This is a genomic window from Sphingosinicella soli, from assembly GCF_014199685.1.
GTDB classification, from domain to species: domain Bacteria; phylum Pseudomonadota; class Alphaproteobacteria; order Sphingomonadales; family Sphingomonadaceae; genus Sphingosinicella; species Sphingosinicella soli.
This window is the reverse complement of record NZ_JACHNZ010000007.1, coordinates 54806-101267: the sequence shown is the minus strand read 5'-3', so window position 1 is coordinate 101267 and position 46462 is coordinate 54806. Positions and strand designations below refer to the sequence as shown.

At 66.7% G+C, this 46462-nt stretch carries 44 protein-coding genes (1 of these 44 only partly in view); 19 read left to right on the top strand and 25 right to left on the bottom strand.

The features are described 5' to 3' along the window. Positions 1–407: 407 nt before the first annotated feature. The 3 genes from GGQ98_RS04565 to GGQ98_RS04555 form a co-directional block, all read right to left on the bottom strand. Entirely contained in the window at positions 408–1709 is a 1302-nt protein-coding gene (locus GGQ98_RS04565) for a DNA-packaging protein (protein WP_184065799.1), read from the bottom strand. Between the two features lie 32 nt (positions 1710–1741). Then, complete coding sequence (locus tag GGQ98_RS04560; RefSeq protein ID WP_184065777.1) at positions 1742–2209, bottom strand: hypothetical protein; 468 nt, start codon at positions 2207–2209, stop codon at positions 1742–1744. 394 nt (positions 2210–2603) lie between these two features. Continuing rightward, entirely contained in the window at positions 2604–3080 is a 477-nt protein-coding gene (locus GGQ98_RS04555; protein ID WP_207791249.1) for a DUF6456 domain-containing protein, read from the bottom strand. 89 nt (positions 3081–3169) lie between these two features. Here GGQ98_RS04555 and GGQ98_RS04550 point away from each other — a divergent pair, with 89 nt between their 5' ends. Together GGQ98_RS04550 and GGQ98_RS04545 are read left to right on the top strand one after the other, a co-directional pair. Continuing rightward, positions 3170–3733 carry a helix-turn-helix domain-containing protein gene (locus GGQ98_RS04550; RefSeq protein WP_184065775.1) on the top strand — a complete coding sequence of 188 codons (564 nt, stop codon included), beginning with the start codon at positions 3170–3172 and terminating at the stop codon, positions 3731–3733. Between the two features lie 54 nt (positions 3734–3787). After that, positions 3788–4930, top strand: a complete 1143-nt coding sequence (locus GGQ98_RS04545; protein ID WP_184065772.1) for an acyl-CoA dehydrogenase family protein — start codon at positions 3788–3790, stop codon at positions 4928–4930. A gap of 6 nt (positions 4931–4936) precedes the next feature. On the opposite strand, the gene GGQ98_RS04540 is transcribed toward GGQ98_RS04545, so the two are convergent. Together GGQ98_RS04540 and GGQ98_RS04535 are read right to left on the bottom strand one after the other, a co-directional pair. After that, the gene (locus GGQ98_RS04540) at positions 4937–6310 is read right to left on the bottom strand and encodes a glutamate--cysteine ligase (protein ID WP_184065769.1); all 1374 of its coding nucleotides are present in this window, start codon (positions 6308–6310) and stop codon (positions 4937–4939) included. 54 nt (positions 6311–6364) lie between these two features. After that, complete coding sequence (locus GGQ98_RS04535; protein WP_243451692.1) at positions 6365–7099, bottom strand: 16S rRNA (uracil(1498)-N(3))-methyltransferase; 735 nt, start codon at positions 7097–7099, stop codon at positions 6365–6367. A 30-nt stretch (positions 7100–7129) separates the two neighbouring features. Between GGQ98_RS04535 and ubiA the strand changes: the two genes are divergently transcribed. Further along, the gene (gene ubiA / locus GGQ98_RS04530; RefSeq protein WP_184065764.1) at positions 7130–8065 is read left to right on the top strand and encodes a 4-hydroxybenzoate octaprenyltransferase; all 936 of its coding nucleotides are present in this window, start codon (positions 7130–7132) and stop codon (positions 8063–8065) included. 33 nt (positions 8066–8098) lie between these two features. Next, positions 8099–9445, top strand: a complete 1347-nt coding sequence (locus GGQ98_RS04525; protein ID WP_184065761.1) for a TldD/PmbA family protein — start codon at positions 8099–8101, stop codon at positions 9443–9445. 121 nt (positions 9446–9566) lie between these two features. Here the strand turns inward: GGQ98_RS04525 and GGQ98_RS04520 are convergent, their stop codons facing one another. Both GGQ98_RS04520 and GGQ98_RS04515 read right to left on the bottom strand, forming a co-directional pair. Next, positions 9567–9995, bottom strand: a complete 429-nt coding sequence (locus GGQ98_RS04520) for a CoA-binding protein (RefSeq protein WP_184065759.1) — start codon at positions 9993–9995, stop codon at positions 9567–9569. Next, complete coding sequence (locus tag GGQ98_RS04515; RefSeq protein ID WP_184065756.1) at positions 9976–11034, bottom strand: Mrp/NBP35 family ATP-binding protein; 1059 nt, start codon at positions 11032–11034, stop codon at positions 9976–9978. Before GGQ98_RS04515 ends, GGQ98_RS04520 begins: the two co-directional genes overlap by 20 nt. An 88-nt stretch (positions 11035–11122) precedes the next feature. Between GGQ98_RS04515 and hflK the strand changes: the two genes are divergently transcribed. The 4 genes from hflK (at position 11123) to GGQ98_RS04495 (ending at position 16435) form a co-directional block, all read left to right on the top strand. Continuing rightward, positions 11123–12190, top strand: a complete 1068-nt coding sequence (hflK, locus tag GGQ98_RS04510) for an FtsH protease activity modulator HflK (RefSeq protein ID WP_184065753.1) — start codon at positions 11123–11125, stop codon at positions 12188–12190. After that, positions 12187–13029: a protease modulator HflC gene (gene hflC / locus GGQ98_RS04505; protein WP_184065750.1), complete on the top strand. Its 843-nt coding sequence runs from the start codon at positions 12187–12189 to the stop codon at positions 13027–13029. Before hflK ends, hflC begins: the two co-directional genes overlap by 4 nt. A gap of 121 nt (positions 13030–13150) precedes the next feature. Further along, on the top strand, positions 13151–14701 hold the full coding sequence (locus GGQ98_RS04500) for a Do family serine endopeptidase (protein ID WP_184065747.1): 1551 nt from the start codon (positions 13151–13153) through the stop codon (positions 14699–14701). A gap of 126 nt (positions 14702–14827) precedes the next feature. Then, positions 14828–16435 (top strand): helicase HerA-like domain-containing protein, encoded by a 1608-nt coding sequence (locus GGQ98_RS04495; RefSeq protein ID WP_184065744.1) that lies wholly within the window; start codon positions 14828–14830, stop codon positions 16433–16435. Here the strand turns inward: GGQ98_RS04495 and GGQ98_RS04490 are convergent, their stop codons facing one another. The 7 genes from GGQ98_RS04490 to GGQ98_RS04460 are packed head-to-tail and all read right to left on the bottom strand — an operon-like array spanning position 16436 to position 23756. Further along, a complete protein-coding gene (locus tag GGQ98_RS04490) occupies positions 16436–16867 on the bottom strand; it encodes a DUF3035 domain-containing protein (RefSeq protein ID WP_184065741.1) in 432 nt (143 codons plus the stop codon). Between the two features lie 16 nt (positions 16868–16883). Next, positions 16884–17363 (bottom strand): signal peptidase II, encoded by a 480-nt coding sequence (lspA, locus tag GGQ98_RS04485; RefSeq protein WP_184065738.1) that lies wholly within the window; start codon positions 17361–17363, stop codon positions 16884–16886. Continuing rightward, positions 17360–20308, bottom strand: a complete 2949-nt coding sequence (ileS, locus tag GGQ98_RS04480) for an isoleucine--tRNA ligase (protein ID WP_184065735.1) — start codon at positions 20306–20308, stop codon at positions 17360–17362. Before ileS ends, lspA begins: the two co-directional genes overlap by 4 nt. A 13-nt stretch (positions 20309–20321) precedes the next feature. After that, positions 20322–21251: a bifunctional riboflavin kinase/FAD synthetase gene (locus GGQ98_RS04475; RefSeq protein WP_184065732.1), complete on the bottom strand. Its 930-nt coding sequence runs from the start codon at positions 21249–21251 to the stop codon at positions 20322–20324. Positions 21252–21292: 41 nt separating this feature from the next. Next, positions 21293–22450 (bottom strand): dipeptidase, encoded by a 1158-nt coding sequence (locus GGQ98_RS04470; RefSeq protein ID WP_184065729.1) that lies wholly within the window; start codon positions 22448–22450, stop codon positions 21293–21295. Next, the gene (locus GGQ98_RS04465; protein WP_341534131.1) at positions 22450–22965 is read right to left on the bottom strand and encodes a dihydrofolate reductase; all 516 of its coding nucleotides are present in this window, start codon (positions 22963–22965) and stop codon (positions 22450–22452) included. Before GGQ98_RS04465 ends, GGQ98_RS04470 begins: the two co-directional genes overlap by 1 nt. Then, positions 22962–23756 carry a thymidylate synthase gene (locus GGQ98_RS04460; protein ID WP_184065726.1) on the bottom strand — a complete coding sequence of 265 codons (795 nt, stop codon included), beginning with the start codon at positions 23754–23756 and terminating at the stop codon, positions 22962–22964. The genes GGQ98_RS04465 and GGQ98_RS04460 overlap by 4 nt, the downstream gene beginning before the upstream one ends. A gap of 127 nt (positions 23757–23883) precedes the next feature. Between GGQ98_RS04460 and GGQ98_RS04455 the strand changes: the two genes are divergently transcribed. Both GGQ98_RS04455 and GGQ98_RS04450 read left to right on the top strand, forming a co-directional pair. Continuing rightward, positions 23884–25296 (top strand): glycosyl transferase family protein, encoded by a 1413-nt coding sequence (locus GGQ98_RS04455; RefSeq protein ID WP_184065724.1) that lies wholly within the window; start codon positions 23884–23886, stop codon positions 25294–25296. Next, entirely contained in the window at positions 25296–26444 is a 1149-nt protein-coding gene (locus tag GGQ98_RS04450) for a hypothetical protein (protein ID WP_184065721.1), read from the top strand. The genes GGQ98_RS04455 and GGQ98_RS04450 overlap by 1 nt, the downstream gene beginning before the upstream one ends. An 18-nt stretch (positions 26445–26462) precedes the next feature. Here GGQ98_RS04450 and GGQ98_RS04445 read toward each other — a convergent pair whose 3' ends face one another. Continuing rightward, positions 26463–27152: a MerR family transcriptional regulator gene (locus GGQ98_RS04445; RefSeq protein WP_243451697.1), complete on the bottom strand. Its 690-nt coding sequence runs from the start codon at positions 27150–27152 to the stop codon at positions 26463–26465. 213 nt (positions 27153–27365) lie between these two features. Here GGQ98_RS04445 and GGQ98_RS04440 point away from each other — a divergent pair, with 213 nt between their 5' ends. The 3 genes from GGQ98_RS04440 (at position 27366) to GGQ98_RS04430 (ending at position 30775) form a co-directional block, all read left to right on the top strand. Then, entirely contained in the window at positions 27366–28280 is a 915-nt protein-coding gene (locus tag GGQ98_RS04440) for a sulfite exporter TauE/SafE family protein (protein ID WP_184065715.1), read from the top strand. Then, the gene (locus GGQ98_RS04435; RefSeq protein ID WP_184065713.1) at positions 28277–29023 is read left to right on the top strand and encodes a TIGR02186 family protein; all 747 of its coding nucleotides are present in this window, start codon (positions 28277–28279) and stop codon (positions 29021–29023) included. Before GGQ98_RS04440 ends, GGQ98_RS04435 begins: the two co-directional genes overlap by 4 nt. Before the next feature lie 123 nt (positions 29024–29146). Further along, positions 29147–30775 (top strand): ATP-binding protein, encoded by a 1629-nt coding sequence (locus GGQ98_RS04430; RefSeq protein WP_243451696.1) that lies wholly within the window; start codon positions 29147–29149, stop codon positions 30773–30775. 162 nt (positions 30776–30937) lie between these two features. On the opposite strand, the gene GGQ98_RS04425 is transcribed toward GGQ98_RS04430, so the two are convergent. After that, positions 30938–31894, bottom strand: coding sequence for a LysR family transcriptional regulator (locus GGQ98_RS04425; protein ID WP_184065710.1), 957 nt, complete (start codon positions 31892–31894; stop codon positions 30938–30940). Between the two features lie 93 nt (positions 31895–31987). Between GGQ98_RS04425 and GGQ98_RS04420 the strand changes: the two genes are divergently transcribed. Beyond that, the gene (locus GGQ98_RS04420; protein WP_184065707.1) at positions 31988–32602 is read left to right on the top strand and encodes an FMN-dependent NADH-azoreductase; all 615 of its coding nucleotides are present in this window, start codon (positions 31988–31990) and stop codon (positions 32600–32602) included. A 59-nt stretch (positions 32603–32661) separates the two neighbouring features. On the opposite strand, the gene GGQ98_RS04415 is transcribed toward GGQ98_RS04420, so the two are convergent. The 9 genes from GGQ98_RS04415 to GGQ98_RS04375 all read right to left on the bottom strand — a co-directional run bounded on the left by GGQ98_RS04415 (position 32662) and on the right by GGQ98_RS04375 (position 39663). Then, on the bottom strand, positions 32662–33015 hold the full coding sequence (locus GGQ98_RS04415; RefSeq protein ID WP_184065704.1) for a HesB/IscA family protein: 354 nt from the start codon (positions 33013–33015) through the stop codon (positions 32662–32664). Further along, positions 33012–33467, bottom strand: a complete 456-nt coding sequence (locus tag GGQ98_RS04410) for an SUF system Fe-S cluster assembly protein (RefSeq protein WP_184065701.1) — start codon at positions 33465–33467, stop codon at positions 33012–33014. Before GGQ98_RS04410 ends, GGQ98_RS04415 begins: the two co-directional genes overlap by 4 nt. Beyond that, a complete protein-coding gene (locus GGQ98_RS04405) occupies positions 33464–34669 on the bottom strand; it encodes a cysteine desulfurase (RefSeq protein ID WP_184065696.1) in 1206 nt (401 codons plus the stop codon). The genes GGQ98_RS04410 and GGQ98_RS04405 overlap by 4 nt, the downstream gene beginning before the upstream one ends. Beyond that, the gene (locus GGQ98_RS04400; RefSeq protein ID WP_184065694.1) at positions 34666–35415 is read right to left on the bottom strand and encodes a SufD family Fe-S cluster assembly protein; all 750 of its coding nucleotides are present in this window, start codon (positions 35413–35415) and stop codon (positions 34666–34668) included. The genes GGQ98_RS04405 and GGQ98_RS04400 overlap by 4 nt, the downstream gene beginning before the upstream one ends. A gap of 115 nt (positions 35416–35530) precedes the next feature. Next, positions 35531–36271: a Fe-S cluster assembly ATPase SufC gene (gene sufC, locus GGQ98_RS04395; RefSeq protein ID WP_184065691.1), complete on the bottom strand. Its 741-nt coding sequence runs from the start codon at positions 36269–36271 to the stop codon at positions 35531–35533. Between the two features lie 4 nt (positions 36272–36275). After that, on the bottom strand, positions 36276–36827 hold the full coding sequence (locus tag GGQ98_RS04390; RefSeq protein ID WP_243451691.1) for an endonuclease domain-containing protein: 552 nt from the start codon (positions 36825–36827) through the stop codon (positions 36276–36278). 26 nt (positions 36828–36853) lie between these two features. After that, positions 36854–38320, bottom strand: coding sequence for a Fe-S cluster assembly protein SufB (gene sufB / locus GGQ98_RS04385; RefSeq protein WP_184065685.1), 1467 nt, complete (start codon positions 38318–38320; stop codon positions 36854–36856). Further along, a complete protein-coding gene (locus GGQ98_RS04380; protein ID WP_341534130.1) occupies positions 38320–38745 on the bottom strand; it encodes an SUF system Fe-S cluster assembly regulator in 426 nt (141 codons plus the stop codon). Before GGQ98_RS04380 ends, sufB begins: the two co-directional genes overlap by 1 nt. A gap of 81 nt (positions 38746–38826) precedes the next feature. Continuing rightward, complete coding sequence (locus tag GGQ98_RS04375) at positions 38827–39663, bottom strand: helix-turn-helix domain-containing protein (RefSeq protein WP_184065682.1); 837 nt, start codon at positions 39661–39663, stop codon at positions 38827–38829. A 583-nt stretch (positions 39664–40246) separates the two neighbouring features. On the opposite strand from GGQ98_RS04375, the gene GGQ98_RS04370 reads away from it, so the two are divergent. The 5 genes from GGQ98_RS04370 to GGQ98_RS04350 form a co-directional block, all read left to right on the top strand. After that, a complete protein-coding gene (locus GGQ98_RS04370; protein WP_184065679.1) occupies positions 40247–41299 on the top strand; it encodes a quinone-dependent dihydroorotate dehydrogenase in 1053 nt (350 codons plus the stop codon). Between the two features lie 198 nt (positions 41300–41497). After that, entirely contained in the window at positions 41498–43225 is a 1728-nt protein-coding gene (gene ggt / locus GGQ98_RS04365; RefSeq protein ID WP_184065677.1) for a gamma-glutamyltransferase, read from the top strand. Between the two features lie 23 nt (positions 43226–43248). Then, positions 43249–45051, top strand: a complete 1803-nt coding sequence (locus GGQ98_RS04360) for an AMP-dependent synthetase/ligase (protein ID WP_184065674.1) — start codon at positions 43249–43251, stop codon at positions 45049–45051. Further along, positions 45032–45937, top strand: a complete 906-nt coding sequence (locus tag GGQ98_RS04355; protein ID WP_184065671.1) for a DMT family transporter — start codon at positions 45032–45034, stop codon at positions 45935–45937. The genes GGQ98_RS04360 and GGQ98_RS04355 overlap by 20 nt, the downstream gene beginning before the upstream one ends. An 81-nt stretch (positions 45938–46018) precedes the next feature. Beyond that, positions 46019–46462 carry the 5' portion of an SDR family NAD(P)-dependent oxidoreductase gene (locus GGQ98_RS04350; RefSeq protein WP_184065668.1) on the top strand. 336 nt of this gene lie beyond the right edge of the window, so only the first 444 of its 780 coding nucleotides appear in the window; its start codon is at positions 46019–46021; the stop codon falls past the right edge of the window.

The following is a 46462-nucleotide window of genomic DNA, read 5'->3' as shown; positions in this document are numbered from 1 at the left end:
TCTGCTCTTCCGTAAACCTCAGTCGCTTCATCGTCCGTCCTTCCATCAGGGCCGGACTCTAATCACGCGTGGAGGAAAATCAGGGGGTCACGTCACCCCGGTTCGATCGTTTGCTTACCCACTTTCGCCCCCTAAAACAAATCGCCCCGGACATTGCCGGGGCGATTGTATAGTCGTCAAGAGAAAGCGAATCAGTGTCCGCCGAAGCCCTCGGCCCGGCCAACCGTTTGAATCTTCAACATTTCGATTCCTTCTCTACAAAATTCTTGTCAAACTTAGCTTCTCAGATTCGACGATTCAATAGCCCGCATCCAAAAGATGCGGCAAACAATCTTAACAAGCGATGACCCCGAATGTGGTTCCGAAAGTTTGTAAAGGACATTGCGTAGAAAGGCCTCCTACCAGTTTCAAACCACCCGAACCCCAGGCCGTACACTCTTCCCCATAAGCTCCCACACCGCCCACACCAGCGCATCGGCCCGGTCCGGCGATCGCCCCGGCCCTTCATAGCCGCCCCCGGCGATCAGCCCGCACAGTTCATCCTCCAGCGCCGGAAATGCCCCGGCATGATGCACGCGCCCGGCCTCGTACTGTGCCGCCACCGGCTCGGCGCGGATCGCCTTGCCGCGTGTGGCGCGCACAGATTTCACCGGCAGCGCGTCGTCCACGGCGGCGAGCACGCGTGCGACCATGTCGCCGCCGTTGTTCACCTCCGCGATCACCCGGTCGGCGCCGTGCCGCGCGGCGGCGCCGGAAACCGCGCGCGCCCAGCCTTCGGGCGACAGGCCCGCGACGCTCGCGTCCTCGATCACCACGATCGTGCCGTCACCAAGCAGCCCCGCCGCGACGATCCCGCACACCGATCCCGTGCCGTGCCCGGCGGGCGGATCGACGCCGATCACCACGCGCGCGAAGGCGTCCTGCGCCGCCTCCTCGCCGTTCACCGCCCGCACCCGGCATTGCTCGATCAGCGCGCGCGACCAGAGCGCGCCTTCCACCTCCTCGATCAGTTCGCCGTCCAGTTCCTGCCGCCCCAGCCGCGTGCCGCCGTAGGCCTCCGTCACCGCCGCCAGAAACGCCGCAGGCAGGTTCGCCGTATTCTCCGCCGTGCGCCCGCGCGTCACGATGATGCCCTGTTCTGCGGCGGCTTCGTCCATCAGCATCCGCACCAGCGGCACCGGGCGCGGCGTCGTCGTCAGCACCGCGCGCGGCGTCTTGCCCAGCCGCAGCCCCATGCGCAGGTTCATCCATACGTCGAGCCCGTGCGACCATTTCGCGATCTCGTCGCCCCAGGCGTGGCTGTGCTGCGCGCCGCGCAGCGAGTCCGGCTCGTCGGCCGAATAAAGAAAGCCGAGCGCGCCCGAGGGCCACGTCAGCCGGCGCAGAGAAGGCTCGAACGCCGGCCGCAGGATCGCGGGGCGCATGGTCATCAGCCCGGATTCGCCTTCCACCATCACGCTGCGCGCTTCATGCAGCGTGGCGCCCACGATGGCGATGCGCGCGCTGCCGTTTCGGGCGGCGTGCTGCACCCACTGGGCGCCCGTGCGCGTCTTGCCGAAGCCGCGCCCGGCCATCACCAGCCACGCGTACCATTCGCCCGGCGGCAAAATCTGCGTGCGCCGCGCCCTGACATACCAGCCCCCGGCCAGACGGTTGCGCTGCGCCTGATTATACCCTTCCAGCGCTTCGGCGCGCTCTTCGGGCGTCATCGCCTTCAGACGCGCCGTCAGCGTCGCCGCGCTCAAGCGTCCCGCCCCGCGCGGCGCGTCTCGATCTGCGTGACGCGCGCTTCCACGGTGCGGTAGATTTCCAGTTCCTCGTCGTCATCGTCGTCGGCGGCCACGAGCGCCGCATAGGCTTCCGGTCGGCGGCGGCTCAGCATGAACATCAGCAGCCGGTCGGAATATTCCGTGATGGTGACCGTCACGCCGCCGGCGCGCACCACGGTTTTCTGCACCCCGTTGCGGATGCGGTCGAAGGCGATCGCTTCCAGCTCGTCCATCGCGAGCGACAGCGCGTCGTCCCAGGCCCGCGCGAAGTCGGCGTCGCGGCGGCGCAGCGCATAGACGCCGCAGGCGCTCTTGCCCGCGCTCACGGCCGCAGCCCGCACATTCGCAGTCTCGGCGAGCGTTTTCAGGAAGAGCGTGCGGCGCCTGGGGGTCCATCCGTCGTGGCGCAGCGCGCGGCCCGTCGGTTTCGCATCCGGCATCCGATGTCCTTTCGAAAAAGGTGCTGCCGAGCCCCCGACACGAAAACGGCCCCGAAGGGCCTGAACCCCCGGAGCCGCAATTCCTCAGCGTGTCTGATCTCTAGCGTAGAGCGGTTCGCTCGTCAAGTATTATTTATCCTATCTGGTTATTTATGTCCCTTTTGGTCGCACCCTGGTTGCAATGCTTGGGCGGCTGAAGCACTTCGCGCATCGATCCGGGTCTGTCGTTCATCGGATCGTAATTTCATGCCGCGTATGAAGCGCTTATCGGGGCCGGGCAAAAAGAGGTTGAAATGAAAACGATCATTGCCTGCGCCTGTCTTCTGTTCATCGCCGCCGTCGGCGCGATGGCGATTCCGCCGCATGCAAGCGCGATCGCGCCGATCGCCGCCGATCAGACGCGGTAATAGTCCGCCACCCGGTCCAGCCCCAGGCACAGCACCACCTTTCCCGCGCGCGCCGGCCAGCCCATCGCCCGTTCCGCCGTTTCCAGCCCTTCGCCCAGGCACACGGTGCGCGTCAGCACATCCGCCAGCCCCTGCCCGGCGTGGGCAAGCGCGGCATCCACGCGCGTTTTCGCGCCGATCTGCGCCGTCGTCGGATCGGGCGCATCGGGCGCGGCGCGGCTGACTTTCGCTACGGGCGCGGCGTCCCACGCCATCGTCACGCGCGGGCCGCGCGCGGCGATCATGAAGTCGCGGCGCAGGCGCACGCCCGCCTCGAACTGGCGGTCGCTGATCTTGCCGCGCGCGTGCAGCCACGCGATCGGTTCCTCCGCGCGGTTGGCGTGGCGCGCGCCTTCCGTCGCGGCGCGGCGGTGCGCGGGGCTGTCTATGCTGTTCACGATCATGCGGTTGCGGGTTTCGGGCATCGGCGTCTCCCATTCGCGAGGTTGCGAAACGCCCTTGCCATCGCGCTTTGCCTGTAGGACAGTGAAAAATAACCCAATAGGATAATTTGATGCTCACACGCATCCGCGAGGTTCGTAAGGGCAGGGGTCTCACGCTGGCCGACGTGGCGGAGCGCTGCCGCCCGGCGACCACCCCCCAGACCATCGGCCGCCTTGAAACCGGCACCCGCACCGTTTCGGTCGGCTGGCTCAACCGCATCGCCGAAGCGCTCGGCGTCGAGGCCGCCGAACTCGTCACCCATCCCGAACGTCCCGACGTTCCCGTCGCCGCGCTGCTCGGCGCCGACGGCGTCCGCGCGCCCGCCACGTCGCAGACGCTGCTGCCGCCGCGCCCCTCCGGCGCGATGGTCGCGGTGCAGGTCGTGGCCGGTATCGGCGACTATCGCACCGGCGATTCGCTCTGGTGCGAACGGCTTGCGCCTGCCGAGTTCGAGCGCGCGCGCAACCGCGACGTGCTCGTCCCCCGCCCCGCCGGCCGCTTCGTGTTCGGGCGTCTCGTCGATCTGGACGGCCAGCACCTCGCGATCCTGCCGCTCGTTCCCGGCGCGCGGCAGCTCGTCGTGTCAGAAACGCCGTGGATCGCGGTCGGCGTCACATTGGTACGGCCACTTTAGGGAGTAGGCACTGAAATCCGCCGCCGCTACCCGCACCGCCGAAAGGAACCCGTCATGCTCGATACCGCCCGCCGCACCGCCTTCGACGAGGATCACGCCCTCTTCCGCGACAGCGTCCGCAAGTTCTTCGATCGGGAACTTCATCCCAACCTCGACCGGTGGGAGGAAGAGGGCATCGTCGACCGCAACTTCTGGCTGGCCTGCGGCAAAGCGGGGCTCCTTTGCCCGCAAGTCCCCGAAGAATACGGCGGTCTCGGCCTCGACTACCGCTACAACGCCGTCATAGGGGAAGAACTTTGCTACGCCGGTTCCTCGGCCGGCATCACCCTCCATTCCGACATCGTCGTCGACTACATCATCAACTACGGCTCCGAAGAACAAAAACGCCGCTGGCTCCCCGGCATGGTCTCGGGCGAGGTCATCACCGCGATCGCGATGACCGAACCCGGCGCAGGCTCCGACCTTCAGGGCGTGAAGACCACCGCGAAGCGCGACGGCAATCACTATGTCGTGAACGGCTCCAAGACCTACATCACCAACGGCCAGAACGCCGACCTCATCATCATCGTCGCCAAGACGGACCCGGCGCAGGGCGCGAAGGGCACCTCGCTCATTCTCGTCGAAGCCGACCGCGAGGGCTTCGCGCGCGGCCGCAACCTCGACAAGGTCGGGCAACATTCCGCCGACACCTCGGAGCTGTTCTTCAACGACGTCCGCGTCCCGATCACCAACTGCATCGGCGAGGAAAACATGGGCTTCATCTACCTGATGAAGCAGCTTCCGCAGGAGCGTCTGCAGATCGCACTCTCCGGCCAGGCGGTCGCGCAGCGGGCCTTCGACGAGGCGGTCGGGTTCACCAAGGATCGCAAGGCCTTCGGCAAGACCGTGTTCGATTTCCAGAACACCAAGTTCGTGCTCGCCGATCTTGCAACAAAGCTGCAGGTCGGCTGGGCACACCTCGATTGGGCGCTGAAGCGCCATGTCGAAGGCAAGCTCACCGCCGCAGAAGCCTCAGCCGCCAAGCTCTGGCACACCGAACTCCAATGGGAAGCCTGCGATGCTTCGCTCCAGTTCCACGGCGGCGCGGGCTATATGAACGAATACCCGATCGCCCGCCTGTGGCGCGATGCGCGCGTTCAGCGCATCTACGGCGGCACGTCGGAGATCATGAAGGAAGTCGTCAGCCGTTCGATCTGAAAGGCGTCAGAAACTTTCCTCGGCGTAAACCCGCGAAAGATCGCCCGCCCAGCGTCCATGATAAGCATCGAGAAGACGCTCGGCGGGCGTCTTGCCGCTTTCCACGATCTCGAACAGCGGCGCGAGGAAGATGGCCTCGTTGTCGCCCGAACTGTTGAGCCGTGCGCGGCGCGTCAGGCCTGCTTCGGCGATCGCGAGGATATCCTTGCCGAGCTGCTGGAAGGAACGCCCGCGCGGCCCTTTCGCCTGCAGCCCCAGCCTCGGCACCTCGTCGCGGATGCGGTGGTGGTCCTCGATCGACCAGTGCTTCACCGCATCCCACGCCGCATCGAGCGCGATGTCGTCGTAGAGCAGCCCCACCCAGAAAGCCGGCAGCGCGCAGATGCGATTCCAGGGCCCGCCGTCCGCGCCGCGCATCTCAAGGTAACTCTTGAGGCGCACTTCGGGGAAGGCCGTGGAGATATGGTCGTTCCAGTCGCCGATCGTCGCGCGCTCGCCCGGCAGCGCCGCGAGCTTGCCACCCATGAAGGCGCGGAAATCCTGGCCCGCAAGATCGACGTATTTTCCGTCCCGAACCGCGAAATACATAGGCACGTCGAGAATATAGTCGGCCCATCGCTCGAAGCCGAAACCGTCCTCGAACACGAACGGCAGCATGCCGGTGCGCGCGGCATCGGTATCGGTCCAGATATGGCTGCGATAGCTGAGGAAGCCGTTCGGCTTGCCTTCCGTGAACGGCGAGTTCGCGAACAGCGCCGTTGCCAGCGGCTGCAGCGCGAGGCTGACACGGAACTTCTTCACCATGTCCGCCTCGCTCGCATAGTCGAGGTTGGTCTGGATGGTGCAGGTGCGCAGCATCATGTCGAGCCCGAGTGACCCGACGCGCGGCATGTGGCGCAGCATGATCGCGTAGCGGCCCTTGGGCATGATCGGCAGATCGTCCCGGCGCTTGTCCGGCCACATTCCGAGACCGAGGAAGCCAAGGCCGAGTTCCTTGCCGACCTCCTGCACCTGTTTCAGATGCCGTCCCGTTTCGGCGCAGGTCTGGTGAAGATTTTCAAGCGGCGCCCCGGACAGCTCGAACTGTCCTGCGGGTTCGAGACTGACATTGCCGTCATCACCCGCCAGCGCGATCACATATCCGTTCTCTTCGATCGGTTCCCAGCCGAAGCGCGTCATCGCCATCAGAAGATCGCGGATGCCGCCCTGCTCGTCATAGGAGGGCGCAAGGTGATCGCTGGTGCGATACACGAACTTCTCATGCTCGGTGCCGATTCGCCAACGCTCCGCGGGCTTGCAGCCGCCCTCGAAAACGCTCAGCAAATCGTCTTTTGACTCGATAGGAAGGATATCGCCTTCACCGGCCTTGCGCGTGCTCATGGCGAGCGCTTAGCCGTCCTCGCGGCCGTACGCCAGAGAGGAAATGAGCGAGGCTCAGGCCCCCTGCCAATCCCCCGACATCGCCTGCCAGACGGAGATCGCCGCCGCTGCCGCAGTATCCGCTCTGAGGATGCGCGGGCCGAGTGATACGCGCACGCATTGTGGGAGGGCCCGTACTGCCGCGCGCTCGGCATCGTCGAAGCCGCCCTCGGGGCCGATCAGGATCGCGGCGGGCGCTGCGATGCCGGGCAGTGCTTGCGCAATCGGCTCGCCGCCTTCCTCGTCGCAGAAGATCAACTTGCGGTCCTCCGGCCAGCCTTCAAGCAAGGTGGCGAGCGATACCGGTTCGGCAAGCTCCGGCAGCGCCGTACGTTCGCACTGTTCGGCCGCCTCAACCATATGCGCGCGCAGCCGGTCGAGCTTCAGATTGCCCACGACCGTCCGCCGCGTCACCGTCGGGACCAGCCTCGCTACACCCAGCTCGCAAGCCTTTTCCGCCAGCCAGTCGATACGCCCCGCCTTCAGCGGCGCTGCGCAGAGCCAGAGGTCCGGCACCGTCTCGCGCGGCTTGAGCAGCGCCTCCGCGCGGACGACCACCTCGCGCTTGCCGACCGCGGCGATCACCGCACGCCACTCGCCGGTGCGGTCGTCGAAGAGCCTGACGCCGTCGCCTTCGCGCAGTCGCATCACGCGCGTCAGATAGTGCCCGGCCGGTGGAGGCAGCGGCAGCGTCCTCCCCGCCGCGAGCGGCGTGTCCACGAACAGGCGCGGGCCTGCCTTGCTTGACAATGATCGATCACCCATGCTGACCCCGCTAGCATGGAGACCCCGCCCCTGACCACGCCGGAGACGACCGATCGCGTGACGCCCGATGCGGTCGCCGGCAGCTGGGTCGAAATGCTGCCCCGATCGTGGAAACCCTACGCCCGGCTGGCGCGTGCCGACCGGCCGATCGGCGCCTGGCTGCTGTTCTGGCCCTGCGCTTGGGGCGTCGCGCTGGCGGGCGGTCTTCCGCAGGAAATCTATCTTGTGCTGCTGTTCCTGATCGGATCGTTCGCGATGCGCTCGGCGGGCTGCGTGTACAACGACATCATCGACCGCGATCTTGATGCGAGCGTCGCACGTACCCGCAGCCGCCCGCTCGCAAGCGGCACGGTTTCGCTGACAGTTGCATGGGTGCTGCTCGTCGGCCTGTCGCTGATCGGCCTCGTCGTGCTGATCCAGCTCGGGGGCTTCGCGCAGGTGGTTGCACTCGGCTCCCTGCTGCTGGTCGCAGGCTACCCGTTCATGAAGCGCATCACATGGTGGCCGCAGGCGTGGCTGGGTCTCACCTTCAACTGGGGGGCGCTCGTCGGCTTCGCTGCCGTTGCCGGCATGCTGCCGCCTGCTGCGGTCGCGCTCTATGCGGCGGGCGTTTTCTGGACACTCGGCTACGATACGATCTACGCGCTTCAGGACATCGAGGATGATGCGCTTGCCGGGATCAAGTCTTCGGCGCGGCGGCTCGGCGGCAATCTTCGCGCGGGTGTCGCGATCTTCTATGCCGCCGCTATGCTGCTGCTGGGGGCCGCACTCCTGCTCACCGCGCCGCAGCAACCGCTGGCGCTCGCCGCGCTGATCCCGGCCGCGCTCCATCTGCTTTGGCAGGTTCGCGCGCTCGGCGGGGCGGACACGGTGCGCGCGCTGCGGCTGTTCCGTTCCAACACGCTGACGGGCGCGCTCCTGTTCGCGGCCTGCCTCGCGGCCGGGCTTTGACGGGCGCGCGCCAAGCGCTTATGCGCGGCTACCATGCTTGATCCAAACGCTGCACTCGACCGCCTCGACCACGCCATCGCCCACGCAAAAGCGCTCGGCGCCGATGCCGCGGACGGAGTCTACTTTGGCGACATGTCGTCGAGCGTGCATGTAAGGCTCGGCGAACTCGAGGATATCGGACGTTCGGAGGCCGAAGAGATCGGCATTCGCGTCTTCATCGGCCAGCGCAGTGCCAACGTGTCTTCATCCGACCTTTCCGCCGCCGCGCTCGCCGCCGCCGCCGAGCGTGCGGTCGCCATGGCGCGCGAGGCGCCGGAGGATCGCTACGCGGGGCTTGCCCCGGCGGAGCGGCTCGCGAACGGCCCCTGGCCCGCGCTGGACATTGACGACGGCGCCGACATTCCGGTCGAGGCGCTGCGGGCGCGCGCGCTTGCGGCCGAGGATGCGGCGCGCGCCGTGGAGGGCGTCAGCAATTCGCAGGGCGCGTCGGCCAGCAGCGGCCGCGCGGTCTATGCGCTCGCCACCTCGCATGGCTTCGCGGGCGCCTATTCGGGGAGCTCCTACGGCGTTTCCGCCTCGACCATCGCGGGAACCGGCGACACGATGCAGCGCGACTATGCGTATCACAGCGCGCGGCACGATGCCGATCTGGACGCGCCCGAAACCGTCGGCCGGCGTGCAGGCGAACGGGCTGTCGCACGCCTTTCGCCCGCGAAACTCGCGACCGGCGCCATGCCGGTGGTGTTCGATCCGCGCGTCGCGGGCTCGCTGCTCGGCCATCTTGCGGGCGCGATCAGCGGTACGGCCATCACGCGCGGCACGAGTTTCCTGAAGGACGCGCTCGGCGAGCAGATCTTCCCGCAGGGCGTATCCATCGCCGACGACCCGCTGCGCGCGCGCGGCCTCCGCTCCCGGCCGTTCGACGGCGAAGGCCTGCCGACAGCGCGCATGCTGCTCGTCGATGCCGGACGCCTCACCGGCTGGCTGCTCGACAGCGCATCGGCGCGGCAGCTGGAAAGCCGCCCGACCGGCCACGCTTCGCGCGGGGTTTCCGGCCCGCCGGGCGTTTCCACGACGAACCTGTACATGGAGGCGGGAACGCTGAGCCGCAGCGCGCTCATTGCGGACATCCGGCGCGGCGTGCTCGTCACCGAACTCATCGGCCAGGGCGTCAACGGCGTGACGGGCGACTACAGCCGGGGCGCTGCGGGCTTCCTGATCGAGGACGGCGAGATCGCGGGCGCCGTCGCCGAGATCACGGTGGCGGGCAACCTCAAGTCCATGTTCCTGAATCTGACCCCGGCGGACGACCTCGTCTTCCGCCATGCCGTGAACGCCCCGACGCTGCGCATCGAGGGCATGACCGTGGCGGGCGCCTGATCCCTCACAAGTAGAGGAAGTGGAGGCAAACGACGGTTTTTTCCGGTCGGGCCTGCGCGCGGATTTCAAAGAACCCGCAAGGCTTGCACAGGCTTTCCTATTCCGGAAGCCCCGTCCGCCGTCAGCCGACCTTCGGCACGCCGAGGCGGGGAATCGCGCGGGCGGGGCAATCGTCCATCACCACCTTTAGCCCTGCGGCTTCGGCTTTGGCGGCGGCAACGTCGTTGATGACGCCGAGTTGCATCCACACCGCCTTCGCGCCGATCCCGATGGCCTCGTCGACGACCGGCCCGACCGCGTCGGAGCGGCGGAAGATATCGACCATGTCGACGGGCTGGGGAATTTCGGGAAGCGAACCGTAGACGGTTTCGCCGTGAAGCGTGGAGCCAGCAAGTGTAGGGTTCACAGGGATCACGCGGTAGCCGCGCCCCTGCAGATACGCCATGACGCCGTGGCTCGGCCGGTCGGGCCGGTCGGACGCGCCGACCATCGCGATGGTGCGCGTGGCGGTGAGCAGGGCGCGAATGTCTTCATCGGATGTCAGCGGCACGGGACGTCTCCTTCAGGGCTTCCTGTATCTGAACGGCGATGTTGCGGAAGGCGTTCCCTGCCGCATCGCCCTTGAGCGCGATCGGCGTGCCCGCATCGCTTGCCTCGCGTATGCCGATCTCGAGCGGGATGGCGCCGAGGAAGCGCAGCCCCATCGCAGCCGCTGCGGCTTCCGCGCCGCCGTGGCCGAAGATGTGGCTTTCATGGCCGCATGCCGGGCAGTGGAAGGTGGACATGTTCTCGATCATGCCGAGGATGGGCACGCCGACCTTGCCGAACATCCCGACCGCTTTCTTCGCATCGATGAGCGCAAGATCCTGGGGCGTCGAGACGATCACGGCGCCGGCGAGCGGCACCTTCTGCGCCATCGTGAGCTGAATGTCGCCCGTGCCCGGCGGCAGATCGACCACGAGGACATCGAGCGGTCCCCAATCGGTCTGCGTCAGCATCTGCATCAGCGCGCTCGACGCCATCGGCCCGCGCCACACGACGGCGCGGTCCGGATCGGTCATCTCGCCGATCGAGACGGCCTTCAACCCGTGCACCTCGGCGGGCTGGATGCGCTTGTCGCGCAGCGTCAACCGTTCCTGACGCCCCATCAGCATCGGCACGGAGGGTCCGTAGATATCGGCATCGAGCAGCCCGACCTTCAGCCCCCGCGCGGCGAGCGCGACGGCGATGTTCGCGGCCACGGTCGACTTGCCGACACCGCCCTTGCCCGAACCGACCGCAATGATCGTGCGGATTTCCGGAAGCGGCGCGGGGGCGGTGGGGTGCGGGCCCTGCGGCGCATCGCCGCGTTCGGCCGTGGTGATGATGCGCGCGCCCTCCACGCCCGGTACGGACCGCAGCGCCGCATCGATACGGGCTTCGAGCGTCTTCGCGTCATGTGCCGAAAGACCGTCGGTGGCGAGCACGAGCCCGGCCCGCCCGCTTCGCAGCACGATGCCCGATACGCGCCCGGCGCTGACGATATCCTTGCCCGATACCGGGTCCGCCAGCCGTGCAAGCGCCGCGCGCAATTGCTCTTCGCCCGCCATTTTCGCTCCTTGGTGGTCAGCATCTCTCGCAAATTTCCAGAGGCGTCCGTATATAGGCAGCTCATTGGAAGCAATCGACAGGTAACGAATGCCTTGGCAGATCAACAATAACAGCTCCGGGCCCTGGGGCAGCGGCAGCGGCAACGGGCCGCGCAACCCCTGGGGCGGTGGTTCCGGGGGCGGTTCCGGTGGTGGCTCGGGCGGCGGAAACGGCGGGCGCGGCGGCGGTGGCGGCGGTCCCGATTTCGACGATTTCATCCGGCGCAGCCAGGAGCGTCTTCGTTCGGGGCTCCCCGGCGGCCCGAAAGGCGGCGCGTTGCCGTGGGGCTATATTCTTCTCGGACTCGTGCTTGTCTGGGTTGCTTTCTCGTCCTTCTATCGCGTGGTGCCCGAAGAACGCGGCGTCGTGCAGCGGTTCGGCGCCTATTCCCGCACGACGGGCCCGGGCATGCACTTCAAGCTGCCGGCGCCGATCGAAACGGTGACCAAGCCTGCGGTGGAGACGGTGGCGACGATCGAGATCGGAAGGCCCAACGAATCGAGCGAAAATCTGATGCTGACGGGCGATCAGAACATCATCGACATCGCCTATGCGGTGCGCTGGAAAATCAAGGATCCCGTGCAGTTCCTGTTCCAGCTCGCCGAGCCGGAGACGACGATCCACGAGGTCGCCGAATCGGCGATGCGCGCAGAGGTTGCCCGTGTTCCGCTCGACGCCGCGATCGGGCCGCAGCGCGCCCAGATCGCCGAGCAGGTGCGTGTGCGCACTCAGGAAATGCTCGACAGCTACAAGGCGGGCATCGACGTGGTCGGTGTCGATATCAAGCAGGCCGACCCGCCCGCCGCCGTCGATACGGCCTTCAAGGACGTGTCCGCCGCGCAGCAGAACGCCGAGCAGTACCTGAACGAGGCGCGGCGCTATTCGCAGTCGCTGCTGTCGCTGGCGCAGGGGCAGGCGGCGGCCTTCGACGCGGTGTACGCGCAGTATCGGCTTGCGCCCGCCGTGACGCGCAAGCGCATGTATCTGGAGACGATGGAAGAGGTGCTCGGCAAGGTGGACAAGACGATCATCGAGGCTGACGGCGTCGTGCCCTATCTGCCGCTGCCGGAGGTGCGGAAACGCGCCGTCGCAAACGCCGCGGGAGCTGCGCAATGACCTTGCTGCGCAATCCTATCGCCCTCGTCGGCCTCGCCTTCCTTGCGCTGATCCTGATCACCACGTCGCTGTTCACCGTTTCGGAATCGCAGCAGGCGATCATCGTGCGGCTCGGCAAGCCCGACAGGATCGTCAACCGCTACAACGCCGACGACCCCTTCGGCGCGACCGGCGCCGGGCTGACGCTCAAGGCGCCGTTCATCGAAAACGTGGTGTGGGTCGACAAGCGTATCCGCGATCTCGACATGCCGCAGCAGGTGGTGCTTTCCACCGATCAGCTGCGCCTGGTGGTCGATGCGTTCGCGCGGTTCCGCATCATCGATCCGCTGCGCATGTACCAGACCGTGCGATCGGAAGACCGCGTCGCCGACGAACTTTCGCGCATTCTCGGTTCGCGCCTGCGCAACGAGCTTGGCCGGCAGACGTTCGCGACATTGCTGAGCCCCGAACGCGGCCAGTTGATGGACACGATCCAGGAAGCGGTGAATCGCGAAGCCAGCCGTTACGGCGCGGAAATCGTCGACGTGCGCATCAAGCGCGCCGACCTGCCGCCCGGTGATCCGCTGCAGTCGGCGTTCCTGCGCATGCAGACCGCGCGCCAGCAGGAGGCCGAATCGATCCGCGCACAGGGCCGCAAGGAGGCACAGATCATCCGCGCCGAAGCCGACGCCGAAGCCTCGCGCGTTTACGCGCAGTCTTTCGGCAAGGACGAGGACTTCTACGCGTTCTACCGCGCCATGCAGGCGTATCGGACCACGTTCAGCGACGGCAACGCCAGCGTGATCCTGTCGCCCGACAATGAATTCCTGCGCGAGTTCCAAGGGATGCGCGGGCGCTGATCCGTATCGATAGCACTTTCGCCCGCACCCGTTCGCGCGGATGCAGGCGGGAGACACGGGGGACACGATTGTATTGACGCCGAGCGGTTCTTAAATGGCGTCACTTGAGGAGACGAGATACGTGCGTATCGCATTTGCCATGACCGGCGCGGCCGTTCTGTTCGCCAGCGCCGCAACGCTTGCCCTTCAGGAACCGGGCCATGCCCAGCAGACGCAGCAGCAGCCGGTGCAGGCGCCTGTCAGCGCCCCCGGCGGCGCGCCGGGCAGCTTCGCGGACCTGACCGCGCGGCTGCAGCCCGCAGTCGTCAACGTCTCCACCACGCAGGAGATCGAGGTGGGCCGCATGCGCGGGGTTCCCCGCTTCGCGCCGGGCACGCCGCTCGATGAACTGTTCCGCCGCTTTCAGGAACAGCAGCAGCAGGAAGGCCAGGAACCCGAGACGCGCGAGGCGCAGTCGCTGGGCTCCGGCTTCATCATCTCGCCGGACGGCTATGTCGTCACCAACAACCACGTCGTCACCGGACGCGGCGGCGCCGAGGCGGTCGACAAGATCACCGTGACGCTGTCCGACCGCACCGAATATTCGGCACGCATCGTGGGCCGCGACCCGCTTTCCGATCTCGCACTTCTGAAGATCGAGGGCAAGGATCTGCCTTACGTGCGCTTCGGCCAGTCCGAGCGCGTGCGCGTGGGCGACTGGGTGATCGCCATCGGCAACCCGTTCGGCCTGGGCGGCACGGTGACGGCGGGCATCGTGTCGGCGCTGCACCGCAATATCCAGGCGGGGCAATACGACCGCTACATCCAGACCGACGCCTCGATCAACCAGGGCAATTCGGGCGGGCCGATGTTCGACCTTTCCGGCAACGTGATCGGCGTGAACACGGCGATCTTCTCGCCGACGGGCGGCAACGTGGGCATCGGCTTCGCGATCCCCGCCGAGCAGGCCTCGCCGGTGATCGACCAGCTGCGCTCGATCGGGCGCGTTCGGCGCGGCTACATGGGCGTCAGCATCCAGCCGGTGACGCCGGAGATCGCTTCGGCGCTCGGGCTCCAGAAGGATCGCGGCGAGATTGTCGCGAGCGTCGAGAACGACGGCCCGGCGAAGAAAGCCGGCATTCTTCCCGGCGACGTCATCACGCGCGTGAACAACCAGGAAGTGACCGTCGACAACACGCTGTCGTCGATCGTCGCGAACAGCGGCATCGGCAGCCGCGTACCGATCGAATTCTACCGCAAGGGCAAGCGCCAGACCGTGCAGGCGACGCTGATCGAGCGGCCGTCTGAAATCGCCGTGGCGGGCGCCGACGACGAAGCCCCGGACGGTGACGCGGCGACGAGCGAAGCGGCGGCATCGGCCCGTCGCAGCCTGGGCATCACGCTTGCCGAACTGACCCCCGAAGTGCGCCGCCAGCTCGGCATCGACAACGAGGTCGAGGGCGTGGTGATCGCCAGCCTGAACCGCAACAGCGATGCCGCCAAGCGCGGCCTGCAGCGCGGCGACGTGATCCTTTCGATCAACCAGCAGCTGACCAAGACACCGGCCGCCGCTGCTGCCGCCGTCGCCGCCGCGCGCAAGGCCGGGCGCGATACGGTCGTGCTGTTCGTGAAGCGCGGCGCGCGCCCGCCGCAGTTCATCGGCATCTCCATGATGGGCAAGGACGACGGCTGAGCCCCGGCCGCTTCGGCCAGAAACAGAACCCCGGTCGCGACACGCTCGCGGCCGGGGTTTTCTTTTCCGGCTTTCGGTTTTCGCGCGACATGCTTTACTTGTGCCGGAGCGGACAGGGAGCGGGTGATGGGAACGATTTTCGTCGGTGCGGCGGGTGACAAGGCGCTCGAACTCGATCTGAAACGCGCCAACCGGCACGGCCTGATCGCGGGCGCGACGGGCACAGGCAAGACCGTGAGCCTGCAAATCCTCGCCGAGGGCTTCTCGAAGATCGGCGTGCCCGTGTTCATGGCGGACGTGAAGGGCGACCTTGCCGGGCTCGCCATGCCGGGCTCTGCGACGCACAAGGCGCACGACGCCCTGCAGAAACGTGCCGCCGGCATGGGCCTTGCCGATTATGCCTACGAAGCCTTCCCGGTGGTGTTCTGGGATCTGTTCGGCGAGCAGGGGCACCCTGTGCGCACCACGGTTTCGGAAATGGGGCCACTGCTGCTCTCCCGCCTGATGGGGCTGAACGAAACGCAGGAGGGCGTGCTCACCATCGCCTTCCGCATCGCCGACGAGGAACAGCTGATGCTGCTGGACCTCAAGGATCTGCAATCGATGCTGACCTATGTGGCGGACAATGCCGCGACGATCGGCACGCGCTACGGCAACGTCACCAAGGCGAGCGTCGGCGCCATCCAGCGGCAGCTGCTGGTGCTGGAGAACGAGGACGGCGCGCGCTTCTTCGCCGAGCCTGCGCTCAGCGTCGCCGACCTGATGACGGTGGCGGACGACGGACGCGGGCAGGTGAACATCCTTGCCGCCGACAAGCTGATGCAGAGCCCGCGGCTTTATTCCACATTCCTGCTGTGGCTGCTTTCGGAACTGTTCGAAGCGCTGCCGGAGGTGGGCGACCCCGACAAGCCGAAGATGGTGTTCTTCTTCGACGAGGCCCACCTGCTGTTCGACGAGGCGCCGAAGGCACTGCTCGAAAAGGTGGAGCAGGTGGTGCGTCTGATCCGTTCGAAAGGCGTCGGCGTCTATTTCATCACGCAGAACCCGATCGACGTTCCCGAGGACGTCGGCGGGCAGCTCGGCAACCGCATCCAGCACGCGCTGCGCGCCTTCACGCCGCGCGACCAGAAGGCCATCAAGGCCGCCGCCGAGACGTTCCGCATCAATCCGGGGCTCGATGTCGTGACCGCGATCACCGAGCTGAAGGTCGGCGAGGCGCTCGTTTCGCTGCTCGACAGCGACGGCGCGCCCGCACCCGTGGAGCGCGCGCTCATCCGCCCACCCTGCTCGCGACTCGGGCCGCTGACCGAGCAGGAGCGCAAGGTGATGATCGCAAGTTCACCCTTCGCGGGGCGCTATGAGGAGAGCATCGACCGCGAATCGGCGTTCGAGATTCTGAAGGCGCGCGCGGAGCAGGCGCTCGAAACCGTGGAGGAAGAAGCCCCGGCGGCGCGCGGCAAGACCGGCAGCAACTGGTCGAACAGCATCCTCGGCAAGATCGCGGGCGCGGTGATCGGCGCGTTCGTCGCCAAGAAGGCGCGCGACTTCGGCGACAGCCTCGCGGGCAAGAAGCCCTCGCGCCGCAGCGCATCGGCGACCTCGACCGCTGTGGGAACCGCAGGCAGCCAGATCGGCTACGAGATCGGCAAGGCGATCGCCGGCCCGATGGGCGGCCGCATCGGCCGCGGCGTCCTCGGCAGCTTCAGCCGCGGCGTGGCGAAGAAGATCGGGTAGCTAGCCGCCGATCGAAGCGCTCGCCGTCGCCGGATCGCTGCTGCCCGGCTGCGCGTCGATGATCGTCTTCAGGGTCGCGCCCTTGTTGACGACTTCCGTGGCGGGATCGCCTGCCGTGGAGCGCGCCGAGGGATCGGGGCGCGTCGCGCCTGCATCGTCGAGCAGCTTCTGCTCTCCGACCGACTTCGGCGCCGGGCGCACGCCCGCGCCGAACAGCGCTTCCATCGCCTGCGTCTGCGCATCGGTTTCCATCGGACGCGGCGCGCCGGGGCGCGGCGGGGCGAGGTTGTAGTCCGGCGGCACGACAAGCGGCGCGGAGCGGCCGATGGCGAACTCGTCCGGCGCGTCGCGCCCGAAGATGCCGCTGCTGCCGCAGGCGGAAAGACCAAGCACCGTTACGCCCAAAAGGGCAGCGCGCGTCAGGGAAGACATGCTTTTCAACTCCACTTCATTCTGCTGCCGCAGGCTTGCGTTCGAAGAACGCGCGCAGCAACAGGATTGCGACACCTATCGTAATCGCCGCGTCGGCGACATTGAAGACATAAAAGCTCCATGCGCCGACATGGACGTGCACGAAATCGACGACGTAGCCGAAACGCACGCGATCGACGATGTTGCCGAGCGCGCCGCCGAGCACGAGCGCGAGCGCGAGAATATCGATGCGGTTCGTCTCCTTGCGCATCCACCACGCGACGCCGCCTGCGATGAGCGCGGTGACGGCGGTGAGAATCCAGCGCTCCGTCGCGCCGTCCGCCTGCAAGAGCCCCATCGAGACGCCGCGATTTTCCACCCACGTGAGGCTGAGGACGGGCAGCAGGTTGATGCTGCCCTTCGCCTGCAGGCCGATGCCGGCGATGATCCACAGCTTCACGAGCTGATCGACGACGAAGATCGCCGCCGAAAGCAGATAGGCCCGCGCCGCCGTCACGCCGTCACCCCGGTGCAGCGCACGCAAAGTTCGGTGGCGGGATCAACATCGCCGGTGTGGCGCCAGCAGCGCGCGCATTTTTCCGCCTCGGTGCGCGTCACCACGGTGGCATCGCCGCCATATTCGGCCGCGCTGACGATCGACACCTCGGCGAAATCCGCCGCCGAAATGCCCGCAACTTCGGGGAGACGCACGACCGCCTCGTTCGACGAGCGGATCGTCTTTTCACGCCGGAAGGGCTCGATCGCCTCGGTGACGCTTTCGCGCGCGGCGCGGATCGTCTCCCATTTCTGCCCGAGCGCAGCGTCCAGCCAGGCCGCATCGATCTCCGGCCAATCGAGCAGGTGGACCGAGCCGTCTTCGCTGGGGAAGCGGGCCTGCCAGGCTTCTTCGGCGGTGAACACCAGCACGGGCGCGAACCAGCGGGTGAGCGCGTGGAACAGCGTGTCCATCACCGTGCGGCAGGCGCGCCGCTTCGGGCTGTCCACGGCGTCGCAGTAGAGGCTGTCCTTGCGCACATCGAAGTAGAAGGCGCTGAGATCGTGGACGCAGAACGCCTGGAGCACGGTGACGTAGCGCGTGAAATCGAAGTCGTTCACGCAGCCGCGCAGTTCGTCGCCGAGCTGCGCCAGGCGGTGCAGCACCCAGCGTTCCAGCTCCGGCATGTCCGCCGCCGCGATGCGCTCGGCCTCGTCGAAGCCGTCGAGCGCGCCGAGCAGATAGCGGAAGGTGTTGCGGATCTTGCGGTAGGCATCGGTCATGCCGCGCATGATTTCCGGGCCGATGCGGTGATCCTCGCGCCAATCGACGTTCAGCGCCCACAGCCGCAGCACGTCCGCGCCGCTTTCGCCGATCACCTTGTTGGGATCGATGGTGTTGCCGAGGCTTTTCGACATCTTGCGGCCCGACGCATCGAGCGTGAAGCCGTGCGTGACGACCGCGTCATAAGGCGCGCGCCCGCGCGTGACGCAGGATTGCAGCAGCGAGGACTGGAACCAGCCGCGATGCTGGTCCGAGCCTTCGAGATAAAGGTCTGCGGGCCAGCGCAGATCGGGCCAGCGGCCTGATTCGAGCACGAACGCGTGCGTGCAGCCCGAATCGAACCACACGTCGAGAATGTCGCCCATGCGCTCGTAATCGTCGGCCTTGTACGCGTCCCCAAGGAAGACCTGCGGATCGGTGCCCGTCCACGCATCGACGCCCTCGGCGCGAACCGCCGCGACGATGCGGGCGTTCACATCCGCATCGACGAGATATTCGCCCGTCTGCCGGTGGACGAACAGCGTGATCGGCACGCCCCACGCGCGCTGGCGCGAGAGCACCCAGTCCGGCCGCCCGGACACCATCGCGCCGATGCGGTTCGCCCCGCGCTCCGGCACCCAGCGCACACGCTCGATCTCCGCCATCGCGGTTTCGCGGAGCGTTTTGCCCTGCGCTTCGATCGGCTTGTCCATCGGCACGAACCACTGCGGCGTGCAGCGGAAGATGACCTTGGCCTTGGAACGCCACGAGTGCGGGTAGGAGTGAGAATAATCCGCCGACGCCGCGAGCAGACCGCCCGCAGTTTTCAGGTCCGAGCAGATCGGGCCTTCCGGGCCGTTGAACTTCGGGTTGATGACGCTGCCTTGCCCGCCGAGCCATGCCCAGTCGGCGCGGTACTTGCCGTCGCCTTCCACCGCGAACACGGGATCGATGCCGTGCGCCTTGCAGAGCAGGAAGTCGTCCTCGCCGTGGTCCGGCGCCATGTGGACAAGGCCGGTGCCGCTCTCGGTGGTAACGAAATCGCCGGGGAGGAACGGGCGCGGGCGCAGGAAGAACTCGGCCAGCATCGACTGCCGGTCGATCGCAGGCTCTCGCCCCTCTCCTTCAGGGGAGGGGTTGGGGTGGGGCGTGGCCCCATCCGCCGAGTCCGCCGGAGAGGCCCCACCCCCGACCCCTCCCCTCAAGGGGAGGGGGGATTCGAACAGGTTCGCCATCGGGTGGCGGGCGATGGTGCCGGCGAGATCGGAACCTTTGCCGGTCCACTGTTTGCCTTGGCCGTGGCCGTACGCCGTCAGGGTGACATCACCGATTTGGCCGCTAACTGCCATCAACCTCTCTAGGACGCCCGGGATAAGCTCCTTAGAAATGAGGAGCTTTTTGCCATTCCAAGGAAGAATTTCATATTCAATGTCCGGACCATACGCGAGCGCCTGGTTTACCGGCACAGTCCACGGCGTGGTCGTCCAGATCACGGCATACGCACCAACCAGTTCGGTGATCGGAGACTCCGTGATCTCGAACGCCACATCCACCTGCGTGGAGACGATATCCTCGTATTCCACCTCCGCCTCGGCGAGCGCGGTCTTTTCCACGGGTGACCACATCACGGGCTTCGCGCCGCGATAGAGCTGGCCCGATTCCGCCACCTTGAGCAGCTCGGAAACGATCGTCGCCTCCGCCTGGAAATCCATCGTGAGGTAGGGATTGTCCCAATCGCCGTTGATGCCGAGGCGTTTCAGCTGCTCGCGCTGGCGGTCTACCCAGTTCTGCGCGTAGGCGCGGCATTCGGCGCGGAAGGCTTTGGGGTCGACCTCGTCCTTGTTCTTGCCCTTCTTGCGGTATTCCTCCTCGACCTTCCATTCGATCGGAAGCCCGTGGCAATCCCAGCCCGGAACATAGGGCGCATCCTTGCCGAGCAGCGTCTGCGTGCGCACGACCATGTCTTTCAGCACATGGTTGAGCGCGTGGCCGATGTGCATGTCGCCGTTGGCGTAGGGCGGGCCGTCGTGGAGGACGAATTTCTCGCGGGCTTTCCGCTCGGCGCGGAGGCGCTTGTAGAAATCCAGCCCCTGCCAGCGCGCGAGCCATTTCGGCTCCGCATCGGCAAGCCCGGCCTTCATCGGAAAATCGGTCTTCGGCAGGAAGACGGTGTCGCGGTAGTCTTTACGGGTTTCGTCGCTCATATCGCGCTACGCCCTAGAGGAGAGCAGCGCGCGCGTCCACGATATCCTTGGCGATCTGCGCCTTCAGCGCTTCGAGATCGGCGAGTTTCATTTCGGGGCGCAGGTACGCGACAAGCTCCGTTTCCAGCGTCTGCCCATAAAGATCGCCCGCATAATCGAACAGGTGAACCTCCAGCAGTTCCCTGGGCGGCGTGAACATGGGCCGGATGCCGAGGTTCGCGATGCCTTCGACAACGCGCCCGTCTTCAAGGCGGCAGCGCACGGCATAAATGCCGTAGGCCGGGCGGACGTATTCGCTGCCGATCGCGACGTTGGCCGTCGGCACATCGATCGTGCGGCCGCGCTTGTCGCCGTGTTCCACGGTGCCGGCAATGGCGAAGGGGCGGCCCATCAGCCGCGCGGCCTCGCGGCAATGCCCCGCCTGCAGCGCGGCGCGCACGCGCGTGGAGGAAATGATCGCCGAGCCTTCGTCGCGCACGGGCGACACCGTTTCGGGGATGAGCCCGTGCGCGCCGCCGAGTTCGAGCAGCTTCGCGGGATCGCCGCTCGCGCCGCGCCCGAAGGTGAAATCCTCCCCCGTGACGGTGCCGGTGAGGCCGAGGCGCCCCACGAGTACGCCCGCGACGAATTCATCGGCAGGCAGCGCCGCGAAGGCCGCATCGAAGCGCAGCACGACGGCGGCATCCATGCCGAACGCCTCGACCAGATCGAGCTTCTGATCCACCGTCGTCAGCATGAACGGCGGCAATTGCGGACGAAAGAGCCGCGCCGGGTGCGGATCGAACGTCACGACGAGCGCGGGCAGCCCCTGCGCGCGCGCGCGCGCCAGCGCCCAGCCGACGACGGCCTGATGGCCGATGTGGAAGCCGTCGAAATTGCCGATCGCCGCGATGCCGCCGCGAAGCGCGCGGGGCAGCGGCGCATCCCCCGTGATGCGTTTCATGGTCGCTCTGCTATCCCGCCCGGCCCGGCACGGCAAGGCACCTAGCGCGGCAAGGTGGCGCGGAGGACACGGAGCACGTTGCCGCCCATCGCCTTCCCGATTTCGGTCTCCGTGAAGCCCTGATCGATCAGCGCCTGCGTGACGGCGGCGAGGTGCGCGGCATCGACGCCCACGGTCGTGGCGCCGTCCCAGTCCGACCCGAGGCCGACATGATCGATGCCGACCAGATCGCGCACGTGGCGCATCGCGCGCGCGGTCGCCTGCGGGGTCGGTTCGCAGACGGCGGCGTCCCAGAAGCCGATGCCGATGACGCCGCCGGTCGCGGCGATGCCCCTGATCTCTTCGTCGGAAAGGTTGCGGTTGGTGTCGCACGTCGCCTTGACGCCGCCGTGGCTGTAGACGACCGGCTTCGTCACCAGTTTCAGCGCCTCCGCGACGGTCTTGTGGCTGGCGTGGGCGAGATCGACGATCATGCCCCTCGCCTCCATGCGGCGGATGACGTCGCGGCCGAACGGGGTGAGCCCGCCTTTTTCAAGGCCGTGCATCGAACCCGCCACCTCGTTGTCGAAGAAGTGCGTGAGGCCCGCCATGCGGTAGCCCGCATCGAACAGCACATCGACGTTGCCGAGCCTGCCTTCGAGGTTTTGGAGGCCCTCGATCGAGAGCAGCGCGCCGGTCGCGCGCCGGTCGGCGAGCAGCGCATCGAGATCGCGCACGGTGGTGACGAGGTGATAGCCCTTCGCCGCGCGCATCCGCTCCGCGTGCCAGAGCGAGCGCTGGAGCAGCGAATCCCACGTGCGCGGCGGCTGGAGCTGCGCCACCGTGAGCATCGTGATGGTGTCGGTATCGGCGCCGTTCGACTCGTAATTCTGGCCCTTCGGCGACTTGGTGACGGAGGAGAAGACCTGCAGCTTCACATTGCCGTCCTGAAGCCGGGGCAGATCGACATGGCCGCGCCCCGCGCGTGCTTCGGGATCGCGCTTCCAGAGCAGCGTGTCGGAGTGCAGATCGGCGATCACCAGCCGGTCGTGGAGTGCCTGCGCGGCAGGGCTGACGGTCCATTCGCCCGAGCCCGCGATGCGGTTCATCGAGCGCTCGAGGATGCCCGGCGCAAAGCCGAAGAACAGCGCGGCGGCTAGAACCGCCAGCGCCGCCGCGATCCACGGCCAGCGCCGTTTGCGCACCTTCGCCTTTGCCATCAGACCCTCTCCAGCGTCACGAAATCGTAGGCGGGGTGCGTTTCCCCCGCCGGATGAACCTCGCGGAAGGTCTCACGCCAGCGCGCGGGATCAAGCTCTGGAAAATACGTATCGCCTTCGGGCGCGGCGTGGATTTCGGTCAGCTCGATGCGCGTCGCGACAGGAAGCGCCTGCGCGTAGATTTCCGCGCCGCCGACCACCATGATCGTATCGGCGCGGGAGCGCGGATCGAGCCCGGCGGCGGCGATCGCTTCGGCAAGGTTCGGAACCACGGTCACGCCCTCGGGTTGCCAGCCCGTCTGGCGCGTGAGCACGATGTTGTGGCGGCCCGGCAGCGGCTTGCCGATCGATTCGAAGGTCTTGCGGCCCATGATGACGGGCTTCCCCACCGTGATGCGCTTGAAGCGTTTCAGATCTTCGGAAAGGTGCCACGGCATCGCGCCGTCCTTGCCGATCACCCGGTTGTCGGCGCGCGCGACGACGAGGACGATGTCCGGCCGGTATGTGGGGATCACACCGCCACCGGCGCCTTGATGTGCGGTTGCGCTTGGTAGCCCAGAAGCTCGAAATCCTCGTAGCGGAAGCCGAAGATGTCCTTCACGTCCGGGTTGATGCGCATCTCGGGCAGCGCCATCGGGCGGCGCGTGAGCTGCAGATCGGCCTGATCGAGGTGGTTGAGATAGAGGTGTGCGTCGCCGAAGCTGTGGACGAATTCGCCCGGTTTCAGCCCGGTGACCTGCGCCATCATCTGCGTGAGGAGCGCGTAGGACGCGATGTTGAACGGCACGCCGAGGAACACGTCGGCGCTGCGCTGGTAGAGCTGGCAGGAAAGCCGGCCTTCCGCGACGTAGAACTGGAACAGGCAGTGGCAGGGCGGCAGCGCCATGCTGTCCACCTCCGCGACGTTCCACGCCGACACGATCAGGCGCCGCGATTCGGGATTGCGGCGGATCATCTCGACGAGGTTTGAAATCTGGTCGATCACGCGCCCGCCCGGCGCCTCCCAGCGTCGCCACTGCTTGCCGTAGACGGGCCCGAGTTCGCCTTCGCTGTCCGCCCAGTCATCCCAGATCGAGACGCCGTTTTCCTTCAGGTAGCGGATGTTGGTGTCGCCCGCGAGAAACCAGAGAAGCTCGTGCACGATCGATTTCAGGTGCAGCTTCTTCGTCGTCAGCATCGGGAAGCCGTCGGCGAGATCGAAGCGCATCTGGTGGCCGAAGACGCTGAGCGTGCCCGTGCCGGTGCGGTCGCCGCGCTGCGTGCCGTGACGGCGGACGCGGGCGAGAAGATCGAGATATTGCTGCATGGGAAGAGATATACGCCGGACAGCGCCGCTTGGCGAGCAGCACAAATCCTTCAAAATTAAAGACTTGCAGAATCGTTGCGAACGGCTTTCATTACGGGCACGTTTCTGAACGGGGGGATCGTTCAGCATGGAAGACCCGTACGTCTGGCTGGCCGGATACTGGCTGCTGACGCGAGAGCTGCTGCTTCTAGCGGCGGCGGGCGTTTTGGTGTCGAGCCTGGACGATCTGCTGTTCGACCTAGTGTATTTCAGCCGCCGGATCTGGCGGCGGCTGACGGTCTATCGCGGGCGGCGGCGCACGGATGCGCGTTCGCTGCCCGGTGGCGGTTCGGCCTCGGCGCCGATCGCGGTGTTCGTTCCTGCGTGGGACGAGGCGGACGTGATCGGGCCGATGCTCACAGCCTTCACGCGGCGCATGCTGTTTCCGCACTACCGGGTGTTCGTGGGCGTCTACCCCAATGACGCGGCCACCCTGCGCGTGGTCGCCGCGCTTTCCGACCCGCGGATCGCCGTCGTGATCGTCGAGCGGGACGGCCCCACCACGAAGGCGCATTGCCTGAACGCCATCTGGCGCGCGATGTGCCGCCACGAGGACGCCTACGGCGTGCGCTTCAAGGCGATCGTGCTGCACGATGCCGAGGATGTGGTGCACCCGCGCGAACTCGGCGTCATCGATTATCTGATCCCGGCAAAGGCGATGGTGCAGTTGCCGGTGGTGCCCTTCGCGGCCCCGAACTCGCGCTGGATCGCGGGTCATTACCTGGACGAATTCGCCGAAAGTCACACCAAGGACATGGTCGTGCGCGAAGCGATCGGCGCCGCGATCCCCGCAGCGGGCGTCGCCTGCGGTTTCGAACGCGCGATGATGGGCTGGATCGCCGACGACCTGGGCGGCGCGCCGTTCGACCCGCTCTCGCTGACCGAAGACTATGAACTCGGCCACCGCATTCATGCGCGCGGCGGCAAGGCGATCTTCGTGCGCATGCCGGGCCGCGCCGGGGCGGCGCACGTCACGACGCAGGAGCATTTCCCCGAGACGCTTGAAGCCGCCGTAAGGCAGAAATCGCGCTGGCTGCTCGGCATCGCGCTTCACGGCTGGGACCGGATCGGATGGCAGGGCGGGCTTGCCGCGCGCTACATGCTGATGCGGGACCGCAAGGCGCTGCTGAACGCGATCGTCGTGATCCTCGCCTATGTGGCGGCCATCGCCTACGCCGCCGCGATCCTGTTCCGGGCAACCATGCCGGACGCGCGCCTGCTGCCTGCCGTCGTGGAGCCGGGCTCGGCGCTCGACCTGCTCCTGCGCCTCACGACCGCGCTGCTCGTCTGGCGGCTGGCAATGCGTATACTTTTCACCGGGCGCCAGCACGGGATCGCCGAAGCCCTCCGCGCGCTGCCCCGCGCCTTCGTCGGCAACATCATCAACTTCCTCGCGGCGCTGAGGGCCTGCACTCTGTATGTGCGCGGGGCCATTCGCAAAACCGCGCCCGTTTGGGAAAAGACCGCGCACCGGTTTCCCGAATCGGTGGCGCGCGACTGATGCGCCCCGTCCGCGCCTTCGCCGTGCTGTCGGTCACACTCGCCATATGGTCGGCCTGGCGCTTCGACGAAGCCGGGCGAACCTACGCCGCGATGCTTTCGCAGCGGCCGCAGGCAGCGGCCGCGCAAGGGCGACATACCGAGCCGGTTCAGGTTGCGCGCGCCCTCCCCTCGTTCATCTCGACCGACGCTCCGGCGCTTGCCGGACGCCTCGTTGCCCGCCGCGCCGAGCCGCGTTCGGGGCCGCATGCGGCTTCCATCGCATTCCTTGACGACCCGAAACCGGAAGTCGGGGCATCGGCTTCGGCAAGGTTCACCGCAAGTGCCGAGGCGGACGCCTTCGCATCCGCAGACGCGGCTTACCGCGCGCTCGCCGCAGGCAACAGACGCGCCGCCGCGAACAGCTTCGCATCCGCGCTTGCCGCCGACCCCATGCATCCCAATGCAGCCGCATGGAAAGCCGAGCTGTCGGCGCTGCGCAAACGCTGGCGGATGGAGGCCTACAGCCTGATTCGGGAAGGAACCTCCGGCCTGCTCGGCGACCGGCCGCTGCTGGGCGGGGGACAGAGCGGCGCACGCATCGGCTATACGATCGACCCCCTGTCACGGCGCCCTGTGGAAGTCTTCGCCCGCGCCGCGATCGCCCACGACCGGATAAACGGTAGCGAACGCAGCATGCAAACCGCGATCGGCGCCGCGTGGATGCCGCGCGGGCGGCAAGGCCCCGCGATCAGTGCGGAGCGCCTGCTCGCGGCCGGCGGCGACGCGCGCAGCGCCTGGTCGCTGCGCGTTTCCGGCGGAGGCTGGCACACCGCGGACGACCGCATGCCGTTTGATCTGAGCGCCTATGTCGAAGCCGGTGTTGTCGGAGCCCGCAGCCGCGATGGTTTTGCAGGCGGGCAGGCGCTGGCGCTTTATCCGCTGACGACCGAGGGACGATTTCGAACCGGTATCGGAACCGGGCTTTGGGGAAGCCTTCAGGATTCAGGCAACGGTTCGACATCAAAACTGGAAATCGGCCCGGCGGCACAGCTGACCCGTCAGCTCGGGACAGGCACAATCGAACTGCGCGGCGAATACCGCTTCCGTATCGCAGGGGAGGCCGCGCCGGGCAGCGGCCCGGCCGTTACCATCGCGACCCGGTTCTGAGCCCGCAGATCAGGCAGATCAGGCGTTGTCGTTGGCGATCCTGCGCCGCGCCTCGAGCTGACGGAGAATTTCCCGCGTCCGCATCAGGCTGAGCATTTCGTTGATGGTCGATATGCCGCGCTCCGCCATCGCGAGCGCCTCGTCGTCACCGATCTTGCCGGCGGTATGTTCGAAGAACAGCCGCATCTCCTGCCCGACCAGCCACTGGATGAACTGCGTGTACATCGCACCGCCGCCGACAAAGCCGCGCTCCACCGAGAAACCGATGACGTTCAGTTCCCAGAGGCAGCGGGCAACGGCAATATCGCGCGGCCCGAAGCGGCCATCGCGATCGGGGCAGAGCACGCCCTCCTCCACTGCGAGGCGAAGCTCATCGATCGTGAAGCCGGTCTGCTTGGCAAGCTCTTCCAGAGTCGCGCCTGCGCCGCCGGGGTCGAGCCTGGCGCGCAGCATCGCATCGAGATCGGGAAAGGCATCGGCATGCAGCCAGCGGTCGCCATCCTCGCCGTCAAGCAGCGTGCGGATGATCGCGAGCGGGAGGAAACGCTCTTCCTGAAGCCGCTTGATCGCCTTCAGCCGCGCGACATGCGTTTCATTGTAGAACGCGCTGTTCGCGCTCGCCCGGTCCGGTTCGGGCAGCAGACCTTCGCGGATGTAGAAGCGGATCGTTTCCCGCCCCACGCCGGTCAATCGTTCGAGTTCGCGCATGCGCACGCCGCGCTTCTCCCACCTTGAGTGCACCTCCGCGCTATCAGGTTTTGCGAACGCGCAATACGCAAAACCTGATCGCCTCATGCCGCGCGGAGTTTCGGCCTTCAGCCTTTCCACGGATACGCACCGCCCAAATTTTGTCTCGATACAGGCGCACGCTGACGGCAAAGGTGTTGGCGGGCGACTCGCCGACGGGTTAGTCAGGACAGCATGGACATCTACCTTCCCATCGCCGAACTCAGCGTCAATGCGCTGGTCATCGTGGGTTTCGGTGTTCTGGTCGGTTTCATGTCCGGCATGTTCGGCGTCGGCGGGGGGTTCCTGACCACACCGATGCTGATCTTCTACGGGATTCCGCCCGCAGTCGCCGTCGCCTCTTCCGCAACGCAGATCACGGGATCGAGCGTATCGGGCGCGCTCGCGCACTGGCGGCGCGGCGGTGTCGATCCGAAAATGGGCGCCGTACTGGTGGCCGGCGGCATCGTGGGGTCGGGGATCGGCTCGTATCTTTTCAAGCTGCTCCAGAAGATCGGCCAGATCGATATCTCCATCTCGCTGATCTACGTCGTGTTCCTCTCGACGATGGGCGGTTTGATGCTCGTGGAGTCGTGGCAGACGCTCCGGCGTGCGCGCACCGGGGAAATCCGCCGCGTGAAGCTGCATCCCCACATCCCACTCATCTCGGCGCTGCCCTGGAAGATGCGCTTCTACAAATCCGGCCTCTACATTTCGCCGCTGGCACCGTTCGGCATCGGTGTACTGGTCGGCATCCTCACCTTCATCATGGGCATCGGCGGCGGCTTCATCATGGTGCCGGCGATGATTTACCTGCTCGGCATGTCGGTTTCGGTGGTGGTCGGCACCTCGCTGTTCCAGATCGTGTTCACCACCTCGGTAATCACATTGCTGCATGCCGTTCAGTCCAAGACGGTCGATATCGTGCTCGCGCTGATGCTGCTGATCGGCGGCGTCATCGGGGCGCAGATCGGGGCGCGCGTGGCGCAGCGGCTGCCGCCTGAAAAACTGCGCTTCGCACTCGCCGTGCTCGTGGTTGCGGTCGCGATCCGCCTGCTTGTCGGGCTGACATGGACACCGGGCGAGCTTTATTCGGTCTATGCCGAATGAAGCGGCTGTTTCTGCCCGTGCTGTTTCTGCTGCTGTCGGCCGCCGCCCCGCCCCGGCTGATTACCGATATCAGCCACAGCAAGATCGATATCGTCTACAGCTTCGCGGGCGCGGAACTGCTGATCTTCGGCGCCATCCAGTATCCCGACGGCCAGACCCCCGACGAACGCCCGGACATCGCCGTGATCGTGCGCGGACCGCCGGAGGCCGCGACGGTGCGGCGCAAGGCGCGCGTCGCGGGCATCTGGATCAACACCCGCTCGGTACGCTTCGAGACCGCGCCGTCGTTCTACAGCGTGGCGACGACGCGGCCGATCTCGGAACTCGTCGACGACGAGACGGCGGCGATCTACGAACTCGGCCTGTCGCATCTGCAGCTGTCTCCGATTTCCGGAGACACCGACGAAATCCGGACCTTCGAGCAGGGGTTCCTGAGCCTTCGCCGCCGCGAAGGCCTGTATGCGGACGCGGCGCAAGGGGTCGAGCTGACGGAAAACGTGCTCTATCGCGCCCGGATCCAGATCCCCAGCCAGGTTCCCGTCGGCAATTATACGGTTGAAATCCACCTGATCGACGACGGCAATGTGGTGGCGAGCGCGATGCGCGAAATCAGCATCGACAAATCGGGCTTCGAGCGGCAGGTCTCGGTCGCCGCCGAGGAGCACAGCTTCTCCTACGGGCTGCTCGCCGTTGCGCTGGCGCTGCTGCTCGGATGGCTCGCCGGGCTGTTCACGCGGCGATAAACGCTTCTTTATCCCTTCGTTGCTACGACATTGCGGCAAAGCCCTGTCGCAGTGAAGGAAAGCGTCTTGGATCAATCGTTCATGCCGGTCACGCCCTCGCCGGTTGATGATCACAACGTCTTCATGCAGCCTGAAAAGGTCGCAAGCCTGCCGAGCACCTGCGTGATCGGCCGCGTTCGCGAGATTGCCGGCGGTTCCGCCATCTGCAGCCTCGACCCCGCGCAGCTGAAGGCGATCGCCGGCCACGAGGACGCCACCGTCGCGATGTCGGGGCAGGTGGGCAGCCAGGTGAAGATGCGCGTGGGCGAGCTGTGGCTGCTCGGCAACGTCCGTGACATGCGCATGGACGACGCAAGCGGCGTCATTCTTTCGTGCATCGACTTCCTCGGCGAAGGGCCCGAAGACCCCGCCACCGGATCGATGAAGGCGTTCCGCCGCGGCGTGACGCGCTATCCCGTTCCCGGCGACGACGTCTTCACCGTCTCGCGCGCCGATCTCGTGCTGGTGTTCGCCGCCGAGGACCGGCCCCACATCGAGATCGGGACCGTGTACCCGACCGAGGATGTGCGCGGCGCGCTGCTGATCGACGCCATGCTCGGCAAGCACTTCGCGCTGCTCGGATCGACCGGCACCGGCAAATCCACGAGCGCAGCGCTCATCCTGCACCGCATCATTGAAAAGGCGCCCAAAGGCCACATCATGATGCTCGATCCGCACGGCGAATATGCCGCCGCGTTCAGCTCGAACGGCATGATCTTCAACGTCGACAACCTCAACCTTCCATACTGGCTGATGAACTTCGAGGAGCACTGCGAGGTCTTCATCACCACCGACGGTTCCGAGCGCGAGCGGGACATGGACGTGCTGGCCAAGTGCCTGCTCGCCGCGCGCTCCAAGAGCCGCATCGCCGAATCGCTCGGCAAGATGACGGTCGATTCGCCGGTGCCCTACCTGCTTTCCGACCTGCTCGGCGCGATCCAGGCGCAGATGGGCAAACTCGACAAGGCAAGCGACCTTGGCCCCTACATGCGGCTGAAGAGCAAGATCGAGGAGCTGAAGAGCGACCCGCGCTACGCCTTCATGTTCAACGGCCTGCTCGTTTCGGACTCGATGGCGCCCTTCCTTTCCAAGATCTTCCGGCTTCCGGCGGAAGGCAAGCCGATCTCGATCGTCGACCTGTCGGGCGTGCCCTCCGACATCGTGACCGTGGTGGTCGCCGTGCTGGCGCGCATGGTGTTCGACTATGCGATCTGGGCACGGCGCGAGCCGCAGCGCCCGATCCTGCTCGTCTGCGAAGAGGCGCACCGCTATGTGCCGTCCGACCGCGAGACGAAGGGCGTCGCGGTTCGCAAGGTTCTGGAACGCATCGCCAAGGAGGGCCGCAAATACGGCGTTTCCCTGGGGCTCATCACGCAGCGTCCGTCGGACCTTGCCGAAGGCGTGCTCTCGCAGTGCGGCACGATCATCGCCATGCGCCTCAACAACGAACGCGATCAGATGTATGTGCGCAACGCCATGCCGGAAGGCGCGCGCGGCTTCCTCGATTCGATCCCGGCGCTGCGCAACCGCGAATGCATCATCTGCGGCGAGGGCGTTTCGATCCCCATCCGCGTCCGGCTCGACGATCTTGCGCCGCAGCTTCGCCCGGCGTCGGACGATCCGCTTTTCAGCCAGCTCTGGACCGAGGAAGGCGACGAGGCCGGTATCCTGACCCGCACCATCCATCGCTGGCGCGGTCAGGGCCGAGGCTAGCGCAGTCCCAAGGTTACAAAGGTTACGCCAAGAAAGGGCAAGCAGGCCCGCGTGTCGGTCGTAGGGGTCCGCAGCGTTTTTTGCGCAAAAAACCGGTTCTCAACTTTCCGCACGAGGCCCCGGCGCTTCAAAGAACAGCACACGGGCTTCCCACGGGCAATCCTATTTGGAAAGCCGTTTTTCGGTTTGCGCCTTCATCGCCAGCCAGCACGGATCCCATGTCGGCTCGGGGCCGAAACGGGCGGCGAGGAATTCGACGAGCGCGCGTACCCGCGCCGTCGCGCTGCGACCCGGCGGCATGACGGCGTAGAGCCCGGTTTCGCTGCGCGTCCATTCATCGAGCACGATCACCACGGACCCGCGGGTGATGGCCGGCGAGGCAATGAAGGCCGGCAGCATGGCGATGCCGAGGCCCGCTTCCACGGCCGTGAGCAGCATCTCGCCGCTGTTCGCGCGCAGGCGCGTGCGGCCCTTCACAAATTCGCCGCGCCCGTCGATTTCGAACCGCCACGCTTCCGAAGGCGCGACGTTCGCGTATTGAAGCACATCGTGATCCGCGATGTCGCGCGGATGCGAGGGCGTTCCCATGCGCGCGAGATAGGCGGGGCTTGCGATCGCGACGGCGCGGATCGGCGCGAGCTTGCGCGCAATGAGCGTCGAATCGGCGAGCTGGCCGATGCGGACGGCAAGATCGAGCCCTTCGCCGATGATGTCCGCGCGGCGGTCGTCGAAGCTGATGTCGAACTCGACGCGCGGGTGGGCGGCCGCGAACTCCGCGAGCGCGGGCGCCAGATGGGCAAGGCCGAACGAAAGCGGCGCGGACAGGCGGATCGGCCCGGCGATCTCGGCCATCGCGGAGGCCACCGCCTCGCGCGCCGCTTCAAGCCCCGTGATCGCTTCGCGCACGCGCGCAAAATAGTCCGCGCCGACATCGGTGGGACGCGCGCCCTGCGCGCTGCGGGTGAGAAGGCGCGCGCCGAGCGCGGCTTCGAGCCGCGCGACGCGGCGGCTGACGATCGACTTCGAAATGCCGAGACGCTCGGCGGCGCGGCTGAAGCTGCCGGTTTCGACGACCGCGACCAGCGCCGCGATATCCGAAAGGTCGCTCGTCTGTTCCATTTCATGCAACTCCGGTGTTCGCATTGCTGCGCTATCGGCAACACGGGTCGCACATTAGCTAAAGCGCTGCAATCGAGATCAAGGACCAGACCCATGCAGAATATTCTTGTCGTTCAAAGCAGCGTACTCGGCGACGCATCCGCATCGCGCGGCCTGGTAGGCCACTTTCTGGACGCCGCCAGACCAGGCGCGAGCGTTACGGTTCGCGATCTCGGCGCCGACCCGTTGCCGCATCTTTCAGGTGCGACGCTCGGCGGGTTCAGCGGCGCGGACAGCCCGGAGGCAACCGCAGAGCGCGCGCTTTCCGACGCGCTGATCGCCGAGCTTCAGGCCGCCGACGTCGTCGTGATCGGCGCGCCGATGTACAATTTCGGCATCACATCCAACCTGAAAAGCTGGTTCGACCGCGTGCTGCGCGCAGGCGTGACCTTCCACTACACGGCGGAAGGCCCTGTAGGGCACCTGACCGGCAAGCGTGCGATCGTCGTCGAGACGCGCGGCGGTTTCTACGGCGAAGGGGGTGCAACGGCGCTCGACGCGCAGGAGCCGCACATCCGCGCCATGCTGAACTTCATCGGCATCACCGACATTGTTTTCGTCCGCGCCGAACGCCTGGCGATTTCGCCTGAAGCGCGCACGGAATCGCTCGCCGCTGCGGCCGATGAACTCAGGAAACTCGGTGCAGAGGGGCTTGCGCAGGCGGCCTGACGATCCGGTTCGGCCCGCGCCCGATCCCGATCCCGAGCCGGGCCGGGCCGGGCCGAACTTCAGACCGTGAAGCTCTCGCCGCAGCCGCAGCTGCCCTTGGCATTGGGGTTTTCGAAGACGAAGCCTGCGGCGAAATCGTCTTCCTTCCAGTCCATGCGGCTGCCGATCAGGTAAAGCAGTGAGCCGCCGTCGACGAACAAGGTGCCGCCGGGCGTTTCGATACGCTCGTCGCCGGGCTTCGCCTCGGTGACGTAATCGATGCTGTAGGCAAGCCCCGAACAGCCGCGCCGGGGCGTCGACAGGCGCACGCCGAGCGTGCCTTCGGGCGCGCGCGCCATCATCGCGGCGATGCGCGCGTCGGCGTTTTCGGTGAGCGCGATGGGCGCGGGGCGTTCTCGGACGATCGTGCTCATAGCATTCCAAGCTCCAGCTTTGCCTCGTCGGACATCTTCTGCGGATCCCACGGCGGATCCCAGACGAGGTTGACCTCCGCCGAGCCGACGCCCGGCACGCTGCCGACGCGGATTTCCACCTCGGCGGGCATCGATTCGGCGACCGGACAGTGCGGCGTCGTGAGCGTCATGGTGACGACGGCGTGGTCGTCCACGATATCGACGCCGTAGATGAGGCCGAGATCGTAGATGTTCACCGGTATTTCGGGATCGTAAATCTCGCGCAGCGCCTGGATGACCTGATCGTAGACAGTGCCGCCCGGGCTGCCGGGGTCCGGCGCGGCGGGTTTCTGGCTGAGAAAGCCCTCCAGATAATCCGCCTTGCGCTGCACCTGCTCAAGCACGGGCCGCTCCGGCACCGGAGGCGCGGCGTCGATGCTTTCGACTGTGTAAGACCGCGTTTCCTCGCTCATCCGAAAATCCTCTTCACCCGCGCGATGCCGCGAAGCAGTCGCTCGACATCGCTTTCATCGTTGTAAACGCCGAAACTGGCGCGCGCCGTCGCCGGTACGCCGAGCACATCCATAAGCGGCTGGGCGCAGTGATGCCCGGCGCGGATGGCGACGCCTTCTTCATCCAATATGGTGCCGATGTCGTGGGGATGAACCCCCTCCATCGCGAAACTGACGATTCCGCTCGAATCTTCCGGCCCGAAGAGACGCAGCGAATTGACCTTGCGCAGCTCCGCGCGCGCGATCCCCGCGAGGTGGCGTTCGTGCGCGTCGATGGCATCGAGACCGATCGCAGACACGTAATCCATCGCGGCGGCGAGGCCGACGGCGCCGACGATATGCGGCGTTCCCGCCTCGAAACGCGTCGGCGCGGGCGCGTAGGTGGTCTTCTCGAACGTCACCGTCTCGATCATCGAGCCGCCGCCCTGCCACGGCGGCATCGCCAAAAGGATATCGCCGCGCGCCCACAGCACGCCGATGCCGGTGGGGCCGTAGAGCTTGTGGCCCGAAAAGGCGTAGAAATCGGCGCCGAGCGCCTGCACGTCCACGCCCATGCGCGGCACCGCCTGACAGCCGTCGACGAGCAGCTTCGCGCCGACAGCGTGCGCGGCGCGGGCGATGCGGGCGATGTCCGCCACCGAGCCGAGCACGTTCGAAACGTGCGCGACGGCGACGAGCCTGTGCGCGGGGGTGAGCATCGCCTCCAGCGCGTCTTCATCGATGCGGTGGTCGGCGGTGAGCGGCGCGACGTCGATCTCGATGCCGGTGCGGTCCCGCAGGAGCTGCCACGGCACGATGTTCGAATGATGCTCCAGCCGCGAGAGCAGGATGCGGTCGCCGGCCTTGAGGCCCATGCCCCAGGTTTGCGCGACGAGGTTGATGGCTTCCGTTGCGCCGCGCACGAAGACGATCTCATTCGGGCTGGAGGCGTTGATGAAGCACGCGGCGGTATTGCGCGCCGCCTCGAAACGCTCGGTCATCGCTGCCGAGCGCGCGTAGACGCCGCGGTGCACGGTGGCGTATTCGGGGCCGTAGGCTGACGCGATCGCATCGATCACGGCCTGCGGCTTCTGCGCGGTCGCGGCGGTATCGAGGTAGGACCAGTCGGCGATACCGGGGAAATCGGCGCGGCGCGAGGCGGTGATCGGCGCGAGCGCGTTCATGCGATCCGCTCCAGCGCCTGGAGCGCGGCGGCTTCGAGCGTTTCGCGCGCACCGGCGTCGTCCATGCCCGCGAAGGCATCGGCGAGGAAGGCCTGCAGCAGAAGCCCTCTGGCCTCGGCGGGCGGCAGGCCCCGGCTCGTCAGGTAGAAATACTGCGTCGCGTCCAGCTCGCCGACCGTGGCGCCGTGCGCGCACTTCACGTCGTCGGCGAAGATTTCAAGCTCGGGCTTGGCGTTGGCGGTGGCGGTGCGATCGAGCAGCATCGCCTTCACCGACTGCCCGGCATCGGTTTTCTGCGCGCCGCGATCGACCGCGACCTTGCCGAGATAGGTGCCGGTGGCTTGGCTCGCGAGCACGGTGCGCACGGTCTGGCGGCTGGTGGCGCCGGGGGCGGCGTGGCGGACGTGGGTGACGATTTCGAGCGTGGTCTTGCCGCCCGCGACCTGCGCGGCGCCGAGTTCGAAATGCGCGCCCTCGCCGAGCGTGACATCGAGCGCGATGCGGCCGTAGCGCGCGCCGAGGTTGAGGATGTGGATGTCGAGACGGGCGCCGTCTGCGATGGTGACGGCCCAGTCGCGCACCGACACGGGCTGCGCGGCATCCGCCACGAGCGTGAGCGCGCGGGTTTCTCCTGCGGCAACGGTGATCGTTTCGGACTGGACACCGGCGGGCCAGACTTCGCCGAGCGCTTCGAGGTCGCTGTAGCGCCAGGCTTCGTCGCGGCGGGTGGGGAGTGCGGTGCTCACAGTTTTTCTCCGTCACCCTGAACTTGTTTCAGGGTCCATGCGCCGGCGCGGTCGCACTGCCGTATGGATGCTGAAACACGTTCAGCATGGCGAATGAGAGAAACAGGGAACAAGGTCACGCCGCCAGCTCTCCGTAGCCCTCACGCTCAAGCGCGTGCGCCAGCTCCGGCCCGCCGGAGCGGACGATGCGGCCGCCGGAGAGGACGTGCACCTTGTCGGGCTTCACATAGTCGAGCAGGCGCTGGTAGTGCGTGATGAGCAGGAACGCGCGCTGCGGCGAGCGAAGCCGGTTGATGCCGCCCGCGACGACTTTCAGCGCATCGATGTCGAGGCCCGAATCGGTCTCGTCGAGCACCGCGAACTTCGGGGCGAGCAACGCCATCTGCACCATCTCGTTGCGCTTCTTCTCGCCGCCCGAGAAGCCGACGTTCACGCCGCGCTTCATGTGATCCATGGTGAGATCGAAGGCATCCGCCTCGGTGCGCGCAAGGCGCATGAAATCGGCGGCCGACATGTCCGCCTCGCCGCGCAGTTTACGCTGGGCGTTGAGCGCGGTGCGCAGGAAGTTGAGGTTGGAAACGCCGGGGATTTCAACGGGGTACTGCAGCCCGAGGAAGAAACCGGCGGCGGCGCGCTCGTGCGGATCGAGGGCGAGGAGATCCTTGCCGTCGAATGTTGCGGAGCCCGAGGTCGCTTCGTAGCCCTCGCGGCCTGCAAGCACGTAGCCGAGCGTCGACTTGCCCGAGCCGTTCGGACCCATGATGGCATGGACCTCACCGGCGCCGACTTCGAGCGTCAGCCCCTTGAGGATTTCCTTGTCGCCGACATTGGCGTGGAGGTTTTCGATTTTGAGCATATGCCTAGCTTTTCGTGAGGGGCTTTGCAGCGGCTGCGCTGTTTCGTGACTGTCGCGTCATGCGGGGCCGCCCCACCCCCGGCCCCTCCCCTGAAGAGGAGGGGAGAGATGTTTCAAGCCCCTCCTCTTCAGGGGAGGGGTTGGGGTGGGGCGTCCGGCGATCCGCCGTGGTATCCAGAATGTGCAGGAGGTGTTCGAGCACAGCGTCAATACTGCGTAACACGTCGTCGTTGCTGATGCGGACGACGCGGTAGCCGAGGGCCGCGAGGCGGGCATCTCGGCGCGCATCAGCGGCGGGATCGACATGCGTGTCGCCGTCCACCTCCACGATCAGGCCCTTCTGCGGGCAGAGGAAGTCCGCGATGGCCGTGCCGATCAGTGCCTGACGGCGGAACTTGTAGCCGCCGAGCTGCGAGAGGGAGAGGTGCGCCCACAGGCGCGCTTCCGGGCCGGTGGGGTCGGCGCGCATGGCGCGGGCGTGTGTTTGATTGCGGGCGAGGCGTTCGGCGGAGACGCCCCACCCCCGACCCCTCCCCTGAAGGGGAGGGGTGTTCAAGCGGCGTGCCTCATCCCGGAGGTCAATCATCCAACCGAACCTTCGAGCGAAATACCGAGGAGTTTCTGTGCCTCCACGGCGAATTCCATGGGGAGCTGCTGGAGCACCTCCTTCGCGAAACCGTTGACGATGAGGGCGACCGCCGCTTCGCGGTCGAGGCCGCGGGACTGGGCGTAGAAGAGCTGGTCGTCGCTGATCTTGCTGGTCGTCGCCTCGTGCTCGATCTGCGCGCTGGGGTTCTTCACCTCGATGTAGGGGACGGTGTGCGCGCCACATTCGCTGCCGAGCAGCAGGCTGTCGCACTGCGTGAAGTTGCGCACGCCTTCGGCCGAGGGGCCGACGCGGACGAGGCCTCGGTAGGTGTTGTTCGAGCGGCCCGCCGAGATGCCCTTCGAGATGATCGTGGAGCGCGAACCCGCGCCGAGATGGATCATCTTCGTGCCGGTATCAGCCTGCTGCATGTTGTTGGTGAGCGCGACCGAATAGAACTCGCCGACGCTGTCCTTCCCCGAAAGCACGCAGGACGGATACTTCCAGGTGATCGCCGAGCCGGTTTCCACCTGAGTCCACGAGACCTTGGAGCGGTCGCCCCGGCAGTGCGCGCGCTTGGTGACGAAATTGTAGATGCCGCCCTTGCCGTTCTCGTCGCCGGGATACCAGTTCTGGACGGTGGAATATTTGATCTCCGCATCTTCGAGCGCGACCAGCTCGACGACGGCGGCGTGGAGCTGGTTCTCGTCGCGCTGCGGCGCGGTGCAGCCTTCGAGGTAGGAGACGTACGACCCCTTCTCGGCGATGATGAGCGTGCGTTCGAACTGGCCGGTGTTTTCCGCGTTGATGCGGAAATAGGTCGACAGCTCCATCGGGCAGCGGACGCCTTCGGGGATGTAGACGAAGGTGCCGTCCGAGAAGACCGCGCTGTTGAGGCAGGCGAAGAAATTGTCGCGCACGGGGACGACCGCGCCGAGATATTTCTTCACGAGATCCGGATATTCGCGGATCGCCTCGCTGATCGACAGGAAGATGACGCCCGCGCGCTTCAATTCCTCGCGGAAGGTGGTGGCGACGGAGACCGAATCGAACACCGCGTCGACGGCGACCTTGCGGGCGCCCTCGACGCCCGCGAGCACCTTCTGCTCCTCGATCGGGATGCCGAGCTTCTGGTAGGTGAGCAGGATCTCGGGATCGAGTTCGTCCAGCGACTTCAGCGTCGGCTTCTTGCGCGGCGAGGCGTAGTAGAAAGCGTCCTGATAATCGATCGGGGGAATCGAGAGCTTCGCCCAGTCCGGGTTTTCCATGCCCAGCCACAGGCGGAACGCCTTCAGCCGCCATTCGAGCATCCATTCCGGCTCGGCCTTCTTGGCCGAAATGAAACGGACGGTGTCTTCATTCAGGCCCTTGGGCGCGAAATCGGATTCGATGTCGGACGAGAAGCCCCATTTGTATTTGGACTGCTCCTTGGCCATCGCCACGGCCTGTTCGTTCGCGGCCATCAGGCGGGCTCCCTCACGGGCTCGGCGGCGAGGATCGCGGCGAGGGTGACGTCGGCGAGCGCATCGCGCACGCGGGTGTTGATGAGCGGCCAGTGCGGGCGCACCGCGCAGCTCGATTCGAGCGCACAATCCGAATGCTTGTCGTGCAGGCACTGGGCGATCGCGATGGGTCCGTCCACCGCCTCGACGATATCGGCGATGCTGATCTCCGCCGGTGCGCGCCCGAGCTGAACGCCCCCGGTGACGCCGCGCGCCGATTCGAGCAGGCCCGCACGCGCCAGTATGCCCGCGAGCTTCGCCGCCGTGGGCGCCGGAACGCCGGTTTCGGCGGCAAGCTCGGCTGCGGAAAAGCGCCGGTCCGGCACACGCGCGGCGGCCGTCATCACGACGACGGCATAGTCGGCAAGGTTGGTCAGACGGATCACGGACGCTCCGGCGCTAAATCAGACAAAATCGGTCCGGCTTATGTGGGGCGCGCCGCGCCCAAGTCAAGCGGCGAGGTCGCTCTAGCTGACCAGCGACAGCCTGGGAAGCGTCGGAAGCTGGCGGCGCAGGCGGATGCTGTGACTCATCACCGCAGCGCCGTTTGCGGCGAACTGCGTGGGTGTCATGCCCACGAAGGTACGGAATTCGCGGATGAAGTGCGACTGGTCGTAGAAATCGTCGCCCGCGATATCCATCCAGCGCGCATCGGGATCGAGACTGATCCCGACGGCCGAGCGCAGCGCCCGGTATTTGCGCAACAGCAGCTTGGGCGGCGCGCCGTAGGTGCGGCGGCACAGGCGCTCGACCTGCCGCGCCGACCGATCGGACGCTGCGATCAGCTGATCGATCCCGCCGGGGCTGCCGCGCACCAGCCAGTTTTCGACCAGCATCCCGAACCCGGCGTCGTCGCGTACCGGGCGGCGGCGTGCCAGCGACAGGAAAAAGGCGTCGGCGGCGGCCACGAGCGCTTTGTCCGACGTGCCGTTCTGCATGCGGCAGAGCACCGAGCGGGCGCCGGGGGCGAGATCTTCCAGCGGCAGCATTTCATCGGCGAGTTCATCGGAATCGATGCCGAAAAAGCGCGTCCAGCCATCGGGCATGATGCCCGCGCCGAAAACCAGCGCCGGGCCTTCGAGCACCATGCCGAGCGGCAGGCTGCGCGGGCCGAACACGCTGGCGTCGTAGCCGCGCCGGACGATGCCGCCGGGCCAGGTGAGATCCGAATGACCGCGAATCACGAAGCGCACGTTGGGAAGCTCCGCGCGCATCACGTCGGTGATGCGGCCCGGCCCGATTTCCACGACATAATAGCTCGACAGCAGCCGTCGCAGCGGCGGCGCGGGTGAGTAATAGCGCATCGAGAACATGAAACCGCGACCGACCTTTCGTGCACCCTGCCTGAGCCGAAAGTTTCGACACAGATATCAAAGCTTCGCGCGCCCTGCGAGTCGCAGTTCGCGACCGGCAAAAAAAGGGGGGATCCGGGTTGGAGCGGACCCCCCGTCAGTCGGGGCCGTAGATGCCTTTGAGGGCATAGGAGACGAACCCTTGGGTCGCAGCGCTGCGTTTAGGCAGGCTCCGTCAAAGCCCCGTCAAAATGTTGTGAGCCGTTCGCAAAAACGACGTGCGACGAAAAAAAAGGCCCGGGCGCATTGAAACGCCCGGGCCTGAAAGTGAGGGTCGTGTTCATTCCGGCCTGCTGGTGCCGGAAGAAAGGACGTCCCCTGAGTCGCGAGGCGGAACCTACCGACCGGCCCCGTGGGTGGATTGTACGAATCCGACATCGGGCGGGCTTTGTGTTTCGAACCATGGGTTTATGGATGCGGCCCCCGCCTTCGAAAGCCGAAGGCGCACGGCACGCTTTGCGAGTCGCATATTCACCGCCGGGGCCGCGCGCTTCCTTTTGACCACGGGCCGGTCGCTGCGCTAAGGCTCTATGATATGCAGATCCCTTACGGGCTGGTTCGCCCTGTCCTTTTCAAGCTCGACGCCGAACGCGCGCACCGCCTGTCGCTGCGGCTGCTCGGCGCAATGCCGCCCTCGCGAATCCCCGAAGACCCGCCCAGCCTGCGCACGACCGTCGCGGGGCTGCGCTTTTCGAATCCCGTGGGCATCGCGGCGGGCTTCGACAAGGACGCCGAGGCGCTGAACGCTCTGCTGCGGCTCGGCTTCGGATTCGTGGAGGCCGGAACGGTGACGCCGCTGCCCCAGCCGGGCAACCCCAAGCCGCGCATGTTCCGCCTGACGGAAGACCAGGCCGTCATCAACCGGCTCGGCTTCAACAACAACGGCCTCGAACAGGCGCTCGACAAGTTCAAGGAGCGCGCCTGGCACCGGGGCCCGCGCGGCGTGACCGGGCTGAACGTGGGGGCCAACAAGGACTCGCGCGACCGCATCGCCGATTATGCGCTTTCGGTGGAGCATGCCGCGCCCTTCGTGGATTACATCACGGTCAACATCAGCTCGCCCAACACGCCGGGCCTGCGGGCACTGCAATCGAAGGATGAACTCTCCGCGCTGCTCGGCCGCATCACCGAAGCGCGGGGCCATCGCAAGACGCCGATCTTCCTGAAGATCGCGCCCGACGTGACGGACGCCGACATCGGCGACATCGCGGTTGCGGTGGTGGCGGCGGGGATCGACGGGCTCGTCGTTTCAAACACCACGACGGCGCGCCCCGAAACGCTGAAGAACCGCCACGCCGCCGAGGCGGGCGGGCTTTCGGGCCGGCCGCTGATGCGGCGATCGACCGAAGTGCTGCGGGCGTTCCGGCAGGCGACCGTCGGCGCGGTGCCGCTGATCGGTGTCGGCGGAATCGCGAGCGCCGACGACGCCTATGCGAAGATCCGCGCGGGGGCGAGCCTCATCCAGCTCTACACCGCGCTCGTCTATCAGGGGCCGGGTCTCGTCGGCGCGATCAAGGCGGGACTTGCCGCGCATCTGCGGGCGGACGGCTTCGAGCGTGTTTCGCAAGCCGTAGGCGCGGACGCCTAGGGTGTGTGCGGATTCAGCCCAGGACGGGCTGCAAACGGCGGCTTTCTGCGCTTCCGGTGCTCACGTACCTTTAGTACGCTCCGCTCCGGTTCTCGAAATCCACCATTTTCGCTCCGCCCTGAACTGAATCCCTCACACACCCTAGAAGCCTTGCCCGCACGCGCTCCGGCGTCCTATGACGTCCGGGTGTTTAAGCATATGACCGCCCGCGCCGCGACAGGCGCACTTCTCCTCGGCCTCGCTTCCTGCGCGACGCAGGCACCCGCGCCGACCGCAGCCTTGCCGCCGCCCGTGTTCGAGGACGCGCCTGTTTACAGCAGCGTCGTGTCCGCCGCGCACCCGCTGGCGGCGGAGGCGGGCAAGGAAATGCTGGCGGCGGGCGGCAGCGCGGCGGACGCGGCGCTTGCCGTGATGCTGGCGCTGACCGTCGTGGAGCCCCAGTCTTCGGGCATCGGCGGCGGCGGATTCCTGCTCTACCACGACGCCGAAAGCGACAAGCTCTACACGATCGACGGGCGCGAAACCGCGCCCAGGGCGGCAACGCCGACGATGTTCCTGCAGGAAGACGGGACGCCTCTGCCGTTTCGGGACGCGGTCCCCGGCGGCAAAAGCGTCGGCGTGCCCGGCAACATCCGCCTGATGGCGATGGCGCACGCACGCTTCGGCCGCCTGCCGTGGACGAAACTGTTCGAGCCGGCGATCCGGCTGGCGCGGGACGGTTTCGAGATGAGCCCCCGGCTGCACGAGATGCTGGCAGCCCGCGCGCAGCACGCCGGGATGACCGAATGGGCGAAGGCGACCTTCTTCAATGCCGACGATACGCCGCGCGCTGCGGGCGAAACGATCCGGAACCCCATGCTTGCCCGCTTTCTGGAAAAGCTGGCCGAAGGCGGAGCGGACGCCTTCTATCGGGGCGCAGAGGCCGCGCGGCTCGTCAACGCCGTGGCCAGCGCGCCCAGAAACCCCCAGGCGATGAGCGCCGGAGATCTTGCGAGCTACAAAGCGGTGTGGCGCGACCCCGTGTGCGGCACCTATCGCACGTGGCGCGTGTGCGGCATGGCGCCGCCGTCGTCGGGCGGCACCACCGTGCTTGCCATCCTGAAGCAGCTCGAACGCTTCGATCTGAAGGCGCTCGGCCCGCAAAGCCCGGAAAGCTGGCACCTGATCGCCGAAAGCATGCGGCTCGCCTATGCCGACCGCGAAGCATATCTGGGCGATCCCGATTTCGTGTCCGTGCCCACCGCCGGCCTGATCGATCCCGCCTATCTTTCGGCGCGCAGCGCGCTCATCGAACCGGCACAGGCCGCAGCGCGCGTCGAGGCGGGAACCCCGCCCGGCGCGGGCGACGTGGCGCGCGTTCCGGACGGTGAAGTTCCCTCCACCTCGCATTTCTCGGCCGCCGACCGGCAAGGCGACGTCGCGAGCTACACCTCCACCATCGAGGGGACGTGGGGCAGCGGGCTGACGGTGAACGGCTTCTTCCTCAACAACGAACTCACCGACTTTTCCATGCGGCCGGAGGTGGACGGCAAACCCGCGCCGAACCGCGTGCAGCCGGGCAAGCGGCCGCGCAGTTCGATGGCGCCCACGATCGTTTACGACGCTTCGGGCAAACCCGTGCTGGCGATCGGCGCGGCGGGCGGATCGACGATCATCGCGCAGGTGGCGAAGGCGCTGATCGGCGTGCTCGACTGGGAGATGGACGTGCAGGACGCCATTGCGCTGCCCCAGCTTTATGCGCCCGGCGACCGTTTCACGGTGGAGGCGGGATCGCGGCTGGAAACGATGATCCCGGCGCTTTCGGCCAAGGGACACAAGCCGCTCGCGGCGAAACTGCCGCTGAAGGCGAACGGCGTGCAAAGAAAATCAACGGGATGGATCGGCGGCGCCGACCCGCGCAGCGAGGGCGCGGTCGCCGGACTATAGCCGAACGGGGAGGAGACGAAGCGATGCAGACCGCAGAGCAAACAGCGGAGACCTGGCCCAACCTCGTCGAGATGTTCTTCGATCAGGCGAGCCGGCGCGGAAAGCGCGCCATGCTGCACGCCAAGGCGGAGGGCGCATGGCGAACGACGACCTGGGCCGAGGCCGCCCAGCAGGTGGCGACGCTGGCGACGGCGCTGAACGCGCGCGGCATCGGCAAGGGCGACCGCGTCGTGCTGGTGAGCGAGAACCGGCCCGAGTGGTGCATCGCCGATCTGGCGATCATGGCGGCGGGCGCGATCACGGTGCCGACCTATACGACCAATACGGAGCGTGACCACCTTCACATCCTGGAAAACAGCGGCGCGAAGGCGGCGATCGTTTCCAACGCGAAGCTCGCCAAGGTGCTGCTGCCCGCCGTTTACCGATCCACCGCATGCAAGCAGGTGATCGGCATGGAAAAGCTGCGCATCGGACAGGCGAGCGGCGCCGAACTGATCGACTGGGCCGACCTGATGGCGGCGCACACCGGCGACATCGCCGCCGTGCGCGCGGGCGCCACGATGCAGCGCGGCGACATGGCGTGCATCATCTACACGAGCGGCACCGGCGGCGCGCCGCGCGGCGTCTGCCAGCATCACGGCGCGATCCTGTGCAACCTTGCCGGCTGCGAGGACATTCTGTGGAACGACTTCCCGAAAGGCACGGAGACCTTCCTGTCGTTCCTGCCGCTGAGCCACGCCTATGAGCATACCGGCGGGCAATTCCTGCCGATCGCGCTCGGCGCCGAGATCTATTATTCGGAAGGGCTGGAAAAGCTCGCCGCCAACATCGAGGAAACGCGTCCGACGATCATGGTGGTGGTGCCGCGCCTGTTCGAGGTGCTGCGCCAGCGCATGTCGAAGGCGATCGAAAAGCAGGGCCGGGCAGCCGTGTGGATGCTGGAACAGGCGCTGCGGCTGGGACGGAAACGCTACGAGAACGGCGGGCTTCCGATCACCGACAAGCCGCTCGACCTGCTGCTCGACCGCACGATCCGCAAGAAAGTGAAGGGCCGCCTCGGCGGACGGCTGAAGGCGATGGTGGCGGGCGGGGCGCCGCTCAACCCCGAAGTCGGCATCTTCTTCGCCGCGCTCGGCGTCACGCTGCTGCAGGGCTACGGCCAGACCGAAGCGGCGCCGGTGATATCGTGCAACCGCCCGCGCGCGAAGCTGAAGATGCACAGCGTCGGCCCGCCGCTGAAGGCGGTCGAGGTGCGCATCGCCGAAGACGGTGAAATCCTGGTGCGCGGAGAACTGGTGATGCACGGATACTGGCAGAACCCGGCGGAAACGCAGCGCGTGCTGAAAGACGGCTGGCTGCACACGGGCGACATCGGCCACATCGACGAGAGCGGCCACATCGTGATCACCGACCGCAAGAAGGACATCATCGTCAACGACAAGGGCGACAATGTCGCGCCGCAGCGCGTGGAAGGGATGCTGACGCTGCAGCCCGAAATCCTGCAGGCGATGGTTTACGGCGACAAACGCCCGCATCTTGTCGGGCTCGTGGTGCCGGACCCGGAATGGGCGGCGGAATGGGCGGCGGCAAACGGGCACACCGGCGACCCTGCGCTGCTGAAGGGCATTCCCGAATTCCACCGCGCCATCGCGGTCGCGGTCGACCGCGTGAACGCCCAGCTTTCGGTGATCGAAAAGGTGCGCCGCGTGATCGTGGCCGACGAGGCGTTCACCGTGGAAAACGAGCAGATGACGCCCTCGATGAAAATCCGGCGGCACGTGCTCAAGCAGGTCTACGGGGAGCGGCTTGACGCGCTCTTCAAGTAACACCGCAAGCCGTCCGCTTGCGGGCGCCGCATGGATACTCGTCGCCGCCGTCGGCTTTTCGGCCGCATGGGTGTTCATCCGGCTGGCGAGCGAAACCATTCATCCCTTCGCGCTCGTCTTCTGGCGGAACATCGCGGGGCTGATGTTCATCCTGCCCCTCGTGCTGCGCGACCCCGCGATCGCATCGCCGAACCGCTGGAAAAGCCATGCCGTGCGATCGACAAGCGGCGTGATCGGCATGTTCACGATGTTCTATGCCGTCGCCAATGCGCCGATGGCGACGGTGCAGGCGATCACCTTCGCCGCCCCCATCTTCGCAACCGCCGGGGCCGCGCTGTTTCTGGGCGAGACGCTGCGCGCTCGGCGGGTCGGCGCGCTTCTGGTGGGCTTCGCGGGCATTCTGGTCGTGCTGCGGCCGGGCATGCAGCCGCTGACACCCGGCATCATTTCCGCGATCATCGCAGCCGGATCCATCGCGTTTTCGATTATCGCCATCAAACGCCTGGTCGGGCTGGCGCGGCCGATGGCGGTGGTGTTCTGGAGCTTCGCGCTGCCGGTGCTGCCGACATTCTTCGTCGCGCTGGCCTTCTGGACGACGCCTTCGGGGGTGGCCTGGCTTTATATCCTGGGCATCGGTGCGGGCACGCTGATCGCGCAGACCGCCACCGTGCGGGCGTTCGCCATCGCCGAGGCGACCGCCGTGATGCCGTATGATTTCGTGCGCTTCGGCATCACGGTCGCCATCGGCGCGCTGCTGTTCGGCGAACCCGCCGACGCAACCACGCTGATCGGCGGCGCCATCATCCTCGGCAGCGCGATCTATCTGGCCTACCGCGAGGCCGTGCTGGCGAGAAAAGGTCCGGCAAGCGCCCCGAAGCTCGATTGACCCTTCGCATGTGGAGAGGTTGCCCCCGCCGCAGCTTCGGTTAGGAAGGCGCGCGACAGACATTTTGACGGGAGATCAGGAATGAAGTTTGCAGGAACCGCAGCGGTCGTGACGGGCGCGGCTTCCGGCCTCGGCGCCGCAACGGCGCGCGCGCTGGCCAAGGAAGGCGCGAAAGTCGCCATTTTCGACATGAATGCCGAGCAGGGCGAAGCGATCGCGGCCGAGATCGGGGGCGTGTTCTGCAATGTCGACGTGACCAGCGACGATTCGGTGGACGCGGGCTTTGCGAAGGCGCGCGCCGCGCACGGGCAGGAACGCATCCTGGTGAACTGCGCGGGCATCGGCAACGCGATCAAGACGGCGAGCCGCGACAAGGCGACCGGCGATCTGAAGCACTTCCCGCTCGACGCCTTCAACAAGGTCATCCAGATCAACCTTGTCGGCACGTTCCGCTGCATCGCGAAGTCGGCGGCAGGCATGCTGACGCTGGAGCCGATGGAAGACGGCGAACGCGGCGCGATCGTG

Excerpts from the sequence above, each read along its gene's own strand:
- GGQ98_RS04565 (WP_184065799.1), bottom strand. The coding sequence starts at position 1,709 with ATGACGCCCGAAGAGCGCGCCGAAGCGCTGGAAGGGTATAATCAGGCG.
- GGQ98_RS04560 (WP_184065777.1), bottom strand. The coding sequence starts at position 2,209 with ATGCCGGATGCGAAACCGACGGGCCGCGCGCTGCGCCACGACGGATGG.
- GGQ98_RS04555 (WP_207791249.1), bottom strand. The coding sequence starts at position 3,080 with ATGCCCGAAACCCGCAACCGCATGATCGTGAACAGCATAGACAGCCCC.
- GGQ98_RS04550 (WP_184065775.1), top strand. The coding sequence starts at position 3,170 with ATGCTCACACGCATCCGCGAGGTTCGTAAGGGCAGGGGTCTCACGCTG.
- GGQ98_RS04545 (WP_184065772.1), top strand. The coding sequence starts at position 3,788 with ATGCTCGATACCGCCCGCCGCACCGCCTTCGACGAGGATCACGCCCTC.
- GGQ98_RS04540 (WP_184065769.1), bottom strand. The coding sequence starts at position 6,310 with ATGAGCACGCGCAAGGCCGGTGAAGGCGATATCCTTCCTATCGAGTCA.
- ubiA (WP_184065764.1), top strand. The coding sequence starts at position 7,130 with ATGGAGACCCCGCCCCTGACCACGCCGGAGACGACCGATCGCGTGACG.
- GGQ98_RS04525 (WP_184065761.1), top strand. The coding sequence starts at position 8,099 with ATGCTTGATCCAAACGCTGCACTCGACCGCCTCGACCACGCCATCGCC.
- GGQ98_RS04515 (WP_184065756.1), bottom strand. The coding sequence starts at position 11,034 with ATGGCGGGCGAAGAGCAATTGCGCGCGGCGCTTGCACGGCTGGCGGAC.
- hflK (WP_184065753.1), top strand. The coding sequence starts at position 11,123 with ATGCCTTGGCAGATCAACAATAACAGCTCCGGGCCCTGGGGCAGCGGC.
- hflC (WP_184065750.1), top strand. The coding sequence starts at position 12,187 with ATGACCTTGCTGCGCAATCCTATCGCCCTCGTCGGCCTCGCCTTCCTT.
- GGQ98_RS04495 (WP_184065744.1), top strand. The coding sequence starts at position 14,828 with ATGGGAACGATTTTCGTCGGTGCGGCGGGTGACAAGGCGCTCGAACTC.
- GGQ98_RS04490 (WP_184065741.1), bottom strand. The coding sequence starts at position 16,867 with ATGTCTTCCCTGACGCGCGCTGCCCTTTTGGGCGTAACGGTGCTTGGT.
- ileS (WP_184065735.1), bottom strand. The coding sequence starts at position 20,308 with ATGAGCGACGAAACCCGTAAAGACTACCGCGACACCGTCTTCCTGCCG.
- GGQ98_RS04475 (WP_184065732.1), bottom strand. The coding sequence starts at position 21,251 with ATGAAACGCATCACGGGGGATGCGCCGCTGCCCCGCGCGCTTCGCGGC.
- GGQ98_RS04470 (WP_184065729.1), bottom strand. The coding sequence starts at position 22,450 with ATGGCAAAGGCGAAGGTGCGCAAACGGCGCTGGCCGTGGATCGCGGCG.
- GGQ98_RS04460 (WP_184065726.1), bottom strand. The coding sequence starts at position 23,756 with ATGCAGCAATATCTCGATCTTCTCGCCCGCGTCCGCCGTCACGGCACG.
- GGQ98_RS04455 (WP_184065724.1), top strand. The coding sequence starts at position 23,884 with ATGGAAGACCCGTACGTCTGGCTGGCCGGATACTGGCTGCTGACGCGA.
- GGQ98_RS04450 (WP_184065721.1), top strand. The coding sequence starts at position 25,296 with ATGCGCCCCGTCCGCGCCTTCGCCGTGCTGTCGGTCACACTCGCCATA.
- GGQ98_RS04445 (WP_243451697.1), bottom strand. The coding sequence starts at position 27,152 with ATGCGCGAACTCGAACGATTGACCGGCGTGGGGCGGGAAACGATCCGC.
- GGQ98_RS04440 (WP_184065715.1), top strand. The coding sequence starts at position 27,366 with ATGGACATCTACCTTCCCATCGCCGAACTCAGCGTCAATGCGCTGGTC.
- GGQ98_RS04435 (WP_184065713.1), top strand. The coding sequence starts at position 28,277 with ATGAAGCGGCTGTTTCTGCCCGTGCTGTTTCTGCTGCTGTCGGCCGCC.
- GGQ98_RS04430 (WP_243451696.1), top strand. The coding sequence starts at position 29,147 with ATGCAGCCTGAAAAGGTCGCAAGCCTGCCGAGCACCTGCGTGATCGGC.
- GGQ98_RS04425 (WP_184065710.1), bottom strand. The coding sequence starts at position 31,894 with ATGGAACAGACGAGCGACCTTTCGGATATCGCGGCGCTGGTCGCGGTC.
- GGQ98_RS04420 (WP_184065707.1), top strand. The coding sequence starts at position 31,988 with ATGCAGAATATTCTTGTCGTTCAAAGCAGCGTACTCGGCGACGCATCC.
- GGQ98_RS04415 (WP_184065704.1), bottom strand. The coding sequence starts at position 33,015 with ATGAGCACGATCGTCCGAGAACGCCCCGCGCCCATCGCGCTCACCGAA.
- GGQ98_RS04410 (WP_184065701.1), bottom strand. The coding sequence starts at position 33,467 with ATGAGCGAGGAAACGCGGTCTTACACAGTCGAAAGCATCGACGCCGCG.
- GGQ98_RS04405 (WP_184065696.1), bottom strand. The coding sequence starts at position 34,669 with ATGAACGCGCTCGCGCCGATCACCGCCTCGCGCCGCGCCGATTTCCCC.
- sufC (WP_184065691.1), bottom strand. The coding sequence starts at position 36,271 with ATGCTCAAAATCGAAAACCTCCACGCCAATGTCGGCGACAAGGAAATC.
- sufB (WP_184065685.1), bottom strand. The coding sequence starts at position 38,320 with ATGGCCGCGAACGAACAGGCCGTGGCGATGGCCAAGGAGCAGTCCAAA.
- GGQ98_RS04375 (WP_184065682.1), bottom strand. The coding sequence starts at position 39,663 with ATGCGCTATTACTCACCCGCGCCGCCGCTGCGACGGCTGCTGTCGAGC.
- GGQ98_RS04370 (WP_184065679.1), top strand. The coding sequence starts at position 40,247 with ATGCAGATCCCTTACGGGCTGGTTCGCCCTGTCCTTTTCAAGCTCGAC.
- ggt (WP_184065677.1), top strand. The coding sequence starts at position 41,498 with ATGACCGCCCGCGCCGCGACAGGCGCACTTCTCCTCGGCCTCGCTTCC.
- GGQ98_RS04360 (WP_184065674.1), top strand. The coding sequence starts at position 43,249 with ATGCAGACCGCAGAGCAAACAGCGGAGACCTGGCCCAACCTCGTCGAG.